This window comes from Agromyces larvae (genome assembly GCF_022811705.1).
Lineage (GTDB): Bacteria > Actinomycetota > Actinomycetes > Actinomycetales > Microbacteriaceae > Agromyces > Agromyces larvae.
This window is the reverse complement of record NZ_CP094528.1, coordinates 2092804-2146981: the sequence shown is the minus strand read 5'-3', so window position 1 is coordinate 2146981 and position 54178 is coordinate 2092804. Positions and strand designations below refer to the sequence as shown.

General features: G+C 70.9%; 65 protein-coding genes (2 of these 65 running past the window's edge). 56 read left to right on the top strand and 9 right to left on the bottom strand.

Translation table 11 applies throughout. From position 1 onward, the window contains the following. From rplB to map, 19 genes are all read left to right on the top strand, one after another. Positions 1 to 173: the 3' end of a 50S ribosomal protein L2 gene (gene rplB, locus MTO99_RS10495; protein ID WP_243553559.1), read on the top strand. Its footprint begins 667 nt before the window's first position; only the last 173 of its 840 coding nucleotides appear in the window; its start codon lies off the left edge, out of view; it ends in the stop codon at positions 171 to 173. Between the two features lie 12 nt (positions 174 to 185). Next, complete coding sequence (gene rpsS, locus MTO99_RS10490) at positions 186 to 467, top strand: 30S ribosomal protein S19 (RefSeq protein ID WP_149161168.1); 282 nt, start codon at positions 186 to 188, stop codon at positions 465 to 467. Between the two features lie 25 nt (positions 468 to 492). Beyond that, a complete protein-coding gene (gene rplV, locus MTO99_RS10485; RefSeq protein ID WP_243553558.1) occupies positions 493 to 858 on the top strand; it encodes a 50S ribosomal protein L22 in 366 nt (121 codons plus the stop codon). Then, positions 858 to 1607: a 30S ribosomal protein S3 gene (gene rpsC, locus MTO99_RS10480; protein ID WP_243553557.1), complete on the top strand. Its 750-nt coding sequence runs from the start codon at positions 858 to 860 to the stop codon at positions 1605 to 1607. Before rplV ends, rpsC begins: the two co-directional genes overlap by 1 nt. A gap of 2 nt (positions 1608 to 1609) precedes the next feature. After that, positions 1610 to 2029, top strand: coding sequence for a 50S ribosomal protein L16 (gene rplP / locus MTO99_RS10475; protein WP_067948577.1), 420 nt, complete (start codon positions 1610 to 1612; stop codon positions 2027 to 2029). Next, on the top strand, positions 2029 to 2355 hold the full coding sequence (gene rpmC, locus MTO99_RS10470; RefSeq protein ID WP_149161172.1) for a 50S ribosomal protein L29: 327 nt from the start codon (positions 2029 to 2031) through the stop codon (positions 2353 to 2355). Before rplP ends, rpmC begins: the two co-directional genes overlap by 1 nt. Before the next feature lie 2 nt (positions 2356 to 2357). Then, a complete protein-coding gene (gene rpsQ / locus MTO99_RS10465) occupies positions 2358 to 2663 on the top strand; it encodes a 30S ribosomal protein S17 (protein ID WP_149161173.1) in 306 nt (101 codons plus the stop codon). Between the two features lie 31 nt (positions 2664 to 2694). Beyond that, positions 2695 to 3063, top strand: coding sequence for a 50S ribosomal protein L14 (rplN, locus tag MTO99_RS10460; protein WP_243553556.1), 369 nt, complete (start codon positions 2695 to 2697; stop codon positions 3061 to 3063). A gap of 2 nt (positions 3064 to 3065) precedes the next feature. Beyond that, positions 3066 to 3425, top strand: a complete 360-nt coding sequence (rplX, locus tag MTO99_RS10455; protein WP_243553555.1) for a 50S ribosomal protein L24 — start codon at positions 3066 to 3068, stop codon at positions 3423 to 3425. Continuing rightward, positions 3425 to 4012 (top strand): 50S ribosomal protein L5, encoded by a 588-nt coding sequence (gene rplE / locus MTO99_RS10450; RefSeq protein WP_243553554.1) that lies wholly within the window; start codon positions 3425 to 3427, stop codon positions 4010 to 4012. Before rplX ends, rplE begins: the two co-directional genes overlap by 1 nt. A 146-nt stretch (positions 4013 to 4158) precedes the next feature. Beyond that, a complete protein-coding gene (rpsH, locus tag MTO99_RS10445) occupies positions 4159 to 4557 on the top strand; it encodes a 30S ribosomal protein S8 (RefSeq protein ID WP_243553553.1) in 399 nt (132 codons plus the stop codon). A 4-nt stretch (positions 4558 to 4561) separates the two neighbouring features. Next, positions 4562 to 5098 carry a 50S ribosomal protein L6 gene (gene rplF / locus MTO99_RS10440; protein WP_243553552.1) on the top strand — a complete coding sequence of 179 codons (537 nt, stop codon included), beginning with the start codon at positions 4562 to 4564 and terminating at the stop codon, positions 5096 to 5098. Positions 5099 to 5100: 2 nt separating this feature from the next. Beyond that, a complete protein-coding gene (rplR, locus tag MTO99_RS10435; protein WP_243553551.1) occupies positions 5101 to 5460 on the top strand; it encodes a 50S ribosomal protein L18 in 360 nt (119 codons plus the stop codon). Then, positions 5457 to 6152 carry a 30S ribosomal protein S5 gene (gene rpsE / locus MTO99_RS10430; RefSeq protein ID WP_435520749.1) on the top strand — a complete coding sequence of 232 codons (696 nt, stop codon included), beginning with the start codon at positions 5457 to 5459 and terminating at the stop codon, positions 6150 to 6152. The genes rplR and rpsE overlap by 4 nt, the downstream gene beginning before the upstream one ends. Then, positions 6152 to 6337, top strand: coding sequence for a 50S ribosomal protein L30 (gene rpmD / locus MTO99_RS10425; RefSeq protein WP_149161181.1), 186 nt, complete (start codon positions 6152 to 6154; stop codon positions 6335 to 6337). The genes rpsE and rpmD overlap by 1 nt, the downstream gene beginning before the upstream one ends. Continuing rightward, the gene (rplO, locus tag MTO99_RS10420; protein ID WP_243553550.1) at positions 6337 to 7005 is read left to right on the top strand and encodes a 50S ribosomal protein L15; all 669 of its coding nucleotides are present in this window, start codon (positions 6337 to 6339) and stop codon (positions 7003 to 7005) included. The genes rpmD and rplO overlap by 1 nt, the downstream gene beginning before the upstream one ends. A 115-nt stretch (positions 7006 to 7120) precedes the next feature. Further along, on the top strand, positions 7121 to 8443 hold the full coding sequence (gene secY / locus MTO99_RS10415; protein ID WP_243553549.1) for a preprotein translocase subunit SecY: 1323 nt from the start codon (positions 7121 to 7123) through the stop codon (positions 8441 to 8443). Next, on the top strand, positions 8440 to 9117 hold the full coding sequence (locus MTO99_RS10410) for an adenylate kinase (protein ID WP_243553548.1): 678 nt from the start codon (positions 8440 to 8442) through the stop codon (positions 9115 to 9117). Before secY ends, MTO99_RS10410 begins: the two co-directional genes overlap by 4 nt. 5 nt (positions 9118 to 9122) lie before the next feature. After that, the gene (gene map, locus MTO99_RS10405; RefSeq protein WP_256461007.1) at positions 9123 to 9974 is read left to right on the top strand and encodes a type I methionyl aminopeptidase; all 852 of its coding nucleotides are present in this window, start codon (positions 9123 to 9125) and stop codon (positions 9972 to 9974) included. A gap of 28 nt (positions 9975 to 10002) precedes the next feature. On the opposite strand, the gene MTO99_RS10400 is transcribed toward map, so the two are convergent. Then, complete coding sequence (locus tag MTO99_RS10400) at positions 10003 to 11919, bottom strand: BglG family transcription antiterminator (protein WP_243553547.1); 1917 nt, start codon at positions 11917 to 11919, stop codon at positions 10003 to 10005. Positions 11920 to 12108: 189 nt separating this feature from the next. Here MTO99_RS10400 and MTO99_RS10395 point away from each other — a divergent pair, with 189 nt between their 5' ends. The 16 genes from MTO99_RS10395 to glmM all read left to right on the top strand — a co-directional run bounded on the left by MTO99_RS10395 (position 12109) and on the right by glmM (position 24878). Next, positions 12109 to 12420 carry a PTS sugar transporter subunit IIB gene (locus MTO99_RS10395; RefSeq protein ID WP_243553546.1) on the top strand — a complete coding sequence of 104 codons (312 nt, stop codon included), beginning with the start codon at positions 12109 to 12111 and terminating at the stop codon, positions 12418 to 12420. A gap of 85 nt (positions 12421 to 12505) precedes the next feature. Further along, positions 12506 to 12772, top strand: coding sequence for an HPr family phosphocarrier protein (locus tag MTO99_RS10390; protein ID WP_243553545.1), 267 nt, complete (start codon positions 12506 to 12508; stop codon positions 12770 to 12772). A gap of 39 nt (positions 12773 to 12811) precedes the next feature. Next, the gene (gene ptsP, locus MTO99_RS10385) at positions 12812 to 14491 is read left to right on the top strand and encodes a phosphoenolpyruvate--protein phosphotransferase (RefSeq protein ID WP_243553544.1); all 1680 of its coding nucleotides are present in this window, start codon (positions 12812 to 12814) and stop codon (positions 14489 to 14491) included. Between the two features lie 27 nt (positions 14492 to 14518). Beyond that, positions 14519 to 16078 carry a PTS mannitol transporter subunit IIBC gene (locus MTO99_RS10380; RefSeq protein WP_243553543.1) on the top strand — a complete coding sequence of 520 codons (1560 nt, stop codon included), beginning with the start codon at positions 14519 to 14521 and terminating at the stop codon, positions 16076 to 16078. Positions 16079 to 16181: 103 nt separating this feature from the next. Beyond that, on the top strand, positions 16182 to 16619 hold the full coding sequence (locus MTO99_RS10375; RefSeq protein WP_243553542.1) for a PTS mannitol transporter subunit IIA: 438 nt from the start codon (positions 16182 to 16184) through the stop codon (positions 16617 to 16619). Further along, entirely contained in the window at positions 16619 to 17779 is a 1161-nt protein-coding gene (locus MTO99_RS10370; protein WP_243553541.1) for a mannitol-1-phosphate 5-dehydrogenase, read from the top strand. The genes MTO99_RS10375 and MTO99_RS10370 overlap by 1 nt, the downstream gene beginning before the upstream one ends. Positions 17780 to 17949: 170 nt before the next feature. Continuing rightward, positions 17950 to 18171: a translation initiation factor IF-1 gene (gene infA / locus MTO99_RS10365; protein WP_149161193.1), complete on the top strand. Its 222-nt coding sequence runs from the start codon at positions 17950 to 17952 to the stop codon at positions 18169 to 18171. A gap of 71 nt (positions 18172 to 18242) precedes the next feature. Then, a complete protein-coding gene (gene rpmJ / locus MTO99_RS10360; protein WP_056734976.1) occupies positions 18243 to 18356 on the top strand; it encodes a 50S ribosomal protein L36 in 114 nt (37 codons plus the stop codon). 176 nt (positions 18357 to 18532) lie between these two features. Continuing rightward, a complete protein-coding gene (gene rpsM, locus MTO99_RS10355; RefSeq protein WP_243553540.1) occupies positions 18533 to 18913 on the top strand; it encodes a 30S ribosomal protein S13 in 381 nt (126 codons plus the stop codon). A gap of 32 nt (positions 18914 to 18945) precedes the next feature. Further along, on the top strand, positions 18946 to 19344 hold the full coding sequence (gene rpsK, locus MTO99_RS10350; protein ID WP_022889749.1) for a 30S ribosomal protein S11: 399 nt from the start codon (positions 18946 to 18948) through the stop codon (positions 19342 to 19344). A gap of 129 nt (positions 19345 to 19473) precedes the next feature. After that, positions 19474 to 20460 carry a DNA-directed RNA polymerase subunit alpha gene (locus tag MTO99_RS10345; RefSeq protein WP_149161195.1) on the top strand — a complete coding sequence of 329 codons (987 nt, stop codon included), beginning with the start codon at positions 19474 to 19476 and terminating at the stop codon, positions 20458 to 20460. Positions 20461 to 20503: 43 nt separating this feature from the next. Next, complete coding sequence (gene rplQ / locus MTO99_RS10340; protein ID WP_243553539.1) at positions 20504 to 21064, top strand: 50S ribosomal protein L17; 561 nt, start codon at positions 20504 to 20506, stop codon at positions 21062 to 21064. A gap of 314 nt (positions 21065 to 21378) precedes the next feature. Then, complete coding sequence (locus MTO99_RS10335) at positions 21379 to 22398, top strand: tRNA pseudouridine synthase A (protein WP_243553538.1); 1020 nt, start codon at positions 21379 to 21381, stop codon at positions 22396 to 22398. A 135-nt stretch (positions 22399 to 22533) separates the two neighbouring features. Then, positions 22534 to 22980: a 50S ribosomal protein L13 gene (gene rplM, locus MTO99_RS10330; RefSeq protein WP_243553537.1), complete on the top strand. Its 447-nt coding sequence runs from the start codon at positions 22534 to 22536 to the stop codon at positions 22978 to 22980. Between the two features lie 35 nt (positions 22981 to 23015). Beyond that, positions 23016 to 23501 (top strand): 30S ribosomal protein S9, encoded by a 486-nt coding sequence (gene rpsI / locus MTO99_RS10325; protein ID WP_243553536.1) that lies wholly within the window; start codon positions 23016 to 23018, stop codon positions 23499 to 23501. 15 nt (positions 23502 to 23516) lie between these two features. Then, positions 23517 to 24878, top strand: coding sequence for a phosphoglucosamine mutase (gene glmM / locus MTO99_RS10320; protein ID WP_243553535.1), 1362 nt, complete (start codon positions 23517 to 23519; stop codon positions 24876 to 24878). A gap of 174 nt (positions 24879 to 25052) precedes the next feature. Here the strand turns inward: glmM and coaA are convergent, their stop codons facing one another. After that, positions 25053 to 26003, bottom strand: a complete 951-nt coding sequence (coaA, locus tag MTO99_RS10315) for a type I pantothenate kinase (RefSeq protein ID WP_243553534.1) — start codon at positions 26001 to 26003, stop codon at positions 25053 to 25055. A 125-nt stretch (positions 26004 to 26128) separates the two neighbouring features. Between coaA and glmS the strand changes: the two genes are divergently transcribed. From glmS to MTO99_RS10265, 10 genes are all read left to right on the top strand, one after another. After that, positions 26129 to 27979, top strand: coding sequence for a glutamine--fructose-6-phosphate transaminase (isomerizing) (gene glmS, locus MTO99_RS10310; RefSeq protein ID WP_243553533.1), 1851 nt, complete (start codon positions 26129 to 26131; stop codon positions 27977 to 27979). Positions 27980 to 28092: 113 nt separating this feature from the next. Next, entirely contained in the window at positions 28093 to 28467 is a 375-nt protein-coding gene (locus MTO99_RS10305; RefSeq protein ID WP_243553532.1) for a holo-ACP synthase, read from the top strand. After that, entirely contained in the window at positions 28464 to 29615 is a 1152-nt protein-coding gene (gene alr, locus MTO99_RS10300) for an alanine racemase (RefSeq protein WP_243553531.1), read from the top strand. Before MTO99_RS10305 ends, alr begins: the two co-directional genes overlap by 4 nt. Beyond that, positions 29612 to 30175 carry a tRNA (adenosine(37)-N6)-threonylcarbamoyltransferase complex ATPase subunit type 1 TsaE gene (gene tsaE / locus MTO99_RS10295; RefSeq protein ID WP_243553530.1) on the top strand — a complete coding sequence of 188 codons (564 nt, stop codon included), beginning with the start codon at positions 29612 to 29614 and terminating at the stop codon, positions 30173 to 30175. The genes alr and tsaE overlap by 4 nt, the downstream gene beginning before the upstream one ends. A 23-nt stretch (positions 30176 to 30198) precedes the next feature. After that, a complete protein-coding gene (tsaB, locus tag MTO99_RS10290) occupies positions 30199 to 30819 on the top strand; it encodes a tRNA (adenosine(37)-N6)-threonylcarbamoyltransferase complex dimerization subunit type 1 TsaB (protein WP_243553529.1) in 621 nt (206 codons plus the stop codon). After that, positions 30816 to 31574, top strand: a complete 759-nt coding sequence (rimI, locus tag MTO99_RS10285; protein WP_243553528.1) for a ribosomal protein S18-alanine N-acetyltransferase — start codon at positions 30816 to 30818, stop codon at positions 31572 to 31574. Before tsaB ends, rimI begins: the two co-directional genes overlap by 4 nt. Then, positions 31571 to 32623 carry a tRNA (adenosine(37)-N6)-threonylcarbamoyltransferase complex transferase subunit TsaD gene (gene tsaD / locus MTO99_RS10280; RefSeq protein WP_243553527.1) on the top strand — a complete coding sequence of 351 codons (1053 nt, stop codon included), beginning with the start codon at positions 31571 to 31573 and terminating at the stop codon, positions 32621 to 32623. Before rimI ends, tsaD begins: the two co-directional genes overlap by 4 nt. A 153-nt stretch (positions 32624 to 32776) precedes the next feature. Next, positions 32777 to 33232, top strand: a complete 456-nt coding sequence (locus MTO99_RS10275; RefSeq protein WP_243553526.1) for a DUF4190 domain-containing protein — start codon at positions 32777 to 32779, stop codon at positions 33230 to 33232. A gap of 34 nt (positions 33233 to 33266) precedes the next feature. After that, complete coding sequence (locus MTO99_RS10270; RefSeq protein WP_243553525.1) at positions 33267 to 34001, top strand: DUF4190 domain-containing protein; 735 nt, start codon at positions 33267 to 33269, stop codon at positions 33999 to 34001. Between the two features lie 10 nt (positions 34002 to 34011). Then, a complete protein-coding gene (locus tag MTO99_RS10265) occupies positions 34012 to 34668 on the top strand; it encodes a DUF4190 domain-containing protein (protein WP_243553524.1) in 657 nt (218 codons plus the stop codon). Between the two features lie 15 nt (positions 34669 to 34683). On the opposite strand, the gene MTO99_RS10260 is transcribed toward MTO99_RS10265, so the two are convergent. Next, positions 34684 to 35871, bottom strand: a complete 1188-nt coding sequence (locus MTO99_RS10260) for a class I SAM-dependent methyltransferase (RefSeq protein ID WP_243553523.1) — start codon at positions 35869 to 35871, stop codon at positions 34684 to 34686. 149 nt (positions 35872 to 36020) lie between these two features. Between MTO99_RS10260 and groES the strand changes: the two genes are divergently transcribed. The 3 genes from groES to MTO99_RS10245 all read left to right on the top strand — a co-directional run bounded on the left by groES (position 36021) and on the right by MTO99_RS10245 (position 39081). Further along, positions 36021 to 36317 (top strand): co-chaperone GroES, encoded by a 297-nt coding sequence (groES, locus tag MTO99_RS10255; protein WP_149161212.1) that lies wholly within the window; start codon positions 36021 to 36023, stop codon positions 36315 to 36317. A 159-nt stretch (positions 36318 to 36476) separates the two neighbouring features. Then, positions 36477 to 37418 (top strand): EamA family transporter RarD, encoded by a 942-nt coding sequence (gene rarD / locus MTO99_RS10250; RefSeq protein WP_243553522.1) that lies wholly within the window; start codon positions 36477 to 36479, stop codon positions 37416 to 37418. A 379-nt stretch (positions 37419 to 37797) separates the two neighbouring features. Then, positions 37798 to 39081, top strand: coding sequence for an ABC transporter substrate-binding protein (locus MTO99_RS10245; protein WP_243553521.1), 1284 nt, complete (start codon positions 37798 to 37800; stop codon positions 39079 to 39081). Positions 39082 to 39591: 510 nt separating this feature from the next. On the opposite strand, the gene MTO99_RS10240 is transcribed toward MTO99_RS10245, so the two are convergent. From MTO99_RS10240 to MTO99_RS10225, 4 genes are read right to left on the bottom strand one after another with little or no spacing between them, the layout of a single operon-like run. Continuing rightward, positions 39592 to 40332, bottom strand: a complete 741-nt coding sequence (locus MTO99_RS10240; protein WP_243553520.1) for an ABC transporter ATP-binding protein — start codon at positions 40330 to 40332, stop codon at positions 39592 to 39594. After that, complete coding sequence (locus MTO99_RS10235; protein WP_243559058.1) at positions 40329 to 41318, bottom strand: ABC transporter ATP-binding protein; 990 nt, start codon at positions 41316 to 41318, stop codon at positions 40329 to 40331. Before MTO99_RS10235 ends, MTO99_RS10240 begins: the two co-directional genes overlap by 4 nt. A 52-nt stretch (positions 41319 to 41370) precedes the next feature. Continuing rightward, the gene (locus tag MTO99_RS10230) at positions 41371 to 42351 is read right to left on the bottom strand and encodes a branched-chain amino acid ABC transporter permease (protein ID WP_243553519.1); all 981 of its coding nucleotides are present in this window, start codon (positions 42349 to 42351) and stop codon (positions 41371 to 41373) included. 5 nt (positions 42352 to 42356) lie between these two features. Further along, positions 42357 to 43595: a branched-chain amino acid ABC transporter permease gene (locus tag MTO99_RS10225; RefSeq protein ID WP_243559056.1), complete on the bottom strand. Its 1239-nt coding sequence runs from the start codon at positions 43593 to 43595 to the stop codon at positions 42357 to 42359. A gap of 373 nt (positions 43596 to 43968) precedes the next feature. Between MTO99_RS10225 and guaB the strand changes: the two genes are divergently transcribed. Next, entirely contained in the window at positions 43969 to 45471 is a 1503-nt protein-coding gene (gene guaB / locus MTO99_RS10220; protein WP_243553518.1) for an IMP dehydrogenase, read from the top strand. Then, the gene (locus MTO99_RS10215; protein ID WP_243553517.1) at positions 45468 to 46070 is read left to right on the top strand and encodes an ECF transporter S component; all 603 of its coding nucleotides are present in this window, start codon (positions 45468 to 45470) and stop codon (positions 46068 to 46070) included. The genes guaB and MTO99_RS10215 overlap by 4 nt, the downstream gene beginning before the upstream one ends. A 12-nt stretch (positions 46071 to 46082) precedes the next feature. Here MTO99_RS10215 and MTO99_RS10210 read toward each other — a convergent pair whose 3' ends face one another. Further along, on the bottom strand, positions 46083 to 47240 hold the full coding sequence (locus MTO99_RS10210; protein ID WP_243553516.1) for a MalY/PatB family protein: 1158 nt from the start codon (positions 47238 to 47240) through the stop codon (positions 46083 to 46085). Between the two features lie 126 nt (positions 47241 to 47366). On the opposite strand from MTO99_RS10210, the gene MTO99_RS10205 reads away from it, so the two are divergent. Next, entirely contained in the window at positions 47367 to 49067 is a 1701-nt protein-coding gene (locus MTO99_RS10205; protein ID WP_243553515.1) for an ABC-F family ATP-binding cassette domain-containing protein, read from the top strand. Between the two features lie 33 nt (positions 49068 to 49100). Here MTO99_RS10205 and MTO99_RS10200 read toward each other — a convergent pair whose 3' ends face one another. Further along, the gene (locus tag MTO99_RS10200; protein ID WP_243553514.1) at positions 49101 to 49622 is read right to left on the bottom strand and encodes a DoxX family protein; all 522 of its coding nucleotides are present in this window, start codon (positions 49620 to 49622) and stop codon (positions 49101 to 49103) included. A gap of 97 nt (positions 49623 to 49719) precedes the next feature. Between MTO99_RS10200 and MTO99_RS10195 the strand changes: the two genes are divergently transcribed. The 5 genes from MTO99_RS10195 to MTO99_RS10175 all read left to right on the top strand — a co-directional run. Beyond that, complete coding sequence (locus MTO99_RS10195) at positions 49720 to 50301, top strand: TetR/AcrR family transcriptional regulator (protein WP_243553513.1); 582 nt, start codon at positions 49720 to 49722, stop codon at positions 50299 to 50301. 9 nt (positions 50302 to 50310) lie between these two features. Then, on the top strand, positions 50311 to 51435 hold the full coding sequence (locus tag MTO99_RS10190; RefSeq protein WP_243553512.1) for a GuaB3 family IMP dehydrogenase-related protein: 1125 nt from the start codon (positions 50311 to 50313) through the stop codon (positions 51433 to 51435). A 125-nt stretch (positions 51436 to 51560) separates the two neighbouring features. Continuing rightward, positions 51561 to 53291 (top strand): glycerol-3-phosphate dehydrogenase/oxidase, encoded by a 1731-nt coding sequence (locus MTO99_RS10185; protein ID WP_243553511.1) that lies wholly within the window; start codon positions 51561 to 51563, stop codon positions 53289 to 53291. 81 nt (positions 53292 to 53372) lie between these two features. Further along, positions 53373 to 53861, top strand: coding sequence for a cation:proton antiporter regulatory subunit (locus MTO99_RS10180; RefSeq protein ID WP_243553510.1), 489 nt, complete (start codon positions 53373 to 53375; stop codon positions 53859 to 53861). Beyond that, positions 53861 to 54178: the start of an SURF1 family protein gene (locus MTO99_RS10175; protein ID WP_243553509.1), read on the top strand. It continues 489 nt past the right edge of the window; 318 of the gene's 807 nt are visible here — the first part of the coding sequence; the start codon lies at positions 53861 to 53863; its stop codon lies beyond the right edge, outside the window. Before MTO99_RS10180 ends, MTO99_RS10175 begins: the two co-directional genes overlap by 1 nt.

The window sequence follows — 54178 nt, the reverse complement described above, 5'->3', positions numbered from 1 at the left end:
GTGTCGCGATGAACCCGATCGACCACCCGCACGGTGGTGGTGAGGGCAAGACCTCCGGTGGTCGCCACCCGGTCAGCCCCTGGGGTCAGGCCGAAGGCCGCACGCGTCGCCCCAACAAGGAAAGCGACAAGCTCATCGTCCGTCGTCGCACCGTCGGCAAGAAGCGCAAGTAGGAGTAAGAGAAGATGCCTCGCAGTCTCAAGAAGGGCCCCTTCGTCGACGAGCACCTGCTTCGCAAGGTCGTCGGTCAGAACGAAGCCGGTACGAAGAACGTCATCAAGACCTGGTCGCGCCGTTCGATGATCATCCCGGCGATGCTGGGTCACACGATCGCCGTGCACGACGGTCGCAAGCACATCCCGGTGTTCGTCACCGAGACCATGGTGGGCCACAAGCTCGGCGAGTTCGCGCCCACCCGCACCTTCCGTGGACACGTGAAGGACGACAAGAAGGGCCGCCGCCGCTGACCGCGGTGGTGTGAAGGAGGAAGAAATGGTGGAGTCGATCGCCCGCGTGCGACACATCCGCGTCACCCCCATGAAGGCTCGCCGCGTCGTCGACCTGATCCGCGGCAAGCAGGCTCAGGAGGCGCTCGCCATCCTGAAGTTCGCACCCCAGGGTGCGAGCGAGCCGGTGTACAAGCTCGTCGCCTCGGCCATCGCGAACGCTCGCGTCAAGGCCGATGCCACGAACACCTACCTGGACGAGCAGGACCTCTACATCAAGCGCGCATTCGTCGACGAGGGCACCACCCTCAAGCGTTTCCAGCCGCGCGCGCAGGGTCGTGCCTTCCGCATCAACAAGCGCACGAGCCACATCACCGTGGTCCTCGCCACGCCCGAGGAGGGTACGAAGTAATGGGTCAGAAGGTCAACCCGTACGGCTTCCGTCTCGGCATCACCACCGACCACGTGTCGCGGTGGTTCTCCGACTCGACGAAGCCCGGTCAGCGCTACGCCGACTACCTGGCCGAGGACGTGCGCATCCGCAAGATGCTGCAGACGTCGCTCGACCGCGCCGGCGTGAGCCGCATCGAGATCGAGCGCACCCGCGACCGTGTCCGCGTGGACATCCACACGGCGCGCCCGGGCATCGTGATCGGTCGCCGCGGCGCCGAGGCCGAGCGCATCCGCGCCGACCTCGAGAAGCTCACCGGCAAGCAGATCCAGCTCAACATCCTCGAGGTGAAGAACCCCGAGGCCGACGCCCAGCTCGTCGCGCAGGGCATCGCCGAGCAGCTCTCGGCTCGTGTGGCGTTCCGCCGCGCGATGCGCAAGGGTCTGCAGGGCGCGCAGCGCGCCGGCGCCAAGGGCGTCCGGATCCAGGTGTCGGGTCGTCTCGGCGGCGCCGAGATGAGCCGCTCGGAGTTCTACCGCGAGGGTCGTGTGCCGCTGCACACGCTGCGCGCGAACATCGACTACGGCTTCTACGAGGCCAAGACCACCTTCGGCCGCATCGGCGTGAAGGTCTGGATCTACAAGGGCGACATCACGAACAAGGAGCTCGCGCGCGAGCAGGCGGCCCAGAAGCCGTCGCGCGACCGCGACCGTCCCCGCCGCGACCGCGCCCCGAAGGCCGAGCCGGCGACCGCAGGAGTTGAGGCGTAACCATGTTGATTCCCCGTCGAGTCAAGTACCGCAAGCAGCACCACCCCGGCCGGAGCGGCCAGGCCACCGGCGGCACGAAGGTCACCTTCGGCGAGTTCGGCATCCAGGCCCTCAGCCCCGCGTACGTGACGAACCGTCAGATCGAGTCCGCTCGTATCGCGATGACCCGTCACATCAAGCGCGGCGGCAAGGTGTGGATCAACATCTACCCCGACCGTCCGCTCACGAAGAAGCCGGCCGAGACCCGCATGGGTTCCGGTAAGGGTTCGCCCGAGTGGTGGGTCGCCAACGTCAAGCCGGGTCGGGTCCTCTTCGAGGTCTCGGGCGTCTCCGAGGAACTCGCTCGCGAGGCCCTGACCCGTGCCATCCACAAGCTGCCCCTCAAGGCACGCATCATCAAGCGCGAGGAGGGCGACGCATAATGGCCGTCGGAACCAAGGGGCTCGAGTCGATCGAGCTCGACACCTTCGAGGACGAGCGCCTCGTCGACGAGCTGAAGAAGGCCAAGGAAGAGCTGTTCAACCTGCGCTTCCAGGCCGCCACCGGTCAGCTCGAGAGCCACGGGCGCCTCCGCGCCGTGAAGAAGGACATCGCTCGCATCTACACGGTCATCCGTGAGCGCGAGCTCGGCATCCGCGCCACCCCGGCTCCGGTCGAGGTGCCTGCGAAGGCCGAGAAGAAGACGAAGAAGGCTGCCAAGACCGAAGCGGATGCTCCGGCCGAGGCCGCAGAGACGAAGGAGGCCTGAACATGGCTGAGACCAAGAAGGCTGCTGCAGCCGAGGTCGCCGTCGAGGCCCCCGAGGCTCGTGGCTACCGCAAGGTGCGCCGCGGCTACGTCGTCAGCGACAAGATGGAGAAGACCATCGTCGTCGAGGTCGAGGACCGCGTGAAGCACCCCCTGTACGGCAAGGTCATCCGCCGCACCTCCAAGGTGAAGGCGCACGACGAGCTCAACACCGCCGGCATCGGCGACCTGGTCGTCATCTCGGAGACCCGTCCGCTCAGCGCCACCAAGCGCTGGCGCCTGGTCGAGATCCTCGAGAAGGCGAAGTAGGCCGCGGCCTGCTTCTGAGAAGGAGACTGAAGTGCTTCAGCAGGAATCACGAGTCAAGGTCGCCGACAACACCGGTGCGAAGGAACTCCTGACCATCCGCGTCCTCGGTGGCTCCAGCCGTCGCTACGCCGGCGTGGGCGACATCATCGTCGCGACCGTCAAGGACGCGATCCCGGGCGGCAACGTGAAGAAGGGCGATGTGGTCAAGGCCGTCATCGTCCGCACCGTGAAGGAGACCCGTCGTCCCGACGGCTCCTACATCAAGTTCGACGAGAACGCCGCGGTGATCCTCAAGAACGACGGTGACCCCCGTGGCACCCGCATCTTCGGGCCGGTCGGCCGGGAGCTTCGCGACAAGAAGTTCATGAAGATCATCTCGCTGGCGCCGGAGGTGCTGTAACCATGGCGAACATCAAGAAGGGCGACCTGGTCCAGGTCATCTCGGGCAAGAGCCAGGCCCGCGGCGGCGACCGCGGCAAGCAGGGCAAGGTCATCGAGGTGCTGGTCGACCAGGAGCGCGTCGTCGTGCAGGGCGTGAACTACGTCACCAAGCACGTGCGCGTCGGCCAGACGCAGCGCGGCTCGAAGACGGGCGGCATCGAGACCCACGAGGCCCCGATCCACGTCTCGAACGTCGCACTCGTCGACCCCGAGACCAAGAAGCCGACCCGCGTCGGCTTCCGCACCGAAACCGTGACGAAGGACGGGGTCGAGAAGACCGTCCGCGTTCGTTACGCCAAGAAGTCAGGTAAGGACCTCTGATGACCGACACTGCCGTGGAGGCTGGCAAAATCCAGCCCCGCCTGAAGCAGAAGTACCGCGGCGAGATCGTCGCGAACCTCACCGAGCAGTTCGACTACTCGAACGTGCACCAGGTGCCGGGTCTCGTGAAGATCGTCGTGAACATGGGCGTCGGCGAGGCCGCGCGCGATGGCAAGGTCATCGACGGCGCGATCGCCGACCTCACCCAGATCACCGGCCAGAAGCCGCAGGTCACCAAGGCCCGCAAGTCGATCGCGCAGTTCAAGCTGCGCGAGGGGCAGCCCATCGGCGCCCACGTGACGCTGCGCGGCGACCGCATGTGGGAGTTCCTCGACCGCCTGCTGTCGCTCGCGCTCCCGCGCATCCGCGACTTCCGCGGCCTCAGCGACCGTCAGTTCGACGGCAACGGCAACTACACCTTCGGTCTCACGGAGCAGAGCGTGTTCCACGAGATCAACCAGGACAAGATCGACCGCGTCCGCGGCATGGACATCACCGTGGTGACCACCGCGAAGAACGACGACGAGGGGCGCGCGCTGCTGAAGGCGCTCGGCTTCCCGTTCAAGTCGAGCGAGTCCGCCAACTGAACCCGGATGCCGCGGACGGCCCCTGAGCTCGTCGAAGGGGATCCGCGGCATCCACCCGGTCCCCGGCACCCGCCGGGAACCACCACCACAGGTCAGTCCCCGTGCAACGGGTCCTGAAACCTGGTGAACGTAAGGAAACGAACGTCATGACGATGACCGATCCGGTCGCTGACATGCTGACCCGTCTGCGCAACGCCAACTCCGCGCACCACGACACCGTGTCGATGCCGCACTCGAAGCTCAAGGGGCACATCGCCGAGATCCTGAAGAACGAGGGCTACATCGCCGGCTTCGAGATCACCGATGCGCGCGTCGGCAAGACGCTGACGCTGCAGCTCAAGTTCGGCCCGAACCGCGAGCGTTCGATCGCGGGCATCAAGCGCGTCTCGAAGCCCGGTCTCCGGGTGTACGCGAAGTCGACCGAGCTGCCCAAGGTGCTCGGTGGCCTCGGCGTCGCGATCCTGTCCACTTCCAGCGGTCTGCTCACCGACCGCCAGGCCGAGAAGAAGGGCGTGGGTGGGGAAGTCCTCGCCTACGTGTGGTAGTTCCATGTCACGAATCGGACGACTCCCCATCGACATCCCCGCCGGTGTCGACGTCAAGATCGACGGCTCGGCCGTCACCGTGAAGGGCCCGAAGGGCGAGCTCTCGCTCACCGTCGCGAGCCCGATCGAGGTCAAGGTCGAGGAGAACCAGGTCATCGTCACCCGCCCGGATGACGAGCGCGCCTCGCGTTCGCTGCACGGCCTGACCCGCACGCTCATCGCGAACGACATCGTCGGCGTCACGCAGGGCTACTCCAAGGCGCTCGAGATCGTCGGCACGGGCTACCGTGTCGCCCAGAAGGGCAGCGCGGTCGAGTTCGCGCTCGGCTTCTCGCACCCCGTCACCGTCGAGCCGCCGGCCGGCATCACGCTGGTCGTCGAGGGCAACAACAAGCTCACGGTCTCGGGTATCTCGAAGCAGGCCGTCGGCGAGACCGCTGCGAACATCCGCAAGATCAAGAAGCCCGAGCCCTACAAGGGCAAGGGCATCCGCTACGCCGGCGAGGTCGTGCGTCGCAAGGCCGGAAAGGCTGGTAAGTAATCATGGCTGTGAAGAGCAAGTCGGCTGCGCGCTCGCGCCGCCACACCCGCCTTCGCAAGAAGATCGTCGGCACCGAGGTGCGCCCGCGTCTCGTCGTGACCCGCTCGGCCCGCCACGTCTTCGTGCAGGTCGTCGACGACAGCAAGGGCCACACCGTGGCATCCGCCTCGACCATGGAGGCAGACCTCCGCGCGTTCGAGGGTGACAAGACCGCCAAGGCCAAGAAGGTCGGCGAACTGGTCGCCGAGCGTGCGAAGCAGGCCGGCATCGACGCGGTCGTGTTCGACCGCGGCGGCAACAAGTACGCCGGTCGGGTCGCTGCGATCGCCGAAGGTGCGCGAGAGGCAGGGCTGGAGCTGTGAGCGAGAACACGAAGGAGACCGAGGTGACCACCGCAGAGGCGCCCGTCGAGACGGCCGCATCGAGCGAGCCGCAGCGCAACGAGCGCGAGGGTCGTCGTGGCGGCCGTGACCGCGGCCAGGGCCGCGACCGCGGCGCCCGCGACGCGGACAAGAGCCAGTTCCTCGAGCGCGTGGTGACCATCAACCGCGTGTCGAAGGTCGTCAAGGGCGGTCGCCGCTTCAGCTTCACGGCGCTGGTCGTCGTGGGCGACGGCAACGGCACCGTCGGCGTCGGCTACGGCAAGGCCCGCGAGGTGCCGACCGCGATCTCGAAGGGCGTCGAGGAGGCGAAGAAGAACTTCTTCCGCGTCCCGCGCGTCGGCTCGACCGTTCCGCACCCCGTCCAGGGTGAGGCGGCCGCCGGTGTGGTGCTCCTGCGCCCGGCCGCGCCCGGTACCGGTGTCATCGCCGGCGGTCCGGTGCGTGCCGTGCTCGAGTGCGCCGGCATCCACGACGTGCTGAGCAAGTCGCTCGGCTCGTCGAACACCATCAACATCGTGCACGCCACCGTCGAGGCGCTGAAGCAGCTCGAGGAGCCGCGTGCCGTCGCCGCCCGTCGTGGTCTCGACTACGACGAGGTCGCGCCGGCTCGCATCCTGCGTGCCGAGGCCAAGGCGGCCGAGGCCGCCGCAGCAGCGAAGGCAGGTGCCTGATGGCCAAGCAGCTCAAGGTGACCCAGATCAAGTCCAAGGTGAGCGAGAAGCAGTACCAGCGCGACACGCTGCGCAGCCTCGGTCTGAAGAAGATCGGCCAGAGCGTCGTTCGCGAGGACACCCCCCAGGTGCGCGGCTATGTCCGCACGGTCGCGCACCTCGTGAAGGTTGAGGAGATCGACTGATGGCTGACGAGAAGAACGTCGCCGAGGAGACCCCGAAGAAGGCTCCGGCCAAGAAGGCGCCGGCCAAGGCCGCCGCCGACAAGGCTCCGGCCGAGAAGGCTCCTGCGAAGAAGGCGCCGGCCAAGGCCGCTGCGGCCAAGGCTGACGAGGCCGCGGCTGAGAAGGCCCCGGCGAAGAAGGCTCCTGCGAAGAAGGCGCCGGCCAAGGCCGCGGATGTCGCCGAGAAGCGCGAGCCCGTGCTGAAGGTGCACCACCTGCGCCCGGCTCCTGGTGCCAAGAAGGACAAGACCCGCGTCGGTCGCGGTGAGGGTTCGAAGGGCAAGACCGCCGGTCGTGGCACCAAGGGCACCAAGGCCCGCAACACGGTGCGCCCCGGCTTCGAGGGCGGCCAGCTTCCGTACCACATGCGTGCGCCGAAGCTGCGCGGCTTCAAGAACCCGTTCCGGGTCGAGTACCAGGTCGTGAACCTCGAGAAGCTCGCGGAGCTCTACCCGAAGGGCGGCGACGTGACCGTCGCCGACCTGGTGGCCAAGGGCGCCGTGCGCAAGAACGAGCGCGTCAAGGTGCTCGGCAACGGCGACATCCAGGTCAAGCTCAACGTGACCGTGGACAAGGTCTCCGGCTCGGCCGAGCAGAAGATCGTCGCCGCCGGCGGCACGGTCCAGTAAGACCAGAAGCACCATCGAGTTCGAGCCTGTCGGGACCTCGCGTATGATTCACGGGGGTCTCGACAGGCTCGAGCCGCATCAAGACTGACTCCACGACGGAGCTACAGGAGGACGAGTGTTCAACGCCATCGGGCGCATCTTCCGCACCCCCGATCTTCGACGCAAGATCGGTTTCACGCTGGGCATCGTCGCCCTGTTCCGGCTCGGCTCGTTCATCCCCGCACCGTTCGTGGACTTCACGAACGTCCAGGCATGTCTGGCGTCGACGCAGGGCGCCTCGGGTCTCTACGAGCTCGTGAACGTGTTCTCGGGCGGTGCGCTGCTGCAGTTGTCCGTCTTCGCCCTCGGCATCATGCCGTACATCACGGCGTCGATCATCGTGCAGCTGCTGCGCGTGGTCATCCCGCACTTCGAGACCCTCTACAAGGAGGGTCAGGCCGGTCAGGCCAAGCTGACGCAGTACACCCGGTACCTCACCATCGCCCTCGGTGTGCTGCAGTCGACGACGCTCATCACGGTCGCCCGCTCGGGCGCGCTGTTCAGCGGCGCTTCGGCGACCGAGTGCTCACAGCTCATCACGAACGACGCCTGGTACGCGATCATGCTCATGGTCGTCACGATGACCGCCGGCACCGGCCTCATCATGTGGCTCGGCGAGCTCATCACCGAGCGCGGCATCGGCAACGGCATGTCGCTGCTCATCTTCACGTCGATCGCCGCCACCTTCCCCGGTTCGCTGTGGGCCATCGCCCAGGCGCGCGGCTGGGACATCTTCGCCCTCGTGCTCGTGGTGGGCCTGCTCATCGTCGTCGCGGTGGTGTTCGTCGAACAGTCGCAGCGTCGCATCCCGGTGCAGTACGCGAAGCGGATGGTCGGCCGGCGCACGTACGGCGGTAACAACACGTACATCCCGATCAAGGTGAACATGGCGGGCGTGGTGCCGGTCATCTTCGCCTCGTCGCTGCTGTACCTGCCGGCGCTCATCGCGCAGTTCAACCAGCCCGCCGCCGGCGAGGAGCCGCAGCCCTGGGTGATCTGGATCCAGAACTACCTGACCAAGGGCGATCACCCGCTCTACATGCTGCTGTACTTCCTGCTCATCGTCGGGTTCACGTACTTCTACGTCGCGATCACGTTCAACCCCGACGAGGTCGCCGAGAACATGAAGAAGTACGGCGGCTTCATCCCGGGCATCCGCGCGGGCCGGCCGACCGCCGAGTACCTCGACTACGTGCTGACCCGCATCACCTTCCCGGGGTCGCTCTACCTCGGCCTGGTGGCCCTGCTGCCGCTCATCGCGTTCGCGTGGTTCGGGGCGAACCAGAACTTCCCGTTCGGCGGTGCGTCGATCCTCATCATCGTTGGCGTCGGCCTCGAGACGGTGAAGCAGATCGACGCCCAACTCCAGCAGCGACACTACGAAGGACTTCTGCGATGACCCTTCCGTTCGGCAGAGCTCAGGACGAGCGACAGGCTCAGGACGGCGTCTCGTCCACGCGTTCGGCCCGGTTCCTCATCGTCGGGCCCCAGGGCTCCGGCAAGGGCACGCAGGGTATCCTCGTGGCGCAGGCGTTCGGGGTTCCGCAGGTGTCGACCGGCGACATCTTCCGGGCGAACATCTCGGGCGGCACCGATCTCGGCAAGCGGGTGCAGTCGATCATCGAGGCGGGCGACCTGGTGCCCGACGAGCTCACCAGCGAGCTCGTGCGCGACCGGCTCTCGCAGGCCGACGCGGCCGAGGGGTTCCTCCTCGACGGGTACCCGCGCAACCAGGGGCAGGTCGCCGACCTCGACGCGTTCCTCGCCGCTCGCGGCGAGGCGCTGGACGCGGTCATCGAGCTGGATGTCCCGCGTGAGGAGTCGATCGCCCGCATCAGCCAGCGCGCGATCGAGCAGGGCCGCACCGACGACACCGAAGAGGTCATCGCGAACCGGCTCGCGATCTACGAGCGCGAGACGGCGCCCATCCTCGACGTGTACCGTGCGCGCGGCGTCGTCGACCGCATCGACGGCGTCGGCACGCTCGACGAGGTGACCGACCGCATCTTCCAGGCGCTGGCCGTGCGCGGCCTCGTCGCGGTGCACCCCGGCAGCGCGGCCGCGAGCGCCTGAGCGGCGTGTTCCGCTCGTCGATCTACAAGTCGCCGGCGCAGCTTCGCGCGATGCTGCCCGCCGGGCGGGCGACCGCGGCCGCACTGGCCGCGGCGCGTGCCGGGCTGCGGGTCGGCGCGACGCCGCTGGAGCTCGATGCGGCGGCCGAGCAGGCGATCCTGGCGCTCGGCGGGCAGTCGAACTTCAAGCTCGTGCCGGGCTATCGGCACACGCTCTGCGTGTCGGTCGACGATGCGGTGGTGCACGGCATCCCGGGCTCGCGGCCGTTCCGGCCGGGCGACATCGTCTCGATCGACGGCGGCGCCGAGGTCGACGGATGGAACGGCGACGCGGCGTTCACGGTCGTCCTCGATGACCCCGATCGGCCCGACGTGGTGGCGGCGCGCCGTGAACTCGCCCGGGTCACCGAGCAGTCGCTGTGGGTCGGCATCGCCCGGCTCGCGCAGGCGACGCATCTGAACGAGGTCGGCACGGCGATCGAGGAGTACGTGCGCGCCCAGGGCGAGGCGTCGACGGGCTCAGGGCACCGGTACGGGATCCTCACCGACTACGTCGGCCACGGGGTCGGCCGTCAGATGCACGAGGAGCCGCCGGTGTTCAACTACCGGGTCGAGCGCCGCGGGCCCGCGGTGAAGCCCGGGCTCGTCGTCGCCATCGAGCCGATGATCGTCGCCGGCGGCATCGAGACGTTCGTGCACGACGACGACTGGACGGTCGCGACCGCCGACGGCGCCGATGCCGCCCACGTCGAGCACACCGTGGCCGTGCACGCCGACGGCATCTGGGTGCTCACCGCCGAGGACGGCGGCGCCGCCGGGCTCGCGCCGTACGGCGTCGTGCCCGTGCCCATCCCCTGACCCGGGAGCAGAACCCGCCGCCGCGGGGCTACGCCTCGATGAGCCGGGTGAGTTCGGCGACCAGGCCGGGGTAGTCGACGGCGCCCTGCACCAGGCGCAGCACGTTGCCGCGCTCCGAGAAGGTCTCGACGAACTGGTCGAACACCTCCTGGAACTCGCTCCGCCCGCTGTCGCTGAACGCGATGAGCGCGACCACGTGCACCGGGGTCCCGGCCCAGTCGATCGGGGTGTCGTCGACGGCGATGGCGATCGCGGTGCGCGCGGCGGTCATCGTCATCGCGTGCGGCACGGCGAGGTGGTCGGCGAACGCCGTCGACGACATGCGTTCGCGTTCGACGGCGCCGTCGACGTAGCCGCGGTCGACCACGCCGGCCGCCATGAGCCGATCGCCGAGCAACCGGATGACGCCTTCGCGGTCCAGGCCGCCCATGCCGCGCACGAAGAAGCCGGGTTCGATCGTCTCCGACAGGCGGGCGGCGAGCCGCGCGGTGCGGCGCGCGCGACGCATGGCGACGATCTCGGCGCGCACGCGCTCCAGGTCGTCGGCGGTGGGCAGCGGCCCGACGAGCACGACGCGCTCCGAGGCATCCGTCGGAGGAACGACGGCGACGACCAGGTCGGCGGGCGTGGCATCCGTCAGCAGCACCCCCTCGCCGGCGGCGGTCGCGACCCGTTCGGCGAGCGTCTCCCGCAGATCGTGGTACGCGGGCGCCTCGATGCGCACGCGCACCTCGTCGCGCTCGGCGCGCCGGCGGTCGAGTCGGGCGCCGAGGTGCATGGCGAGGTAGGCGATCTCGTCGTCGTTCACGCGGATGCCCTCGGTGCGGCGCAGTTCGGATGCCACGTACACGCCGAGCTCGTAGATGAGCGGGTAGGCCGCTTTGATCTGCGCGGTGAGCGGGTTGCGCGAGAACGACGCCTCGGCCGAGCGCTCGGCGAGGTGGTCGATGTGCAGGGCGAGGCGTTCGATGAAGTCGTCGCCCTCGAGCTCGACCAGGTACTCGGATGCTGCGCGCGCGACGATGCTCCGCACGAGCGAGGTGCGCGGCGAACTCGGGCGCTCGTCGGGCGCGGCCGCCCCGTCGAGCCGGCGGGTGGCCGCGCGGGTCCGCAGCAGCCGGGCGAGATGGGCGCGGTCGGATGCCGGGAGCCGAACGCCGAGGCGCTCGTCGACGAGTCGGGCGAGCAGGGTCTCGAGCGGGTCCGGGGCGTCGGCGGATGCCGACACCGGCTGGGCTGGTTCGGCGGGTTCGGCGGGTTCGGCGGGTTCGGCCTCCAGCGTGCGGTCGCGCGTGATGCGGTCCACCGCGATCATGAGGTGCAGCAGCACGTCGTCGAGCGCGTACTCGTTGGGCGCGTACCCGGCCGTGCCGAGCCGGGCGACGAGCGCGTCGCGGAACCCCGGCAGCTCGGGGAAGCGTCGGCGCAGCGCGGCGACCCCCACTCGCCCGCGGGCCGTCTCCTCCCGCAGCAGCGCTCCGAGCAGCCGCCGGCGCGCCGACTCGGGCCCGACGAGGCGCACGATCGAGCCGTGGCGTTCGAGCGACAGCCCGGTCCCGCGCAGGCGGGCGCGCACCCGGGCCAGGTCGGACTCGATCGTCGAGTCGCTCACGTGCATCGAGCCGGCGGCCGTGTCCACGTCGATGCCGTCGGCGGCGTCGACGAGCCGGTGCACGAGCTGCGCCACCCGGCCCTCGGGGCGGTCCGCCGGCCGGTCGTCGGCGCGCGCGAGGTCGGCTGCGGCGCGCTCGGCGAGCGCCGCGCGGTCGAGCCGGTAGCCGTCGGGGCCGGAGCGCACCACTCGCGGCCCGGTCGCGTTCGCCTGCGTCGCCCAGGACCGGATGCTCCGCGAGGACACGCCGAACCGGGCCGCGAGCTCCGACGCCGTCATCCAGTCGCCGGAGCGCGCGAGCTCGTCGACGAGTCGCCGCCATCCCTCGGGCACCCCGCCAGTCTTCCATCGTGCGCGGCGCCGGGCGGGACATCCCGAGCCGATTTCCGGGGGGCCGGAAGCGGATCGGGATGGCGCGCGGACGACCGACGGGAGCAGGATCGGAACCGGGCGGCACCCGCCGCCCCGAGGACGACGGCGACCGGGCGGTCGGCTGCGAACGACCGGCGAAGGAGGCGGACGATGCGCGTCATCGTGGTCTGCGGAGCCGGTGCGTCGAGCACCTTCGTCGCCTTGCGCGTCCGGCGCCTCGCCGCCGAGCGCGGGCTCGACGTCGACGCGCGCGCCGCGAGCGAGGCGCTCCTGGCCGAGGCAATCGCCGACGCCGACGTGCTGCTCGTCGGAGCGCACCTCGCCGAACGGCTCGACGAGCTGCGGCGGATCGCCGACGAGGCATCCGTCGCGCTCGCGATGCTGCCCGACGGCGCCGCGCACGACGACGGCGCGACCGCACTCGACCTCGCCCTCACCACGCACGCCGGAGCCGGGTCGTGACCCGCGGGCGCGCGACCATGTCGATCGGCGCCACCGGCCGATATGGTGAACGAGGGAACGGACACCAGCGACGGGAACCGGAATCATGGCAGAGCGGACAGTTCGGATCGGATCGACCCACGGCCTGCATGCCAGGCCGGCCAAGCTCTTCACCGAGGCCGTCGTCGCATCGGGGGCGAGTGTCACCATCGCCAAGGCGGGCAAATCGCCCGTCAACGCGGCCAGCATCCTCTCCGTCATCGCACAGGGCATCGACCACGGCGACGAGGTCACGCTCGCGGTCGACGGCGGAGACGAGCAGGCGGTGCTCGACGCGCTCGTCGAGCTGCTCAGCACCGATCACGACGGCTGAGCGGCGTCCCGTTCCCGTCGATTCGAGGGGGAGGGCAGCGTGAAGGAGATCGCAGGGACCGGCATCGGCCAGGGGGTCGCGCTCGGCACGGTCGTCAGGATGGCCGAGCGACTGCCCGAGCCGGTCGACCGACCGAGCCATCTCGACCCGGCCCGTGAGGAGGAGCGCGCCCGCGCCTCGCTGTCGGTCGTCGCAGCCGAGCTGCAGCGGCGCGGCGGGATCGCGGGCGGGCAGGCGAAGGACGTGCTCGAGGCGCAGGCGCTGATGGCGAACGACCCGACCCTCGCCGACGACATCGTGCAGCGGCTCGCGCAGGGCAAGACCGCCGAGCGCGCCGTATTCGAGGCGTTCGCCGCGTTCCGCGAACTCCTCGAAGGCATGGGCGGATACCTCGGCGAACGCGCCGCCGATCTCGACGACGTCTCGCAGCGGGTCGTCGCCGACCTGCTCAAGGTGCCCGCGCCGGGGGTGCCGAATCCGGGGCATCCGTTCGTGCTCGTCGCCCGCGACCTCGCGCCGGCCGACACCGCGACCCTCGACCTCGACCAGGTCCTCGGACTCGTCACGATCGACGGCGGCCCGACCTCGCACACCGCGATCCTCGCGCGCGAGAAGTCGATCGTCGCGGTCGTGGGCGCCGCCGGAGCATCCGAGCTCGCCGACGGCGACTCCGTCATCGTCGACGCCGAGCGCAACCTCGTCGTCGCCGACCCCACCGCCGTGCAGGCCGCCGAGGCCCGCGAACGCATCGCCGAGCGCCAGCGCGTCGCCGCCGCGCCCGTGACTCCGGGGGCGCTCGCCGACGGCACGCCGGTGCCGCTGCTGGCGAACCTCGGCTCCGCCGACGGCGCCGCCGAGGCGTTGCGACTCGGCGCCGAAGGGGTCGGGCTGTTCCGAACCGAGTTCCTCTTCCTCGACGCCGACCGGGCGCCGAGCATCACCGAGCAGCAGGAGCAGTACACCCGACTGCTCACCGCGTTCGCCGGCAAGAAGGTCGTGGTGCGCGTGCTCGACGCCGGCGCCGACAAGCCGCTGTCGTTCCTGAACGCCGCCGACGAGGAGAACCCCGCGCTCGGGCTGCGGGGCATCCGCGCGCTGCGCAGCTCCGAGGTCATCCTGCGCGAGCAGCTCACCGCGCTCGCCGCCGCGGATGCCGCGACCGACGCCGAGGTCTGGGTGATGGCGCCCATGATCGCGACCGTCGAGGAGACCCGCTACTTCGTCGCCCTCGCGCGGGAACTCGGCATCGCCGTCGCCGGCGTCATGGTCGAGACCCCCTCGGCCGCGCTCATCGCCGACCGGGTGCTCGCCGCGAGCGACTTCGCCTCGATCGGCACCAACGACCTCACCCAGTACACGATGGCGGCCGACCGGCTCCTCGGCACGGTCGCGAACCTGCAGAGCCCGTGGCATCCGGCCGTGCTGAAGCTCATCGCCGAGGTCGGCGCCGCAGGCGGCGCGCTCGGCAAGCCCGTCGGCATCTGCGGCGAAGCCGCCGCCGACCCGCTCCTCGCCGTGGTCCTCGTCGGCCTCGGCGCCACCAGCCTGTCGATGTCCCCATCGGCACTCGCAGACGTCCGCGCCTCCCTCGCGCGGTACGGCCTCGACGACGCACGCGCGATCGCCGAGGCGGCCCTGGCCGCTGAGGGAGCGGCCGAAGCCAAGCATGCGGCCGCCACGGCCGCCGCCACCGTCGGGGCGCGCGAGACCGCGCCCTGATCCGCATCCGAACGAGAGGCTCCAGCCATGACAACGACGTCCGACACGGCGAAGCGGCCCGGGGGAGTCCGCGTCGCCGTCCAGCGGTTCGGCACCTTCCTCAGCGGCATGATCATGCCGAACATCCCCGCGCTCATCGCCTGGGGCATCATCACGGCGTTCTTCATCGACGTCGGGTGGACCCCGAACGCCGACCTGGCCACCCTGGTCGGCCCGATGATCCACTACCTGCTGCCGATCCTGATCGCCTACACCGGCGGCCACATGGTGTACCAGGTGCGCGGCGGGGTCGTGGCCGCGATCGCGGTCATGGGCGCGATCGTCGGCTCCGACCACCTGGTCGACCAGTTCAACGCGACGCTGCCCGAGGGCGAGGCGCCCCTCGGCTACGTGCACATGTTCATCGGCGCGATGATCATGGCCCCGCTCGCCGCGTACACGATGAAGTGGCTCGACAAGCTGTGGGACGGCAAGATCAGGGCCGGCTTCGAGATGCTCGTGAACATGTTCTCGGCGGGCATCTGGGGCTTCGTCATGGCGGTCGTCGGATTCTACCCCATCGCGTGGGTGGTCAACGGCATCATGACGGTGCTCGGCAACGCCGTGAACTGGCTCGTCGAGACGAACCTGCTGCCGCTGACGAGCATCATCATCGAGCCGGCGAAGGTGTTCTTCCTGAACAACGCGATCAACCACGGCGTGCTCACGCCGCTCGGCACGCAGGAGGCCGCCGACAGCGGCCAGTCGATCCTGTTCCTGCTCGAGGCGAACCCTGGTCCTGGTGTGGGGCTGCTGCTGGCGTTCACGCTGTTCGGCATCGGCGCGGCGCGCGCGTCGGCGCCCGGTGCGGCGGTCATCCAGTTCTTCGGCGGCATCCACGAGGTGTACTTCCCGTACGCGCTGATGAAGCCGGTGCTGATCGTCGCGCTCATCGCCGGCGGCATGACCGGCGTCACCACGAACATGCTGCTCGGCGGTGCGCTCAGGGCGCCGGCCGCGCCCGGCAGCATCATCGCGGTGCTCGCCCAGACCGCGCCGGGGGCGTACGTGGCGGTGATCCTGTCGGTCATCCTGTCGGCGGCGGTCACGTTCGTGATCGCCGCGGTGATCCTGCGCGCCTCGCGCAAGCGGGATCTCGCGGCCGAGGCCGCGGGCAGCGACACGTTCGGCGCCGCGATCTCGCGCACCGAAGCCGCCAAGGGCAAGCAGTCCGACTACCTCGAGGGTCTGCGCGCCGAGGGCATGGAGGACGTCGAGAACGCAGGGGTCGTCGCGGCCGCCACGCTCGAGCGCAAGCCGATCGAGCACATCGTGTTCGCGTGCGACGCGGGCATGGGCTCGTCGGCGATGGGCGCGAGCGTGCTGCGGAACAAGATCTCCAAGGCGGGCATCGAGGGCGTCACGGTGGTCAACAAGGCGATCGCCGCACTGGATGACTCGGCCGACCTGGTGATCACGCAGAACCAGCTCACCGACCGGGCCCGCCAGAAGACGCCCGACGCGCTGCACATGTCGGTCGACAACTTCATGAACTCGCCGAAGTACGACGAGGTCGTCGACCTGCTCAGGTCGGAGAAGGACCGCTGAGCGGTTCCGTTCGCACCGGCTGGATGCCTCGGGCGCAGGGGGAGCGCCCGGGGCATCCGCACCACCCGTTCGACCGCACCACCCGCTCACGAAAGGACCTGACATGACCGAGGCGATTCTGGCGCCGGGGGACGTGCGCATCGTCGCACGGGCCGAGCACCGCGAGGCGGCGATCCGCGAAGCGGGCCGCATCCTCGTCGAGGCGGGCGCGGTGCGCCCCGACTACGTCGATGCGATGCTCGAACGCGAGCAGACCGTGTCGACGTTCATGGGCAACGGCCTGGCCATCCCGCACGGCACGAACGAGGCGAAGGATTCGATCGTGCGCTCGGCGCTGTCGTTCGTGCGCTACGAGGAGCCGATCGACTGGGGCGGCGAGCCGGTGCGGTTCGTCGTCGGCATCGCGGGCGTCGGCGACGAGCACCTCGAGATCCTGTCGCGCATCGCGATCATCTTCTCGGACGAGGACGAGGTGCAGAGACTGCTCGGCGCCGCGTCGGCCGACGAACTCGTCGCGCTGCTGTCGGAGGTCAACGGCTGATGAAGGCCGTGCACTTCGGCGCCGGCAACATCGGCCGCGGATTCGTCGGGCTGCTGCTGCACGACGCCGGCTACGAGGTGGTGTTCGCCGACGTCGACGCCGCCCTGATCGGTCGGCTCCAGGCGGCCGACCGGTACGTCGTGCACGAGGTCGGGCCGGGCGGGCGCGACCGGATCGTCGAGCGGTTCCGCGCGATCGACAGTGCGGCGGATGCCCCGGGCCTGGTCGCCGAGCTCACCACCGCCGACGTGGCGACCACCGCGGTCGGGCCGCGGGTGCTGCGGTTCATCGCGCCGCACCTGCTCGACGCGCTGCGCGCGCGGCCCGGCGACCTGCCGCCGCTCATCGTGATGGCCTGCGAGAACGCGATCAACGCCACCGACCTGCTGCGCGACGAGATCGCCGCGCTCGCCGGCGCCGAGGAGTGGCCGACGCTCGCGCACCGGGCGATCTTCGCGAACACCGCGGTCGACCGCATCGTGCCGGGCCAGCCGGCCGAGACCGGGCTGGACGTCATCGTCGAGACGTTCTTCGAGTGGGCGATCGAGCGCCCGCCGTTCGGCGACGCGCCGCCCGAGATCCCGGGCGCGCACTTCGTCGACGACCTGGCGCCGTACATCGAGCGCAAGCTCTTCACGGTGAACACCGGCCACGCCGCCACCGCCTACCTCGGCCACCTGCTGGGGTACGAGCGCATCAGCGATGCGCTCGCCGACGCCGAGGTCGCGGCGGGCGTGGAACGCGCGCTGACCGAGACCTCCGCCCTCGTGGTCGCCAAGCACGGCCTCGACGAGGCCGAGCAGGCGGCCTACCGCGCGCGCATCCTCGAGCGATTCCGCAATCCCGAGCTTCCCGACACGGTCGAACGCGTCGGGCGGCAGCCGTTGCGCAAGCTCTCCCGTTCGGAGCGGTTCATCGGGCCGGCGGCGGAGCTCGTCGAGCGCGGCATGCCCGTGGCGGGGCTGCTCGACGCGGTCGCGGCGGCGTTGCGCTTCGACGTCGCGGCCGACGCCGAGGCGGTCGACCTGCAGGCGCTCCTGCGATCGGATGCCGCGCCCGAGGTCGTCCGCGAGGTGACGGGCATCGAGTCGGGGCATCCGCTCTTCGACCCGCTCGTGGCGATCGTGGCCGGGGCGCAGGCCGATCAGCGGGCCCGCTGAAGGGCGGCGGAGGGGGCGAACGAAGCCCTCGGCTGGCGATTCGCAGCCGGATCGCATATAGTAGACCCTTGGTGTGTTGCACGCCAGCTTCGGCATGCCTCTCGGGGCGCCGCAGGTGCATCCATCATCGCACGACCGACAACCTGTACCCACCGAGCGATAGTGAGGCTATGGCCAAGAAAGACGGTGTCATCGAGATCGAAGGTTCGGTCATCGAGGCGCTCCCGAACGCTATGTTCCGCGTCGAGTTGACCAACGGCCACAAGGTCCTGGCCCACATCTCCGGAAAGATGCGGCAGCACTACATCCGCATCCTGCCCGAAGACCGTGTGGTCGTCGAGCTCAGCCCGTACGACCTCACCCGAGGCCGCATCATCTACCGCTACCGGTAACAGGTCTGTCGGAAAGTAACGGCCCGCGGAAACCCGTGGGCACGAGGACAGCGAAGTAAGGAACCACGACTGTGAAGGTCAACCCCAGCGTCAAGCGCATCTGCGACAAGTGCAAGGTCATCCGCCGCCACGGCCGCGTGATGGTCATCTGCGAGAACCCGCGCCACAAGCAGCGCCAGGGCTAGTCGCCGAGCGGATGCCCCGCACGAGGCATCCGCGTTCGCGCACGCTCCACAACTGAACACTCACTCGGCAATGCCAGAATCCGTCGGCCGCCACGCGGCCGCGGAGGACACCTCGGGAGGAGGCCCGGGCACCGGCATTGCTCCACACCTCCACTCACTCACAGGAGAACGCCGATATGGCACGTCTGGCAGGAGTCGACATTCCGCGCGAGAAGCGCGTGGAGATCGCTCTCACCTACATCTACGGCGTGGGTCGCACCCGCGCGCTCGAGACTCTGAAGGCCACCGGCATCAGCGGTGACATCCGGGTCAAGGACCTCACCGACGACCAGCTGGTCGCGCTGCGCGACCACATCGAGGGCACCTACAAGGTCGAGGGCGACCTCCGCCGCGAGGTGGCCGCCGACATCCGCCGCAAGGTCGAGATCGGCTCGTACGAGGGCATCCGCCACCGTCGCGGCCTCCCGGTCCGCGGTCAGCGCACCAAGACCAACGCCCGTACCCGCAAGGGTCCGAAGCGCACCGTCGCCGGCAAGAAGAAGCCCGGCCGCAAGTAACCGCTCGTCGCCAGATCTAGGAGATTTCGAACATGGCAGCACCCAAGGCGGCTACTCGCAAGCCGCGCAAGAAGGAAAAGAAGAACATCGCCGTGGGCCAGGCCCACATCAAGTCGACGTTCAACAACACCATCGTGTCCATCACCGACACGAACGGTGCCGTGATCAGCTGGGCCTCGTCGGGTGGCGTGGGCTTCAAGGGTTCGCGCAAGTCGACGCCGTTCGCCGCGCAGCTGGCCGCCGAGTCGGCCGCCCGCCAGGCGCAGGAGCACGGCATGAAGAAGGTCGACGTCTTCGTCAAGGGCCCCGGCTCGGGCCGCGAGACCGCGATCCGTTCGCTCCAGGCCGCGGGCCTCGAGGTCGGCAGCATCAACGACGTGACGCCGCAGGCGCACAACGGCTGCCGCCCGCCGAAGCGCCGCCGCGTCTGACGCTCCGTCGCCCCCGCGCGGCCGACGCCGCGGTGTCGGCCGCGCGCGGGGCATCCGTTCTCTCATAACTCAAGATCCCCGTACTCGCAGGTGTCATATAGCGGACACCCTGCCGAAAGGAATCCAAACGTGCTGATCGCACAGCGCCCGACGCTCACCGAAGAGAACATCTCGGAGTTCCGTTCGCGGTTCGTGATCGAGCCCCTCGAGCCCGGCTTCGGCTACACGCTCGGCAACTCGCTCCGCCGCACCCTGCTCTCGTCGATCCCCGGCGCCGCCGTGACGAGCATCCGCATCGACGGCGTGCTCCACGAGTTCACCACCGTCCCGGGTGTGAAAGAGGATGTCACTGAGATCATCCTCAACATCAAGAACCTGGTCGTCTCCAGCGAGCACGACGAGCCCATCACCGCCTACCTGCGCAAGCAGGGCGCCGGTGAGGTCACCGCGGCCGACATCTCGGCTCCGGCCGGCGTCGAGGTGCACAACCCCGAGCTGGTCATCGCGACGCTCAACGACTCGGCGAAGCTCGAGCTCGAGCTGACCATCGAGCGCGGCCGCGGCTACGTGTCGGCGTCGCAGAACCGCAACGAGTACAGCGAGGCCGGCCAGATCCCGGTCGACTCGATCTACTCGCCGGTGCTGAAGGTCACCTACCGCGTCGAGGCCACCCGTGCGGGCGAGCGCACCGACTTCGACCGCCTCGTGGTCGACGTCGAGACCAAGCCCGCGATCTCGCCGCGCGACGCGATCGCGTCGGCCGGTCGCACCCTCGTCGAGCTGTTCGGCCTCGCCCGCGAACTGAACACCGCGGCCGAGGGCATCGAGATCGGCCCGGCTCCGGTCGACGCCGTGCTGTCGAGCGAGCTCTCGATCCCGATCGAAGACCTCGACCTGTCGGTGCGCTCGTACAACTGCCTGAAGCGCGAGGGCATCAACACGGTGTCCGAGCTGGTCGCCCTCAGCGAGTCGCAGCTCATGAACATCCGCAACTTCGGCCAGAAGTCGGTCGATGAGGTCAAGGACAAGCTCACCGAGATGGGCCTGTCGCTGAAGGACTCGGTTCCCGGGTTCGACGGCGCCCACTTCTACACGGGCTACGACGACGAGAACTAGGCCCGAGCGCCGCACCAACCCCCACTACTGGAGATAACGAACCATGCCGAAGCCCACGAAGGGCCCCCGCCTCGGAGGCGGACCCGCGCACGAGCGCCTGCTCCTCGCGAACCTCGCCGCGGCGCTGTTCACGCACAAGCGCATCACGACCACCGAGACCAAGGCCAAGCGCCTGCGTCCGCTGGCCGAGCGTCTCATCACGTTCGCCAAGCGCGGCGACCTGCACGCGCGCCGTCGCGTGCTCGCCGTCATCGGCGACAAGGCCGTCGTGCACGAGCTGTTCACCGTGATCGCGCCGCAGGTGGCCGACCGCGAGGGCGGCTACACGCGCGTCATCAAGACCGGGTACCGCAAGGGCGACAACGCGCCCATGGCGGTCATCGAGCTGGTGCTCGAGCCGGTCGTGAAGAAGCAGCGCGCCGCGAAGCCGGCCGAAGCCTCGGCGCCCGCCGCTCCCGCCGAGGAGGCGCCGGTCGAGGAGACCGCCGCTGACGAGGTCGTGACCGAGGCCGAGGCCGCGGTCGACGAGGCCGCCGGCGCGGAGGCATCCGAGGAGTCGACCGAGGCTCCCGCCGAGGAGGCCGAGGCCGCCGAGGCCAAGTAAGCCTCGCCGCAATCGCGCGAAGGGCCCCGATGCGTCGCATCGGGGCCCTTCGCCGTGCCCGGGCGGCGCCCGGCCGAGGCATCCCACGTGGTCGCCCCCACCGACCCGCTTCACGCGACTGCCAGCATCACGCGACCGCCAGATTCACGCGATCAGGAAGGATGGCGGCACTTTCGGCGCGTCGCCGACCGGCGCACGGCGCGCCGCGTGGGGATTCCCGATCCGCGGGAGCGGACGGGAGGACGAGGGGGAGGACGAAGGGGAGAGGGCGGGGCGGGGGAGAGGGAGAACGGGGCGGGATCTAGGCTGGACGGGTGGAGGGAACGACGGGCGGTGAACCGGGCGCGGATGCCGCGGACGAGGTCGTCCGGCTGCGCCTCGCCGTCGCGTACGACGGCACCGACTTCGCCGGGTGGAGCCGCCAACCCGGGCTGCGCACCGTGCAGGGCACCCTCGAGGACGCGCTCGGCACGCTGTTCCGCCGCGCGGCCGTCGCGCCCCGGCTGACCGTGGCGGGCCGCACCGACGCGGGCGTGCACGCGACCGGCCAGGTCGCCCACCTCGACGTGCCGCGCGCGGCGCTCGCGGAGGTGACGCGGCCGAAGCGCGGTGCCGGGCCCGGCGCCGCGAGGGCCGGGGCGGCCCAGGCAGCCCAGGCGGCTCAGGCAGCCCAGGCGCCTGAGGCATCTGAGTCGGCTGTGGCGCCCGGCGCGGCCGTCGCCGGCACCGTGCTCGCGAAGCGGGTCAACGGCATCCTGGGCTCGCGCGACGCCGACGTCGTGCTCGCCGCTGCCGACCTCGCCCCCGAGGGATTCGACGCGCGGTTCTCCGCGACCTGGCGCCGCTACGAGTACCGCATCGCGGACGCGGCCGCGCTGCACGACCCGCTCCAGCGGCGACGCACGGTCTGGCACCCGCGAACGCTCGACGTCGCGGCGATGCACGCGGCCGCGCAGTCGCTGCTCGGCCTGCACGACTTCGCCGCCTACTGCAAGCCGCGCGAGGGCGCCACCACCATCCGCACCCTGCAGGCGTTCGGCTGGACGAGGGGCGACGACGGGGTGCTCACGGCCGCGCTGCAGGCCGACGCGTTCTGCCACTCCATGGTGCGCGCACTCGTCGGGGCGTGCGTCGCGGTCGGTGAAGGCCGGCTCGTCGCATCCGAGCCCGAAGCCCTGCTGCACGCCGCCGAGCGCTCGAGTGCGTTCGTGGTGATGCCCGCGAAGGGGCTCGTGCTCACCGAGGTGGGCTACCCGCCGGATGCCGAGCTCGCGGCGCGGGCGGTGCAGACCCGCGCACGACGCGAATTGCGGGTCGACGGGGTCGTCGGCTAAGCTATCTCTTTGGTGCCGTCACTGCGCGGCATCCGATGTTGAGCCCTCCACCGTGGCGTTCGCCTCGCATCGTGAGCGAACACCCCCCGGAGCGGGATTCACGAACCCCTCACTCGATCAGAAAGCAGCACTACTGTGACGCGCACCTACAGCCCCAAGGCGAGCGAGATCCAGCACGACTGGGTCGTCATCGACGCCACCGACGTCGTGCTCGGCCGCCTCGCCAGCCACACCGCAGCCCTGCTGCGCGGCAAGCACAAGCCCACCTTCGCGAACCACATGGACACCGGTGACTTCGTCATCATCGTCAACGCCGAGAAGGTGGCCCTCACCGGCCAGAAGCTCGAGCAGAAGAAGGCCTACCGCCACTCGGGCTACCCGGGCGGCCTCAAGGCGGTCGGCTACGCCGAACTGCTCGAGAAGAACCCCGTCCGCGCCGTCGAGAAGGCGATCCGCGGCATGCTCCCGAAGAACTCGCTCGGTCGTGCCCAGCTCAAGAAGCTGAAGGTCTACACCGGCCCGGAGCACCCGCACGCGGCTCAGCAGCCGAAGCCGTACACCCTCACCCAGGTCGCCCAGTAAGCACCTCGCAGCGCGAAAAGGATTCAGACACCACCATGGCGAAGATCGCAGACCAGATCGAAGCGGCTCCCGAGAGCTACACGACCGAGAGCGCCCCGGCGGCGGCTCCGGCCACCCCGCGTCCCGTGCTGAACGTCTCGGGTGCGGCCGTCGGCCGCCGCAAGCAGGCCATCGCGCGCGTGCGCGTCGTGCCGGGTTCGGGCAGCATCACGGTCAACGGCCGTGAGTTCGCGGCCTACTTCCCGAACAAGCTGCACCAGCAGCTCATCACCGACCCGTTCACCGTGCTCGAGCTCGCGGGCTCGTACGACGTGATCGCCCGCATCACCGGCGGCGGCCCCTCGGGCCAGGCCGGCGCGCTGCGCCTCGCGATCGCGCGTGCGCTCAACGAGATCGACCGCGAGAACAACCGCCCGACCCTCAAGAAGGCCGGCTTCCTCACGCGCGACGCCCGCGTCATCGAGCGCAAGAAGGCCGGTCTCAAGAAGGCCCGCAAGGCTCCCCAGTTCTCGAAGCGCTAAGCGCGAGAGATCAGGATGCCTCGGCTCTTCGGAACCGACGGGGTCCGGGGCCTGGCCAACCGTGAACTCACGGCTGACCTGGCCCTGGGCCTCGCCCAAGCGGCTGCCGCCGTCCTCACTCAGGGGCGTCACGCCGACGAGCGCCGCGCCGCCGGCCGGCGCCCGACCGCCGTCGTCGCGCGCGACCCGCGCGTGTCGGGCGAGTTCCTCACCGCCGCCGTGGCGGCCGGCCTGGCCGCATCGGGCGTCGACGTGCTCGACGCCGGCGTCATCCCGACGCCCGCGACCGCCTTCCTCATCGACGATGTCAATGCCGACTTCGGCGTGATGATCTCGGCGTCGCACAACCCCGCGCCCGACAACGGCATCAAGTTCTTCGCGTTCGGCGGCACGAAGCTGCCCGACGTCGTCGAGGATCGCATCGAGGCGTTCCTCGGCAAGCCCAAGCTCGCCCCGATCGGCGACGGCGTCGGCCGTATCCGCCGGTTCGCGGACGCCGAAGACCGGTACGTCGTGCACCTGCTCGCCAGCCTGCCGAACCGGCTCGACGGCCTGAAGATCGTCATCGACTGCGCGCACGGCGCGGCCGCCGGCGTCTCGCCCGAAACGTTCCGGGATGCGGGTGCCGAGGTCGTCGTCATCGGCGCCGACCCCGACGGCATCAACATCAACGACGGCGTCGGGTCGACGCATCTCGAGGGACTGCAGGCCGCCGTCGTGGAGCACGGCGCCGATCTGGGCATCGCCCACGACGGCGACGCCGACCGTTGCCTCGCGGTCGACGCCGACGGCAACGTGGTCGACGGCGACCGGATCATGGCGATCCTCGCCCTCTCGATGAAGGAGCGCGGCCGTCTCACCGATGACACGCTCGTGGTCACCGTGATGTCGAACCTCGGCCTGAAGAAGGCGATGGCCGAGCACGGCGTGCGGGTGATCGAGACGAAGGTCGGCGACCGCTACGTGCTCGAGGCGCTGCACGAGCACTCGCTCGCGCTCGGCGGCGAGCAGTCGGGGCACGTGATCATGACCGAGTTCGCCACCACGGGCGACGGCGTGCTGACCGGGCTGCACCTGGCGGCCGAGGTCGCGCGCACCGGCCGGTCGCTCGCCGAACTCGCGTCGGCGATGACGGTGTATCCGCAGGTGCTCGTGAACGTGCGCGGGGTGAACCACCACGCTCTCGACGGCGACGCCGAGATCGCGGCCGCCGTCGCGGCGGCGACGGCCGAGCTGGGCGACACCGGGCGAGTGCTCCTCCGGCCGTCGGGCACCGAGCCGATGGTGCGGGTGATGGTCGAGGCATCCGATCAGGAGGCCGCCGACCGCCACGCGAACGCCCTCGCTGAGATCGTCCGCGCCCGCCTCTCCCTGTAGCCGCCGCTCAGAGCCCGCGCGGCCCCGGCAGTGTACGCAATTCAGGTGCGGAGGCGTGTCGCGGCGCGTTCTGCTGTGCGACAGGCCACGACACGCCGGTGTGCTCCTGAATTACGTCTCGTGCGGGTGTGGGTGTGTGGGTGCGGGTGCGGGTGCGGGGGTGCGGGTGGGGGGTTAGAGCTTGCGGAGCAGCACGCTCTTCACGGCGTGGTCGGCGCCCTTGCGCAGCACGAGCGTCGCACGCGACCGCGTCGGGCGGATGTTCTGCAGCAGGTTCGGCTCGTTGATCGACCGCCAGATCTCGCTCGCGCGCGCCCTGGCCTCGGCCTCGGACAGTGACGCGTACCGGTGGAAGTACGAGTTCGGGTTCGCGAACGCGCCGCGCTGCAGCTTCAGGAACCGCTCTTCGTACCAGCGCGCGATGTCGCTCGTGCGCGCGTCGACGTAGATGGTGAAGTCGAACAGGTCGCTCACCGCGAGCCGATGCCCGGGGCCGGGCGGTTGCAGCACGTTGAGCCCCTCGACGATGAGCACGTCGGGCCGGCGCACGGTGATCTGCGCGTCGGGGACGATGTCGTAGGCGAGGTGCGAGTAGAACGGCGCGACGACCTCGGATGCGCCGGCCTTCACCTCGCTCACGAACCGCAGCAGCGCCCGGCGATCGTACGACTCGGGGAATCCCTTGCGCGCCATGAGCCCGCGCCGCTCGAGTTCGGCGTTCGGGAACAGGAATCCGTCGGTGGTGATCAGCTCGACCCGCGGCGTGTACTCCCAGCGGGCGAGGAGTTCGCGGAGGAGTCGCGCGATGGTCGACTTGCCCACCGCCACCGAGCCCGCGACGCCGATCACGAACGGGGTCGACTCGCTGCGCTCGCGGAGGAACTCGCTCGTGACCCGGTGCAGCGCCTTGGTGCCGCCGACGTAGAGGTTCAGCAGCCGGGAGAGCGGCAGGTAGACCTCGGCGACCTCCCCGAGGTCGAGCGGTTCGCCGAGCCCGCGCAGCTGCACGAGTTCGGTCTCGGTGAGCGGAGCGGGCACCGACGGGGCGAGTGCCGACCAGTCCGACCGGTCGAGTTCGATGAACGGCGAGAGCTGCGGGGCCGACGGACTGTGGCGATCCAGCACCCGGTCAGTCTACCGGCGGCCGGATGCCCCGCTTCGCGCCGCCCGGTCGGCAGCGCCGCGAGGCATCCGGGCCGATCGTCGTCGGTGCACCGAGCACCCAGCGGCGGCAGCCTAGAATCGAGCGCATGTGTGGAATCGTCGGATACGTCGGCGCGCGTGAAAGCGTCGACGTGCTCATGGGCGGCCTTCGTCGCCTCGAATACCGTGGCTACGACTCGGCCGGCGTCGCCGTCATCGACGACGGCGGGCGTCTGGAGACCGCCAAGCGGGCGGGCAAGCTGCAGGTGCTGGCCGACGAGCTCGAGCGGCATCCGCTCGCTCCGGGCACCACGGGCATCGGGCACACCCGCTGGGCGACGCACGGCGGGCCGACCGACCGCAACGCGCACCCGCACCTGGGCGACGACGGCAAGCTCGCGCTCATCCACAACGGCATCATCGAGAACTTCGCCGAGCTGAAGGCCGAGCTCGAAGCCGAGGGCTTCGCGTTCGAGAGCGAGACCGACACCGAGGTCGCCGCCGTGCTGCTCGGGCGCGAGGTGCGCGAGACGGGCGACCTGCGCGAGGCGTTCCGCCGCACCGTCAACCGGCTCGAGGGCGCGTTCACGCTGCTCGCGGTGCACCGCGACGAACCGGGCCTCGTGGTGGGTGCGCGTCGCAACTCTCCGCTGGTCATCGGCCTCGGCGAGGGCGAGAACTTCCTGGGGTCGGATGTCGCGGCCTTCGTCGAGTACACGAAGCGGGCGCTGGCGATCGGCCAGGACCAGATCGTGGCGATCACCGCCGACGGCGTCGAGGTCAGCGACTTCGCGGGCGACCCGGTCGAGGTGCAGCCGTTCGAGGTCGAGTGGGACGCGTCGGCCGCCGAGAAGGGCGGCTGGTCGTCGTTCATGCGCAAGGAGATCTCCGAGCAGCCCGACGCGGTCGCGAACACGATCCTGGGCCGGGTGGTCGACGGGCAGGTCGTGATCCCCGAGCTCGACGGGTTCGGCGACGAGATGCTCCGCGACATCCGCCGCATCACCGTCATCGCCTGCGGCACCGCCGCGTACGCCGGCATGGTCGCGAAGTACGCCATCGAGCAGTGGGCGCGCGTGCCGGTCGAGGTCGAGCTCAGCCACGAGTTCCGCTACCGCGAGCCGGTGCTCGACGAGCACACCCTCGTCGTCTCGATCAGCCAGTCGGGCGAGACGATGGACACGCTGATGGCCGTGAAGTACGCGCGCGAGCACGGTGCGAAGACGATCTCGGTCTGCAACACGCAGGGCGCGACGATTCCGCGCGAGTCCGACGGCGTGGTGTACACCCATGCAGGCCCCGAGGTCGCGGTCGCGTCGACGAAGGCGTTCGTCGCCCAGATCACGGCGCTCTACCTGTTCGGCCTGCACCTGGCCCGGGTGCGCGGCACGCTCGACGAGGCGACGCTCGCCGGGTTCGTCGACGAGCTCCAGCAGGTGCCGGCCCAGCTCGCCGAGGTGCTCGCGGAGTCGGAGCGGGTGGCGCAGCTCGCGCACTGGATGGCCGACACCCGGTCGGTGCTGTTCCTCGGCCGGCACGTGGGCTACCCCATCGCGCTCGAGGGCGCGCTGAAGCTGAAGGAGCTCGCGTACATCCACGCCGAGGGATTCGCCGCGGGCGAGCTGAAGCACGGCCCGATCGCGCTGATCGAGCCCGGCCAGCCGGTGTTCGTGGTCGTGCCGAGCCCGCGCGGCTCGCAGAACCTGCACCCGAAGGTCGTGTCGAACATCCAGGAGATCCGCGCCCGCGGCGCCCGTGTGATCGCGATCGCCGAGGCCGGCGACGTGGCGGTGCTGCCGTTCGCCGACGAGGTGATCCGCATCCCGCTGGCCGGTCCGCTGTTCGAACCGCTGCTCGCGGTGGTGCCGCTGCAGATGTTCGCGATGGAGCTGTCGGAGGCGAAGGGCCTCGACGTCGACCAGCCGCGCAACCTCGCGAAGTCGGTCACGGTCGAGTAGCTCCCCGGCGCACTCGCGCGGGTGGGCTCGCGCAGGTGCGCTCGCGCAGGCGGTTCGGATGCTCCGCGCGGAGGTCGCGGAGCATGATGGGGTGCAGGCGGAAGGGAACCGAGGTGATCAGGGGCATCGGCATCGACGTCGTCGACATCGCGCGGTTCGGGCGCAAGCTCGAGCGCACGCCGGCGCTCGTCGATCGCCTGTTCGCTGAGAGCGAACGCGATCGCCCGCTGCGGTCGCTCGCGGCGCGGTTCGCCGCGAAGGAGTCGCTCATCAAAGCGCTCGGCGGCCGGGTCGACGTGCGCTGGCACGACATGCGCGTCGTGCAGGACGAGCTCGGCAACCCCGACTTCGACCTATCGGGTTCACTCGGCACGTGCCTGGCCGGCCTCGGCATCGACCGCGTGCACCTCTCGATGAGCCACGACGCGGGCATCGCGAGCGCCTTCGTGGTGCTCGAGGCATCCGAGCCGAACGGAACGCCCGGATGAGCGCGACGCGACCCCTGCGCGAGGCGATCGTCGATCTCGACGCGATCGCGGCCAACATCCGCACCATCGCGGCCCGGGTCGCGCCGGCCGAGGTGATCGCCGTCGTGAAGGCGAACGCGTACGGGCACGGCGCCGTGCCCGTCGCGAGGGCCGCACTCGCGGGCGGAGCGGCCCGGCTCGGCGTGGCCGACCTCGACGAGGCGCACGAGCTGCGTGCCGCCGGCATCGACGCGCCGATCCTCGCCTGGCTGCACGACCCCGGAGCCGACTTCGCCTCGGCGGTCGACCGCGGCATCGAACTCGGCATCTCGAACCCCGCCCAGCTCGAGCACGCCGCCGCCGCGACGGGCGGCACACCGGCGCGCGTGCACCTGAAGATCGACACCGGCCTCAGCCGCAACGGCGTCGCGCCCGAGGAATGGCCGGCCGTCGTGACGCGCGCGGCCGACCTCGAATCGCAGGGCCGGCTCGCGGTCGTCGGCGTGTTCAGCCACTTCGCGAACACGTCGCGCGAGTCCGACGCCGCCCAGCTCGCCGCATTCGAACGGGCGCTCGCCGCCGCCGATGCGGCCGGACTGCGACCGGCGCTGCGGCACATCGCCTCGTCGGAACAGGCGCTGCGCGACCCGTCGTCGCGCTACGACGCCGTGCGCATCGGCATCGGCATGTACGGGCTCACCCCGTTCGGCGACGGCACGACCGGCAGCGACCTCGGGCTCGTGCCGGCGATGACGCTGCGCGCACGAGTCGCAGCCGTGCGCCGCGTGCCCGGCGACACCGGCGTCTCGTACGGGCACCTCTGGCGCAGCGACGGGGCGACCACCCTCGCGCTCGTGCCCCTCGGCTACGCCGACGGGATGCCGCGCCACGCCACGGGTGCAGGCGCCGAGGTGCTGATCGGCGGGCGGCGACGCCCCATCGTCGGTCGCGTCGCGATGGATCAGGTCGTCGTCGACGCCGGCGACCTGGCGGTCGACGTCGGCGACGAGGTGGTCGTGTTCGGCGACCCGACGACGGGCGCACCGACCGCCGACGAGCTCGCGGAGGCGGCCGGCACGATCGGGTACGAGATCGTGACCCGCATCGGACCGCGGGTGTCCCGCTCGTACACCGGCGCAGCCGGACGCCCCGCGGAGGCCGGCGCATGACCGTGCGCGTCGAGGTGCCTGACACCGCCGCGATGGAGCACCTCGGACGCGAGCTCGGCGAGCGGCTGCGCGCCGGCGACCTGGTCGTGCTGACCGGTCCGCTGGGCGCGGGCAAGACGACGCTCACGCGCGGCATCGGCGACGGGCTGGGCGTGCGGGGGCCGGTGCAGTCGCCGACGTTCGTGCTCGCGCGCACCCACCCGAGCCTCGTCGGCGGGGCCCCGCTCGTGCACGTGGACGCGTACCGGCTCGGCGCGGCAGCCGAGCTGTGGGACCTGGACCTCGACTTCGACCGGTCGGTGGTGGTCGCCGAGTGGGGCGCCGGCCTCATCGAGGACGCGGCAGACAGTCGGCTCGACGTGGTCATCGCGCGCCGGACCGGGGGCGAAACGGATGCCGCGGGGTCCGAGGCATCCGATCGCGACGCCGGCGGCGGCGACGCCGAACTCGACGACGCCGAACTCGACGCCGACGACTTCGACGCTGACGAGCCGCGCACCGTCACGATCACGGGCATCGGCCCGCGCTGGGCCGGAACGCCCTACGCGCCCGGCGCGTGATCGACACCGCCTAGGCTGGAATCATGCTGCTCGCGATCGACACGTCGACCGGCACGAGCGTCGCCGTCGTCGACCGCGACCGCGGTGTGCTCGCCCAGGCGTCCAGCGACGACCCGATGCGCCACGCCGAGGTCGTCGGCCTCCTCATCCGCGAGGCGCTGGACGCGGCCGGCGTCGAACCCGCTCGGTTCTCGGGTGTCGCGGCGGGCATGGGCCCCGGCCCGTTCACCGGCCTGCGGGTCGGCATCGCCGCCGCGCACGCGTTCGCGCTGGGCATCGACCGGCCGTTCGTGCCGGTGGTGAGCCACGACGCCGTCGCGTGGGCGTGGTACCGCGACGGCGGGCGGGGCCCGGTGCAGGTCGTCACCGACGCGCGCCGCCGCGAGGCCGCCGTCTCCGACTACGACGGGCTCGACGCCGACGGCCTGCCCGTGCGTGTCGAGGGCCCTCGGCTCACGCCGCGCGACGACGTGCCGGCCGCGGTCGGTGCGCGGGTCGAGGCATCCGTCGTGCCCGCCGCCGGAATCGGCATGCTCGCCGAGCTCGCGCACGCGGCCGGCCGGCTGCCGCTCACCGCCGACGAGCCGCTCTACCTGCGGGCGCCCGATGTCACCCCCTCCGCCGGCAAGAAGGTGCTGCGATGAGCGTGCTGCTGCGTCGTGCCCGCCCCGACGACCTCGACGCGATCATGACGCTCGAGCGGTCGACCTTCGTCGACGACGCCTGGCCCGTCGAGGCGATGGCCCGCGAGCTGGCGAACCCGCACGCCTACTACCTCGTCGCGGTCGACGACGACGCGCCCGACGACGTGTTCGGGTACGCGGGGCTGCTCGCACCCTCGGGCGGCGACCAGGGCGACGTCCAGACCATCGCGGTCGACGCGGGCCGTCGGGGTGCCGGGCTCGGCCGCACGCTCATGCACGCGCTCATCGCCGAAGCGCGACGGCGGGGCGTCGAGTCGATCTTCCTCGAGGTGCGCGCCGACAACCCGATCGCGCGCGGCCTGTACGCCTCGCTCGGCTTCGTCGAGATCGGGGTGCGCCGACGCTACTACCGCGACGGCGTCGACGCGGTGCACATGCGCGCCGACGTGCCGCCGGCGGTGACGCGCCCGGCGGAGGCCGGCGAGCCGGTCGAGCTCGCTGAGCCCGTCGAGCTCGCTGAGCCTGTCGAAGCGAAGCACCCTTCGACAGGCTCAGGGGGCCTCCCTTCGACGGGCTCAGGGAGCCATCCTTCGACGGGCTCGGGGAGCCTCCCTTCGACGGGCTCAGGGAGCCTCCCTTCGACGGGCTCGGGGGGCGTCCCTTCGACGGGCTCAGGGAGCCACCGTTCGACGGGCTCGGGGGGCGTCCCTTCGACGGGCTCAGGGGGCCTCCCTCGAGCGGAGGGAGCGCGATGAACCGCACGGCCCCCCTCGTGCTCGGCATCGAGACCTCGTGCGACGAGACCGGCGTCGGCATCGTGCGCGGCACCGACCTGCTCGCCAACACCATCGCCTCCTCGATGGAGGAGCACGCCCGCTACGGCGGCGTCGTGCCCGAGGTCGCGGCGCGCGCGCATCTCGAGGAGCTCGGACCGGCCATCCGGCAGGCGCTCGCCGAGGCATCCGTCTCGCTCGCCGACCTGGACGCGGTGGCCGTGACCAGCGGGCCGGGGCTCGCCGGTGCGCTCATGGTCGGCGTCGGCGCCGCGAAGGCGCTGTCGATCTCGCTCGGCGTGCCGCTCTACGGCGTCAACCACCTCGTCGGGCACGTCGGCGCCGACCTGCTCGACGACCGCGCCCCGCTCGAGACGCCGACCATCGCGCTGCTGGTGTCCGGCGGCCACACTTCGCTGCTGCTCGTGCGCGACCTGGTCTCCGACGTCGAACTGCTCGGCGAGACCATCGACGACGCGGCCGGCGAGGCGTTCGACAAGGTCGCGCGGCTGCTGGGGCTGCCGTATCCCGGCGGGCCCGAGATCGATCGCGCCGCGATCGGCGGCGACCCCGACGCCATCCGGTTCCCGCGCGGGCTGACCAAGCCGAAGGACCTCGAGCGGCACCGCTACGACTTCAGCTTCTCGGGCCTGAAGACCGCGGTCGCGCGGTGGGTCGAGCGGGCCGAGGCGGCCGGCGAGGAGGTTCCGTTGGCGGATGTCGCGGCGAGCTTCCGCGAGGCGGTCGTCGACGTGCTCGTCGGCAAGGCGATCGCCGCCTGCACCGACCTCGACGTGCCGCGGCTGCTCCTCGGCGGCGGCGTGGTCGCGAACGCCCGGCTCCGGCAGGTGGCCGGGGAACGGGCGGATGCCGCGGGCATCTCGCTGCGCATCCCGCCGTTCTCGCTCTGCACCGACAACGGGGCGATGATCGCCGCGCTGGGGTCGAAGCTCATCATGGCGGGGCACGAGCCGTCGGGCCTCGGATTCGGCGCGGACTCGACGCTCCCGGTCACCGACATCCGGGTCTGATCGGCCGCATCGTGCCGCGTCACGCGGGGTCGCGACCCTCGCGCCGCGCGCGATCCGCGCGGTATGGTGAGCGGAAACACACACCGGGATGAGGGGCGCCGCCCGGCGCTCCGCCGCCAGCACGCCATCCCGCCTCACGAGGGGACCAGCTCAGTGACCGATCCGAACACTCCCGACCAGTCCGGCGCCCAGGTGCCCCCGGTCCCGCCCGTGCCGCCGGCCGCACCCGAGCCGCCCGCCTACGGCGCCCCCCAGCCCGCTGCTCCGGCGTACCAGGCGCCTCCTGCTCCCGCCGCACCCGCGTACGGTGCGCCCGCCGCTCCCGCGTACGGTGCACCCGCGTACGGGGCGCCGCCCGCGACCAAGACCAACGTGCTGGCGATCGTCTCGCTCGTCTCGGCGTTCTTCATCTCGCTCGTCGCGGTGATCACGGGCCACATCGCCCTCAACCAGATCAAGAAGACGGGCGAGCAGGGCCGTGGCCTCGCGATCGCCGGCCTGGTGATCGGCTACATCGGCCTCGTCATCGGCCTGATCGTGATCGTCATCTGGATCATCCTGATCGTGGCCGCCGCATCGTCGGGGTACTACACCACCACCACCTACTGATCGACGCGCGCCGATCGCATCGGAGGAGGCAGACATGACCGATCCGAAGAACCCCGAAGAACCGCAGGTGCCCGAGGTGCCCGTCGAGCCGACCGTGCCCGCACCCGAGGAGCCGACGGTGCCGACGCCCGACGAGCCGACGGTGCCCGCTCCGGCGGAACCGACGATCCCGTCGCCGGCCGAACCGACGGTTCCCTCGGCGCCCGAACCGCCGGCTCCGCCCGCCGCGCCGTCGGTGCCCGAGGCGCCGGTGCCGCCGGCCGCCCCCGAGGCGCCGACGCCGCCGGTCGCGCCGCCTGCGCCGCCGGTCGCGCCGCCTGGCCCGCCTGCGCCGCCGTCGTACGGTGCCGAGGCGGCCGCGGCAACGTCGCCGTACGGTGCGCCGGCCCAGCCGGCGTACGGTGCCCCCGCGCAGCCCGCGTACGGGGCGGCGCAGCCCGCGTACGGCGCCCCGGCCCAGACCGCGTACGGCGCCGCGCCCGCCGCGAAGAGCCCGGTGTTCAGCATCATCTCGCTCATCGCGGGCATCGTCGGCGTGGTGGGCTCGCTCGCGGTGGTGTTCATTCCGTTCGTCGGCGGCATCCTGCAGCTGTTCATCCCGGCCGCGGCCGTGGTGCTCGGCTTCATCGGCAAGAAGAAGGAGCCGCAGGCCAAGGGCATGTGGCTCACCGGCATCATCCTCGGGTTCGTGGGCATCGCGATCGGCCTGCTGTCGATCCTGCTCTGGGCGATCGCGTTCGCCTCGTTCAGCACCTACACGACGTACTGAGGTCGCGCGGATGACCGAGCGCGAGGGGGTTCCGCCCACGGGCGGGACCCCCGACCCGTCTCAGCAGGAGCCCGATGACGCGGCGCACCCGGTTCCGCCGGCCGAACCGAGCCCGTCGGCCGGAGCGCCGCCGCTGATCGACCCGCCGTACGCGGCCGTCGCACCGCCGTCGCGGGTGCCGCCGCGGGAGATCCCCGGCGACGACCCGCTGGCGCCGTTCCGCCCGGCGGAGCCGACGTTCCGTGCCGACCCGGCCGTGGTCGAGGAGGCGCCCATCCCCGAGGCGCAGGTGCCCTCGCGCGAGTTCGAGGAGGTCTACGACACCGGGCGCATCCACCAGCTCCCGACCGGGCAGCTGCTCATCGTGCACCGCCCCGACACGATCTCGGCGGCCTCGGACGACGAGGCCGAGGAGGAGACGCAACGCCGGGTGTACAGCTGGGTCGCAGCGGTGCTCGGTGTGCTCGGCGCCGCAGCCTCCCTGTTCGTCGGCTGGATGCTGCCGCTCGCGATCGCGGCCATCGTCTTCGGCGTGCTCGGGCTGCGACGCGAGGAGCACGGCCGTACCCTCGCCTTCGTCGGCATCGGCACCGGCCTCACGGGCCTCGTGTTCTCGGCCGTCTGGATCGGGTACTACGCCATCGTCTTCGGCGCGCTGCCGAGCTGACCGCGGAGCATCCGATCAGCCGCGCTCGACCAGCAGCGCGACGTGGCGACCCTGCTCGCGAGTGAGTACCAGGGTGCCCGACTCCGCCCCTTTGAGCTTCAGCCGGGTGCGCAGCGCAGCCGGGTCGACGTCGACGCCGCGCTTCTTGATCTCGAGCACGCCGATGCCGCGCTCGGCCAGCGCCTGACGCAGCCGGCGCTCATCCGCCGGCAGACGCTCGATGATGCGGAACCGCTGCGCGAACGGCGAGTCGAACGCACGATCGGCCGTGAGGTAGGCGATGCCGGGCGAGCCCATCCAGGCGCCGTTCGCCCGCGCGAGATCGCCGATGAGACGTGCGCGGATGACGGCCCCGTCGGGTTCGTACAGGTATTCGCCGAGCGGGCCGTCGGGCGCGTCCTCGGCGTCGGCCGGGCCCGAGAGCTCGGATGCCTCGTCGCCGCGCACCACGAGCGCGGCGCGCCGGATGCCCGGTCGGGCGAGCGGCCCCGTCCACACCGCGAGTTCGACGACGTCGCCGTCGACCGACACCCACTGGGCCTCGGTGTCGGCCGGGATCACGTCGCGATCGGTGCCGGGGCCGAGCTTCACGCCCACGGGCAGGCGTTCGGCGAGTCCGAACGCGAAGTCGAGCGGGGGCGAATAGTCGGAGGGGTCGGCGAGGCGGCGGGTGCGCCCGCCCGACGTGACCCGGCGGGCGGGGTCGAGCCACGCTCCGCCGATGCCGCCGAGCGGTACCTCTTCGGCCCGCGCGTGCAGCACGCGGGCGTGGGGGAACGGGGTGAGGTTGAACGCCGCGATCGCGGCCGTGACCTCGTCGGCGTCGGCGGCGGTCACCTCGAGTCCGAGCGCGGCGAAGGCGAGCGCGTCGCCGCCGATGCCGCAGCCCAGGTCCGCGACGTGGCCGATGCCGGCGCGGGCGAACCGGCCGGCGTGCAGGGCCGCCACGCGCAACCGGGTGGCCTGCTCGAGGCCCGCCTCGGTGAACAGCATGCGGTCGGCGAACTCGCCGAACTTTGCGTGGGCCCGGGCGCGCAGTTTCGCCTGGCTGAGCACCGCCGCGACGAGCGCCGGCGCGTGCCCCTGCTTGCGGAGGTCCTCGACGGTGCGCAGCACGTCGGCCTTCGAATCCCACTCGGGCACGGCGTCGAGCAGGCGCAGGCCCTCGGGGGAGAGCAGTTCGACGAGCTCGGTGCGGTCCACTCGGGTACGGTAGCAGCCCGCGCCGGGGGGCGCTGATTGGCACTCACGTTGCACGAGTGCCAGAGGTTCTCTAGACTCCCTTTAGCACTCTCGCTGTGAGGCTGCTAACCAGTCTTCGTCAGACAGTCCGTCTAGAAAAGGGGTCAACCGTGTCGGTTTCCATCAAGCCGCTCGAGGATCGCATCGTCATCAAGCAGGTCGAGGCCGAGCAGACCACGGCCTCGGGTCTGGTCATCCCCGACACCGCCAAGGAGAAGCCGCAGGAGGGCGAGGTCGTGGCCGTCGGCCCCGGCCGCATCGACGACAACGGCAACCGTGTTCCGCTCGACGTGGCCGTCGGCGACCGCGTCCTCTACTCGAAGTACGGCGGCACCGAGGTGAAGTTCGGCGGCGAGGAGTTCCTCGTGCTCTCGGCCCGCGACGTGCTCGCGGTCGTCGTGCGCTAGTCGACGCGCTCGTTCGAACGGCCCGGATGCCTCGCATCCGGGCCGTTCGCCGTTCCCGGCCGGGTCGCCGAGCGGGATGCCTCGCGGTCGGCGGGATCTCGACGGGGAACGGCAGGCGGAGCATCCGGTCGTGTCCGTGGGCGCCCGTAGGCTGAACCGGTGCCATCGACCGCGTCGCCCGACCCCGCCACCCCCACCGTGAGCCGCAGCGGGCTCCTGTTCGCCATCGGGTCGTACGTGCTCTGGGGGTTCCTCCCCATCTACTTCATCGCGCTCGCGCCGACCGGTCCGGTCGAGGTCGTGGCGTGGCGCATCCTCCTGTCGCTGGTGTTCTGCGCACTCGTCATGACCGTCGCGCGCACGTGGCGGCCGTTCCTCGCGCTGCTGCGCGATCGGCGCATCGTGTTCACGATGGGGCTGGCCGGCGTGCTCATCTTCGTGAACTGGCAGACCTACGTCTTCGCCGCCATGACCGACCAGGTCGTCGAGGCCGCGCTCGGGTACTTCATCAACCCGATCGTCACGGTGTTCCTCGGCGTGCTCGTCCTGCGCGAACGGCTCACGGTGACGCAGTGGGTCGCGGTGGGCATCTCGCTCGTCGCGGTGCTCGTGCTCGCGATCGGCTACGGGCAGCTGCCCTGGATCGCGCTGGTGCTCGCGTTCTCGTTCGGCTTCTACGGGCTCATCAAGAAGCGGGTGGGGCCGCGGGTCGACGCCGTATCGGGGCTCACGCTCGAGACGCTCTGGCTCGCGCCGGTGGCGGGTGTGCAACTCGCGCTGGTCGCGGCGACGACGGGCCTCACGATGGGCACGGCGGGCGCATGGCACACCACGCTGCTGCTCGCCGCCGGGGCGGTGACCGCGATTCCGCTCATCCTGTTCGCGGCCGCGTCGCGACGGCTGCCGCTCACGCAGATGGGGTTCATCCAGTACTTCGCGCCGTTCATCCAGTTCGTCGTCGGCGTGTTCGTGCTCGGCGAGCCGATGCCGCTCGAGCGCTGGATCGGGTTCGCGCTGGTGTGGGTGGCGCTCGTGATCCTGACCTTCGACCTCGTGCGCGGGGCGCGCGCCGCGCGCCGGATCGTGATCGAGCCCGCGTGAGGCCGGCGCCCGAACGGCGACGGGGCCGGTCGGGCGTACGTCCAGGACGAGCTTCCGCACGCCGGCTTGCGGGTGATGCTCGACGCGGGGAACTCCGGCGAGATGCACCGAGCCGCCGTATGTTGCGCCGCGTGTCGGAGGTGCCGGTGGAGCGCTCGATCCGGGAGCTCCGTCAGATGAAGAATCCTTGCGTCCGACGGCGATCTCGTGCGTCGAAATCGGCGTCGGCCCCTGTTCTGGTGACGATACGGTCACGGAATCGCAGGTGTTACGCGGTTGTGACCGGGTTTGCATTGTTTGCAGGGGAAGCGCCGCATACTGTCGATCCACGGCCCGTTTCGACGGGCATTCGATTCATCCTTCAGTCCCAAGGAGCAACATGAGCGTATTCGGCAAGTCCCGGCCCGCTCGCTCGCGCGGCAAGGTCTGGACGGGAGTCGCTCTCACTGCGACGAGCGCCCTCCTCCTGTCCGCGTGCGCGACCGGCGAGCCCGAGTCGACCGAGGATGCCCAGGGTCCTCGCGAAGAGCTGGCGCTGACCATCGGCACCGCCCTTCCGCAGACCGGCAACCTCGCGTTCCTCGGTCCGCCCGAAGAGGCGGGCGTGGCGTACGCGGCGCAGCAGATCAACGAGTACGCCGAGACCTCGGGCCTCACGCTCGACGTGGTCTTCGGCGACTCGGGCGACACCGACAACAAGGCCTACGAGACCGAGATCCCCCGTCTCCTCAACGAGAACGTCTCGGCCATCATCGGCGCCGCGTCGTCGGGCACGTCGCTGCAGTTCATCGACCAGGTCGTGGGCGCCGGCGTCATCCAGTTCTCGCCGGCCAACACCTCCGACGCGTTCACCACGTACGACGACAACGGGCTGTACTTCCGCACCGCGCCGTCCGACGTGCTGCAGGGCGAGGTGCTCGGCAACCTGATCGCCGAGGACGGTGCTCAGACGCTCGGCATCCTCGTGCTGAACGACTCGTACGGCACCGGTCTCGCGAAGTACGTCACCGAGGCCTTCGAGGCCGCCGGCGGCGAGGTCGTGGCCGCGCCGACGTACAACACGGGCGACACCACGTTCGACTCGCAGATCAGCCAGCTGCTCGCGGCCGACCCCGACGCGATCGCCCTGATCACGTTCGAAGAGGTCAAGACGATCCTGCCGAGCCTGTTCGGCCAGTACCCGTCCGACAAGCTGTACTTCGTCGACGGCAACCTGTCGAACTTCGGCGACCAGTTCCCGGCGGGTGCGCTCGCCGGTGCGAAGGGCACCCTGCCCGGTCTCTCGATCGACTCGATCTCGGACTTCACGGCCGAGCTCGACGCGTTCCTCGAGGAGACCGGCGGCGAGCCGCTCGACGACTACAGCTACGCGGCCGAGTCGTTCGACGCGACCATCCTGCTCTCGCTCGCTGCGCTCGCGGCGAACTCGACCGACTCGGCGGCGATCGCCGAGAAGCTGATCGAGGTCTCGGGCGGCTCGGGCGACGGCGAGAAGTGCTCCACGTTCGCGGAGTGCGCCGACATCATCCTCGGTGGCGGCGTGGCCGACTACGACGGCATCTCGGGCCCGATCACCTTCGACGAGGTGGGCGACCCGACCGAGGCGTCGATCGGCATCTACCAGTTCGGCGAAGACAACACCTACTCGGCCTACGAGGGCTGATCGTCTCGCACTGACCCGAACACACAGCGGAGGGGCCCCGGCACGAGCCGGGGCCCTTTCGCGTGCCCGGGTGCGCGCGCCGCGCCGCGCCCGCGCCCGCCCGCGCGCGCGAAGCGCCGCCGCCGCGCCACTTCGGCGGGCGCTGCGCCAGGTGATGTGGCGCGGAGGGCGCCGAGGTGGCGCGGAGCGTGCGGGCGGGTGGTGCGGGCGGGTGCGGGTGGCGGCCCCTGCGGGCGGCGTGGCGAGTGCCCGCGGGCGGCCCCTGGTTGTCCGTTTGGCACGGCGCTGCGCCACTTCGGCGGGGTATGCGCCAGGTGATGTGGCGCGGAGGGCGCCGAGGTGGCGCAGCAGCCTGCGCGTGAGGCAGGTGGCCGGGCCGGGCGGGTGCAGACACTCGCACCGGGCGGGCGGCGTCGCGGCGGCCGGCAGGCCAGTGCACAGCAGGCAGTGCGCAGAAGAAGGGCGGGGCCGGCGTCAGCCGGCCCCGCCCTGTGTCGGGTGTGCGACGGGTCAGGTGCCGAGCGTGCCCAGGTACAGCTCGGTGACCTTCGGGTCGTTCAGCAGGTCGCGGCCCGAGCCCGTGTAGGCGTCGCGGCCCTGGTCGAGCACGTAGCCGCGGTCGCAGATCTGCAGGCAGCGGCGGGCGTTCTGCTCCACCATGATGCAGGTCACGCCGGCCTTGTTGATCTCGGAGACCCGGATGAACGCCTCGTCCTGACGGACCGGCGACAGGCCGGCGCTCGGCTCGTCGAGCAGCAGCACCTTCGGGTCCATCATGAGCGCGCGGCTCATCGCGACCATCTGGCGTTCACCGCCCGACAGCGAACCGGCCCGCTGCTTCAGACGCTTGCCGAGTTCGGCGAAGATGCCGGTGACGAACTCGAGTCGTTCCTTGTAGGCGCCGGGTCGCTGGTACAACCCCATTTGCAGGTTCTCTTCGATCGTCAACGACGGGAACACGTTGTTCGTCTGCGGGATGAAGCCCACCCCGCGCGCGACGAGCTTGTTCGCCTTCAACCCGGTGATGTCGTCGCCCTCGAGCGTGATCGAGCCGCTGCGGACGTTCACCTGCCCGAAGATCGCCTTCAACAGGGTCGACTTGCCGGCGCCGTTCGGGCCGATGATGCCGATGAGCTCGCCCTGGTGGGCCACGAGCGAGCACCCGTTCAGGATGTTCACCCCCGGCAGGTATCCGGCGTGGACGTCGTCGACGACGACGACGGGGGTGCCGACGGTGGTCGCGGTGCTCACTTGTCCTCCTCCTCGGACTCGGCGAGGGCCTCGGCGAGGATCTCGTCCTGGGCTGCGACGGTGTCCGCGGATGCCTCGGCATCCGTCGTGGCATCCGCCTCGTCGGGCGCGTAGCGTCCGGTGACGACGCCGAGGTCGAGCTCCTGGTGCGCGCCCAGGTACGCGTCGACGACGGCGGGATCCTTCATGACCGAGTACGGGTCGCCCTCGGCGACCACGCGGCCCTCGGCCATGACGACGACCCAGTCGGCGATGTGCCGCACCATGTGCATGTCGTGCTCGACGAACAGCACGGTCATGCCCTGATCCTTCAGGTCGAGGATGTGGTCGAGGAGCGACTGCGTGAGCGCCGGGTTGACGCCGGCCATCGGCTCGTCGAGCATGACGAGCTTCGGCTCGCTCATGAGCGCACGGGCCATCTCGAGGAGCTTGCGCTGGCCGCCCGAGAGGCTCGCCGCGAAGTCGCCCGCCTTGGCGTCGAGCTTGAACTTCGCGAGCAGTTCCATCGCGCGGGTCTCGAGCTCGGCATCCTGGCTGCGCCAGGCTGCGGGCACCATGCCCGGCCAGAACCGTTCGCCGCGCTGGCCCTTGGCGCCGAGCTTCATGTTGTCGAGCACCGTGAGCAGGCCGAGCGCCTTGGTGAGCTGGAACGTGCGCACCTGGCCCATGCGCGCCACCTTGTAGGCGGGCACGCCCGACAGCGCGTGGCCGTCGAAGGTCCAGGTGCCGGCGTTCGGCTTGTCGAACCCGGTCAACAGGTTGAACAGGGTCGTCTTGCCGGCACCGTTCGGGCCGATCAGCGCGGTGATCGCACCGCGCGGGATCTCGAGGTGGTCGACGTCGACGGCGGTGAGGCCGCCGAACGTGCGGCGGACGCCGTCGGCGACGATGATCGGGTCGACCTTCTTCACACCGGGAGCCGCGTCGCCGACGTGGAGCCCGGTCGTCTTGGCGCGGGCGACGGGAGCCGTGGGCGGCGCGGTCACCGCGTCGGCCGAGGCATCCGTCTCTGGGGTCGGCTCGCCGGGAGCCGGGATCTCACTTGACAAAGGTCAGCTCCTTCTTGTTGCCGAGGAGGCCCTGCGGCATGAAGATCACGAGCAGCATGAGCGCGACGCCCACGAGGATGAAGCGCAGCGTGCCCGCCTGGATCTGGGTCATGAACGGCAGCACCCCCGCCTGCACGAGCGCCGGCAGGAAGTTGCTGAGGAAGGTCTGCAGCACCCAGAAGATCAGGGAGCCGAGCAGCGGGCCGAACACCGTCGCCGCACCGCCGAGCAGCAGCGCCGTCCAGACGAAGAACGTGAGCGAGGTCACGTACACTCCGGGGCTCGCTGCGCGGTCGAGCGCGTAGACGATGCCGCCGGCCGCGATGAGCACACCGCCGAGCACGAGCGCCTGCATCTTGTACGCGAACGCGTTCTTGCCGAGTGCGCGCACCGCGTCCTCGTCCTCGCGGATGCCCTTGAGCACGCGGCCCCAGGGGCTGCGCATGAGCATGAACACCACGAGCACGGCGATCGCGAGGGTCACGAGGCCGAGGATGCGGGTCCACCACTCGTTCTCGTTGTAGATCCACGGACCGAAGCCGTAGCGGCCCGGCGGGATCGGGTTCGCGTTGCGGAAGTCGCGCTGGAAGCCCGAGAGGCCGTCGGCGGAGCCGGTGACATCCTCGAATGCGGTCGTGAGGAACAGGAGCCGCACCACTTCGGCCGCCGCGATCGTCACGATCGCGAGGTAGTCGCCGCGCAACCGCAGCGTCGGGATGCCGAGGATGAGCGCGAACACCACGGATGCTCCGAGGCCGGTGAGGATCGCGAGCCACCACGGGAACCCGAAGGTGAGGGACGAGATCGCGTACCCGTACGCGCCGACGGCCATGAAGCCGGCGACACCCATGTTGAGCAGGCCCGCGAAGCCGAAGTGCACCGCGAGGCCGAGCGCGGCCAGCGCGTAGCCGATGGTCGCCGGGCTGAGGATCGACGACGCCGTGTTGGAGAGGATCTGAAGCCAGTCCATGATGCCTACCCGATTCTCTCTCGCCGGCCGAGGATGCCCTGGGGCCGGAACAGCAGGATGACGATGAGGATGAACAGGGCGCCCGCGTAGCGCAGGTCCTGGGGGATCCACAGGCCCGACACCTCGACGAGCAGGCCCACGATGATCGAGCCGATGAGGGCGCCGAACGCGGTGCCGAGACCGCCGAGGGTGACCGCGGCGAACATGAGCAGCAGGATCTGCGCACCCATGTCCCACTTGATGCCGGGGCGGAAGTAGGCGTACAGGATGCCCGCGAGACCCGCGAGGGCGCCGCCGACGATCCAGACGATCCGCACCACGTGGTCGACGTCGATGCCCGAGGCGGACGCGAGCGACGGGTTGTCGGAGATCGCGCGGGTCGCCTTGCCGATCCGCGAGAACGTCAGCCAGATCGCGAACACGACGATCACGACGATCGAGATCGCGAGGCTCGCCATGTCGATGACGCTGAGCTGCACGACGCCGAACAGCGGGATCTTCTCCTCCGTCGCGAACGGCAACTGCACGGTGCCGCCGCCGATGAAGAACTGGAAGATGTACCGCAGCGCGAGCGAGAGGCCGATGCTCACGATCATGAGCTGGACGACGCCGACCCGCTTGCGACGCAGCGGCCGCCAGAGGATCACATCCATCAGGTAGCCGAACACGCCGCTCAGCACGATCGCTGCGGGGATCGCGACCCACAGCGGCAGCGAGAGCGTGCCGATGCTGCCGGCGAGGAACGCCGCCGCCACCGCGCCGAACGTCACCATCTCGCCGTGTGCGAAGTTCGAGATGCCGGTCGTGCCGAACACCAGCGAGAGCCCGACGGCCGCGAGCCCGAGCATCAGGCCGAAGCTGATGCCCTGCACCGAGCGCTGCACGATCTGGTCGAACATGCTCGTGGTGTTGCGCTCACCCTCGCCGATGAAGAAGTTCGCGGTGACGCGGCCGCCGGGGCCGACGGTGACCTCCTTCACGTTCGGCGAGTCGTCCTCGGGATCGACGACGGCGATGCCCTCGGGAAGGGTCTCCTCGTCGAGCGTGACGGTGTAGTCGGCGTTCTTCTCGGGAACGCTGACGTGCCATTGCCCGTTGGCGTCGGTCTCGACCTCCTGCGTGCCGCCTGGGCCGTCGATGACGAGGACCACCCCCTCGAGCGGTTCGCCGTCGAGTTGGACGTTGCCGCTGATGCGGTACGGGTCGCCGTCGGCGGCGTTCGCCGCGACCGGCGCGATCGACATCAGCGCGAGCGCGGCGGCGATCGACGCGAGGAACAGGCCGACGAGTCGGGGGATGCGTCGCCCGGGCGGGGACGCGACGACACGGGATGGGGATCTCACAGAACCTCCAGTTGGGACACCACAGCCGTCGTGGGTCTCGTCGGCTGCGAGGGAGACCCTAGAAGCGTAATGTGTCAACGGCATTTCGGATGCCCCGTCTTCGAAGGTCCTGCACGGATCGCAGCCGAATCGTGAGAATTCGGATGCCTCGCGCGCACGTTGCACGGGGAATACTCCCAGCCGTGCTCGCCTTAGAATCAGAAGACACCGTGGAGGCGGGCGGCCGCGCGCGGTGCATCCCGATGGCGATCACGTGGAGAAGAGGCGCGCGCACATGGACCAGCACGACCCGTTCGGTTTCACCGGGCTGACGTACGACGACGTGCTGCTCCTGCCGGGGCGCACCGACGTGATCCCGAGCGAGGCCGACACGTCCTCGCGGCTGACCCGGCGCATCTCGGTCTCGACGCCGCTGCTGTCGGCGGCGATGGACACCGTGACCGAGACCCGGATGGCGGTGGCGATGGCCCGTCAGGGTGGCATCGGCATCCTGCACCGCAACCTCTCGATCGCCGAGCAGGCCGACATGGTCGACCGGGTGAAGCGCAGCGAGTCGGGCATGGTCACCAACCCGGTCACCACGACGCCGGATGCCTCGGTCGCCGACGTGGACCGGCTGTGCGGCACGTACCGGGTGAGCGGCCTGCCGGTCGTCGACGAGGACGGCGTGCTCGTCGGCATCATCACGAACCGCGACATGCGGTTCGTCTCCGACTTCGAGAAGCCGACCACGAAGGTCGCCGAGGTGATGACCAAGATGCCGCTCATCACGGGGCACGTCGGCATGAACCCCGACGAGGCGCTCGCCATCTTCGCGGAGAAGAAGATCGAGAAGCTGCCGCTCGTCGATGACGCCGGCCGGCTCACCGGTCTCATCACGGTCAAGGACTTCGACAAGAGCGAGCAGTACCCGAACGCCACGAAGGACGCCGAGGGGCGCCTGCGCGTGGGCGCGGCGATGGGCTTCTTCGGCGACGCGTGGGAGCGCGCCGAGGCCCTGCGCGACGCGGGCGTCGACGTGCTCGTCGTCGACACCGCGAACGGCGAGTCCGCGGGCGTGCTCGACATCATCCGCCGGTTGAAGGCCGACCCGTCGTTCGACCACATCGACGTCATCGGCGGCAATGTGGCCACGTACGAGGGCGCGAAGGCGCTCGTCGACGCGGGCGCCGACGCGGTGAAGGTCGGCGTCGGCCCGGGTTCGATCTGCACCACCCGCGTGGTCGCCGGCGTCGGTGTGCCGCAGATCACGGCCGTCTACGAGGCATCCAAGGCGACCAAGCCCGCGGGTGTGCCGCTCATCGCCGACGGCGGCCTGCAGTTCTCGGGCGACATCGCGAAGGCGCTCGTCGCGGGCGCCGACACCGTCATGCTCGGGTCGCTGCTCGCCGGCACCGACGAGAGCCCCGGCGACCTCGTCTACCAGAACGGCAAGCAGTTCAAGGCGTACCGCGGCATGGGGTCGCTGGGCGCGCTGCAGACCCGCGGCAAGAAGACCTCGTACTCGAAGGATCGCTACTTCCAGGCCGACGTGCCGAGCGACGAGAAGCTCATCCCCGAGGGCATCGAGGGGCAGGTGCCGTACCGCGGGCCGGTCGGCGCGGTGGCGTACCAGCTCGTCGGCGGCCTGCGTCAGTCGATGTTCTACGTCGGCGCTCGCACCATCGAGGAGCTGAAGACGAAGGGCCGGTTCGTGCGCATCACGCCCGCCGGGCTGAAGGAGTCGCACCCGCACGACGTGCAGTTCGTCGTCGAGGCGCCGAACTACACCCGGTGAGCGCCCGGTCGGCGGGTGCGAAGCGCCCCGGGGTCTACTCGACGTCCTACCTGCTGGCGGCCGCCGCGATCGCCGCGGCGACCGCGATCCTGCTCATCGGCGGCAACTGGATCTCCTACGCGACGGCTGCGGTGCCCTGGCTGAACGGGGTCACGCTCGGGCTCTGGGTGCTGCCGTTCGCGCTCGCCCTCAGGCTGCTGCCGCTGCCCGGTACGACGCTGCTCGTGGCGCTGATCGCGGGCATCGTGATGGGGCCGTTCCAGCCCGACGGGTTCCGCGCCGTGTACGTCAACCTCTGGTACGCGTTCTTCTTCGAGGTCGTGTTCGCGGTGACGCTCTACCGGGTCTGGAAGACGTGGCTGTTCGTGCTCGCCGGGGCGCTGGGGGGCGCGATCTGGGGTGTCACCGTGGCGCTCGCGATCGACGCGGCGTCGATGGTGCCGGGCGTCGTCGCGGCGACCATTCTCATCCCGACCGTGAGCGGTGCGCTCGGCGCGTGGCTCGGCGTGGTCGTCGCCGACGCGCTCATCGCGCGTGGGGTCGGCACCACGACCCGCAAGCGGCTCGAGCAGCGGCGTCGGGCGGCTGCGGTCGGGTAGGCGCGCTGCTCGCTACCGGTCGCGCGCCTCCGCGAGGCGCGTGATCGCCTCGGAGAGCACCTCGGGCGAGCAGGCGAAGTTGAGTCTCGCGTGCCCCCGCCCGACGGATGCCCCGAACTGCGGTCCGTTGCCGAGCGCGACGCGCGCGTGCTCGAGGGCGTACGCGGCGGGGTCGTCGCCCCAGCCGAGTGCCGACAGGTCGAGCCAGGCGAGGTAGGTCGCGTCGGGGATGCGGTAGCGCACCCCGGGCAGCTCGTCGGCGAGCAGGTCGGCGAGCAGCCGGCGATTCTGATCAAGGCTCGCGAGCACCCCGTCGAGCCACGGCCCGCCCTCGCGGAACGCCGCGATCGACGCGATCGAGCCGAACTGGCTCATCCGCCACTCGACCTCGTACGGGAATGCGGCGCGCACGCGGTCGCCGCGCTCGGACGCCGTCACGACGAGCGCCGACTTGAGCCCGGCGATGTTGAACGCCTTGGATGCCGCGGTGACGGCGACGCCGTGTTCGCGCGCCGCGTCCGACACGGTGAGGAACGGCGTGTACGGCGTCGCCGGCTGGGCGAGCGGGCCGTGCACCTCATCGGCGACGATCGTCGCGCCGTGCCGGGCGGCGATGTCCGCGAGGGCGCGCAGCGCGTCGGCGTCGGGGACGAACCCGAGCGGATTGTGCGGGTTGCAGAGCAGCATCGCGCGAGCGCCGGCGGCGAACGCGGCGTCGATGCCGTCGAGGTCGAGCGACCAGCCCTCGTCGATGCCGCCGGACATCGGCACTTCGACGACGGAGCCGCCGCCCTCGGTGACGAGGTCGAAGAACGGCGGGTAGATGGGCGCCGTCACGATGACGCCGTCGCCGGGCGTGATCGCCTGGCGCAGCACCTCGACGATGCCCATGCTCACGTCGCCGGTGGCCGTGACTCGCGCGGGGTCGACTTGCCAGCCGAGGCGGTCTGCGGCGAAGCCGGCGAACGCCTCGGCGATCGGCCGGCTGCCCGGTGCGTACCCGGTGTCGGATCGGTCGACCGCCGCGTGCAGCGCCCGCGCGATCGGCTCGGCCAGCGGGTAGTCCATCTCGGCGACGGGCAGCGGCAGCACGTCGGTGGGGAACGCGCGCCACTTCTCGCTCGTGCGGGTGCGGAGCAGGTCGATCGGGTCGGCGGAGACACGAGGCATCCACCCAGTCTGCCAGCGCACGCGACGCCGCGGGCGCGCACGGCGCGCCCGACGGTGCGTTAGTCTGGTCGGCTGCCCGGTGGGCGGCGCGGCCGCGGCCGCCGACACCGATCGGATGCATCGACCATGGGCTTCATCGACGTCAACGGCGTCTCGTTCTCACTCCCCGACGGCCGGCCGCTGCTCGCCGACCTCGCGTTCCGCGTGCCCGAGGGGCGCACGACGGCCCTCATCGGCGCGAACGGCGCCGGCAAGTCGACGCTGCTGCGCATCATCCGCGGCGACCTGCGACCCGACGAGGGCAGCGTGCAGGTCGACGGCGGCCTGGGCGTCATGGACCAGTTCATCGGGACCGGGGGCACCGCGGCCGGCACCGAGGCGTCCGTCGCCGGCCTGCTCGTCTCGGTGGCGCCCGAACGTGTGCGTGCCGCCGCGATCGAGCTCGAGGCATCCGAGCAGGAGATCATCGAACGCGACGACACCGCGAGCCAGCTGCGCTACGCGAGCGCGCTCGCCGAGTACGCCGAGGCGGGCGGGTACGACCAGGAGGTGCTGTGGGATCACTGCACCATGGCCGCCCTCGGCGTGCCGTTCGAGCGCGCCCGCTGGCGTGAGCTCGCGACGCTGTCGGGCGGCGAGCAGAAGCGGCTCGCGCTCGAGGCGCTGCTGCGCGGGCCCGAGCAGGTGCTGGTGCTCGACGAGCCCGACAACTCGCTCGATGTGCCGGGCAAGCGCTGGCTCGAGGCCGAGTTGCGTGCGACGTCGAAGACGGTGCTGCTGGTGTCGCACGACCGCGAACTGCTGGCCACGGCGGCCGACCGCATCGTGACGCTCGAGGCGTCGCCCGCCGGCAGCTCGGCCTGGGTGCACGGCGGCGGGTTCGACGGGTACCACGAGGCGCGCGACGCCCGCTTCGAGCGCCTGGACGAGCTGCGCCGCCGGTGGGACGAGCAGCACGCCGCGCTGAAGACCCTCGTGGCGACGATGAAGCAGAAGGCGACCTACAACGACGGTATGGCCTCGCGGTACCAGGCCGCGCTGACTCGGTTGCGCCGGTTCGAGGAGGCCGGCCCGCCCGAGGAGCGACCGCCGGCCCAGGCGGTGTCGATGCGGCTGCGCGGCGCGCGTACCGGCAAGCGCGCCGTCGTGTGCGAGGGGCTCGAGCTCACCGGGCTCATGCGCCCGTTCGACCTCGAGGTCTGGTACGGCGACCGGGTCGCGGTGCTCGGGGCGAACGGCTCGGGCAAGAGCCACTTCCTGCGGCTGTTGGCGGGCGGCGGCAGCGACCCCGACCCGTCGCAGGGGCATCTCACGACGGTCGGGCGAACCCTCGAGTCGGTGCCGCACCGAGGTCGGGCGACGCTCGGGGCCCGCATCGTGCCCGGCTGGTTCGCGCAGAGCCACGGCCAGGCCGGTCTCGAGGGGCGCACGCTGCTCGAGATCCTGCACCGCGGCGACGAGCACCGCGACGGCCTGCCTCGCGAGGCGGCGAGCGGTGCGCTCGACCGGTACGGGCTGGCGCTCGCGGCCCAGCAGCGGTACGAGTCGCTGTCGGGCGGGCAGCGGGCGCGGTTCCGGATCCTGCTGCTCGAGCTCTCGGGCGTGACGCTGCTGCTGCTCGACGAGCCGACCGACAACCTCGATCTGGTGTCGGCCGAGGCGCTCGAGGACGCGCTCGGGCGGTTCGACGGCACCGTGCTCGCCGTCACCCACGACCGCTGGTTCGCCCGGTCGTTCGACCGCTACCTGGTCTTCCGCGAGGACGGTGAGGTCGTCGAGGCGGATGCCCCGGTGTGGGACGAGGGGCGGGTGGCTCGGGCGCGCTGAGCGGAGCGTGCCCGCCCGCCGGCTCGGCCCGTGTCATCCGATCGCGACCGCGACGCACGCGGTCACGAAGAGGAGCTGCTCGATCGTGCGCGGAACGAGGGGTGACGACAGGGTGCCGAGGCGGTCGCCGAGCCGAGCTGCGCGCACGTTCGCCGGGAACACCGCGATGAGCAGCAGGGCGAGGCAGGCGGCGGCGATGCGGTGCGTCGCCGGCACCAGCAGGCCGATCGCGCCGGCCGCCTCGAGCACGCCGGTCGCGGCGACGATGAGGTCGGGTCGCGGCAGGGCGGGCGGCACCATCGCGGCGAGTCCGCGGCGCAGCTTCGGGTTCAGACGGCCGGATGCCCCGATCAGGAACATGAGCACGAGGCCGCCGGTGAGCGCGGCCTGCCAGCCGGTGAGCACGGTGGTGCCGAAGGCGGCGAGGAACGCACCCAGGAGTGCGGTGCCGGCCGTGCCGATGACGAAGGCGATCGGCACGGGGGAGAGGAAGCTCTGCGCCCACGGGTTGCGTCGCGGTGCCGACGTGCGGGCGGTGGGTGCCGTGGTGCTCATGGCGGACTCCTTGGGAAAGACGTGAACTTGTCAATGCCTAGATTGCCTCGGATGGTCGAACTTGTCAATGCCTAGATCGGCGACGTATCCTCGACGCATGGCGTACCACCACGGCCGACTCCGCGAGACCCTCATCGACGAGGCCGTCGCCGCGATCGAAGCCGACGGCGTCGACAAGCTGAGCCTGCGCGACCTCGCCCGCCGGGCGGGCGTCTCGCACGCCGCGCCCGCCCACCACTTCGGCGACCGCACCGGCCTGTTCACCGCGATCGCGGTCGACGGGTTCAACCGGCTCGCCGCCGTGCTCGAGGCATCCGGCGGTGACTTCGTCGAGGCCGGCGTGGCCTACGTGGGGTTCGCGACCGCAGAGCCCGGCCGCTTCGAGGTGATGTTCCGCAGCGAACTGCTGCGCTCCGACGACCCCGCGCTCGCCGCAGCGCGCGAACGGGCGGGCGCGGTGCTGCGCGCCGGCGCCGGCGCCGAGTCGGGCGACGCGCGGGCGAACGCGCTCGCCGCGTGGTCGCTCGTGCACGGATTCGCCACCCTCTGGAACTCCGGCGCCATCGACGCGGCCGGGCAGGAGCCCGACGCGCTCGCCCGCTCCATCGCCGGGCGACTGTTCGGTTCGCCCGACCGGGTCGCGCAGGCGACCCGGGGCGGCGACACCCCGGTTCGATAGGCTGGGCGGGTGACCCAGGAGATCGAGATCGGCCGTGCCAAGCGCGGTCGCCGCGTGTACGCCTTCGACGACGTGGCGATCGTCCCGAGCCGTCGCACCCGCGACCCCGAGGACGTCTCGGTCGCGTGGAGCATCGACGCCTACCAGTTCGACATCCCGTTCCTCGCCGCCCCGATGGACTCGGTCGTCTCGCCGACGACGGCCATCATGATGGGCGAGCTCGGCGGCCTCGGCGTGCTCGACCTCGAGGGCGTCTGGACGCGGTACGACGACCCCGAGCCCGTGCTCGCCGAGATCCGCCGACTGCCGCAGGCCGAGGCCACCCGGCGCATGCAGGAGATCTACGCCGAGCCGATCAAGCCCGAACTGGTCACCGCGCGCCTCGCCGAGATCCGCGCGGCCGGGGTCACCGTCGCCGGTGCGCTCTCACCGCAGCGCACGCAGGAGCTGTACGAGACCGTCGTGGCCGCAGGGGTCGACCTGTTCGTCATCCGCGGCACCACGGTCTCGGCCGAGCACGTCTCCAAGAACCAGGAGCCGCTCAACCTCAAGAAGTTCATCTACGAGCTCGACGTGCCCGTCATCGTCGGCGGCGCGGCCACCTACACCGCGGCGCTGCACCTCATGCGCACGGGTGCGGCGGGCGTGCTCGTCGGCTTCGGCGGCGGCGCCGCGTCGACCACGCGCAAGGCGCTCGGCATCCACGCGCCGATGGCCACGGCGGTCGCGGATGTCGCGGGCGCACGCCGCGACTACCTCGACGAGTCGGGCGGCCGCTACGTGCACGTCATCGCCGACGGCGGGCTCGGCACCTCGGGCGACATCGTGAAGGCGATCGCGTGCGGCGCCGACGCGGTCATGCTCGGCTCCGCGCTCGCGCGCGCGACGGATGCCCCGGGCGGCGGCCAGCACTGGGGCGCCGAGTCGCACCACTCCAAGCTGCCCCGCGGCAACCGCGTCGAGGTGGGCACCGTCGGCTCGCTCGAGGAGATCCTCTACGGGCCGGCCTCCGTCGCCGAGGGCACCGCGAACCTCGTCGGCGCCCTGCGCCGGTCGATGGCGACCACCGGGTACTCCGACCTCAAGGAGTTCCAGCGGGTCGAGGTCGTCGTCGCCCCCTACCAGAGCGAGTAGCGTCCCCATCGGGTCGAGGCGCCCCGACGGAAAGACGGCGCGCGCCGTGGCATCCGTCGTACCCCTCGGGTAGCGTTGAGGAGGCGGCGCAGCCCGCCGCCGCAGGCTGTGGAACGGGGAACGACATGGCGCGTCTGAAGTCGGTGGCACGTTCGAACAAGCTGGGGCCCGATGAGCGCGCGGCCGCGATCGAGCGATTGAAGTCGAAAGAGCTCGACATCCTCGTCGTGGGCGGCGGCATCGTCGGCACCGGCGCGGCGCTCGACGCGGTGACCCGTGGCCTGTCCACGGGGCTCCTCGAAGCCCGCGACTGGGCGTCGGGCACCTCCAGCCGATCGTCGAAGCTGGTGCACGGCGGCATCCGCTACCTCGAGCAGCTCGACTTCCGGCTCGTGCGCGAGGCGCTCATCGAACGCGGTCTGCTGCTCCAGCGACTCGCGCCGCATCTGGTGAAACCCGTGCGGTTCCTCTACCCGTTGCAGACCCGCGTCGTCGAGCGGTTCTACGTCGGCAGCGGCATGATGCTCTACGACATCTTCAGCTGGACGGGCGGACGCCCGCCCGGGGTCCCCCACCACCGGCACCTCTCGAAGACCCAGGTGCAACGGGCCATCCCGTCACTCGCTCCCGACGCCCTCGTGGGCGGGCTCACCTACTACGACGCCCAGGTCGACGACGCACGCTACGTCGCCTCGCTCGCCCGCACCGCCTCGTACTACGGCGCCCACGTGGCCAGCCGGGTGAACGTCGAGGGGTTCCTGAAGGTCGGCGAGCGGGTCGTGGGCGTGCACGCGCACGACCTCGAGACGGGCGAGCGCTTCGACATCCGCGCGAAGCAGGTCGTCAACGCCACCGGGGTGTGGACCGACGACACGCAGCGCATGGTCGGCGAGCGGGGCACGTTCCACGTGCGCGCCTCGAAGGGCATCCACCTCGTCGTGCCGCGCGACCGCATCCACTCGGCCATGGGCATGATCTTCCGCACCGAGAAGAGCGTGCTGTTCGTCATCCCGTGGGGCCGGCACTGGCTGATCGGCACGACCGACACCGACTGGCACCTCGACAAGGCGCATCCCGCGGCGACCGCCGCCGACATCGACTACCTGCTCGAGCACGTCAACCGCGTGCTGCGGGTGCCGCTCACGCGTGAAGACGTCGAGGGCGTGTTCGCCGGACTGCGGCCGCTGCTCGCCGGAGAGAGCGACCAGACCTCGAAGCTGTCGCGCGAGCACATCGTCGCGCACACCGTGCCCGGGCTCGTCGTGGTCGCCGGCGGCAAGTGGACGACGTACCGCGTCATGGCGAAGGACGCCATCGACGCAGCCGCCGACGCGCTCGACGGTCGGGTACCGGCGTCGACGACCGAGGACATCCCGCTGCTCGGCGCCGAGGGCTACCAGGCGGCGTGGAACAAGCGCGGCAAGATCGCCCGCGCCTTCGGCGTGCACAAGGTGCGCATCGAACACCTGCTGAACCGCTACGGCACCCTCACCGACGACCTGCTCGACCTCATCCGCAACGATCCGAAGCTCGGCGAGCCGTTGCCCGGCGCCGACGACTACCTCGCCGCCGAGGTGGTGTACGCGTGCACGCACGAGGGTGCGCTGCACCTCGACGACGTGCTCGCCCGCCGCACCCGCATCTCGATCGAGGCCTGGGATCGCGGCGTGTCCGCCGCCCCCGTGGCAGCGAAACTGATGGCGAAATCGCTCGGCTGGGACGCCGAGCGCGAGCAGCTCGAAGTCGAGCGGTACCTGCAGCGCGTGGCCGCCGAGCGCGAGTCGCAACTGCAACCCGACGACGAATCCGCCGACCGGGTGCGGCTCGAGGCGCCCGACATCGTGAAGGTCGACTGAGGTCGGTTCGAGCCCAGCACACCGCGGGTAGACTTGCCGCGCCGTCGCACACGCGTGCGGCATGGTCGAGGAGTCGTGAGCATGGTGGAGATCAGGCGGGTGAATCTGCCGGGCGTGGGCCTCATGCACTCGTTCACGACGACCGACGGCGTCGAGCTCTCGGTGATCGCCCACCGCATGGGCGCGAGCGACCTGATCGCGAAGGTCGGGGGCGAGCCGGTCGTCAACATCCGGCTCGAGGAGGACGAGGCCCGGACGGTGGCGGACCTCCTCGGCGGGACCCGCATCGTCGAATCGATCGCGGAACTCGACGATCTGCCCGGCATCCCCATCTCGTGGGCGATCGTCGACGACGACGACGTGATCGGCGGCCGGCCCCTGGGCTCGCTTCCGACGATCGACGGGGTGTCGCTCGTCGCGCTCGTGCGCGGGCACCGGGCCATCCCCTCCCCGCCCGACGATTTCATCGTGCAGTCGGGTGACATCCTCATCGCGGTCGGCCCGGAGGAGGGCATCCAGCGGGTGTTCCACGCGATCATGCACGATGTCGGCGAGGACGCCGACGCCTGATGCTCCGCATGATGCTGCGCCCGCGCTGGGTGCTCGCGCTCCTCGCCGCGCTCGCGGTCGCCGCCGGGTTCGCGCTGCTCGGGCAGTGGCAGCTCGAGCGGGCGGTCGAGCAGGCGACGGTGGTCGAGCGGCCGACCGAGGAGGTGCGGCCGTTCGCCGGGGTCGCCGAGCCCGACGGTCCGACCCTGCAGACGTCGACGGGGCAGCGGGTCGAGGTGCAGGGCGCGTACGTGCCGGGCGACACGGTGCTCATCGATGGTCGGCTCAACGACGGCGTGCTCGGCACGTGGGTGGTCGCGCACCTCGAGGTGACGGAT

What these genes read in the sequence shown, in the direction of transcription:
- rpsS (WP_149161168.1), top strand. Translation starts at nt 186, where the DNA reads ATGCCTCGCAGTCTCAAGAAGGGCCCCTTCGTCGACGAGCACCTGCTT.
- rplV (WP_243553558.1), top strand. Translation starts at nt 493, where the DNA reads ATGGTGGAGTCGATCGCCCGCGTGCGACACATCCGCGTCACCCCCATG.
- rpsC (WP_243553557.1), top strand. Translation starts at nt 858, where the DNA reads ATGGGTCAGAAGGTCAACCCGTACGGCTTCCGTCTCGGCATCACCACC.
- rplP (WP_067948577.1), top strand. Translation starts at nt 1,610, where the DNA reads ATGTTGATTCCCCGTCGAGTCAAGTACCGCAAGCAGCACCACCCCGGC.
- rpmC (WP_149161172.1), top strand. Translation starts at nt 2,029, where the DNA reads ATGGCCGTCGGAACCAAGGGGCTCGAGTCGATCGAGCTCGACACCTTC.
- rpsQ (WP_149161173.1), top strand. Translation starts at nt 2,358, where the DNA reads ATGGCTGAGACCAAGAAGGCTGCTGCAGCCGAGGTCGCCGTCGAGGCC.
- rplX (WP_243553555.1), top strand. Translation starts at nt 3,066, where the DNA reads ATGGCGAACATCAAGAAGGGCGACCTGGTCCAGGTCATCTCGGGCAAG.
- rplE (WP_243553554.1), top strand. Translation starts at nt 3,425, where the DNA reads ATGACCGACACTGCCGTGGAGGCTGGCAAAATCCAGCCCCGCCTGAAG.
- rpsH (WP_243553553.1), top strand. Translation starts at nt 4,159, where the DNA reads ATGACGATGACCGATCCGGTCGCTGACATGCTGACCCGTCTGCGCAAC.
- rplF (WP_243553552.1), top strand. Translation starts at nt 4,562, where the DNA reads ATGTCACGAATCGGACGACTCCCCATCGACATCCCCGCCGGTGTCGAC.
- rplR (WP_243553551.1), top strand. Translation starts at nt 5,101, where the DNA reads ATGGCTGTGAAGAGCAAGTCGGCTGCGCGCTCGCGCCGCCACACCCGC.
- rpmD (WP_149161181.1), top strand. Translation starts at nt 6,152, where the DNA reads ATGGCCAAGCAGCTCAAGGTGACCCAGATCAAGTCCAAGGTGAGCGAG.
- rplO (WP_243553550.1), top strand. Translation starts at nt 6,337, where the DNA reads ATGGCTGACGAGAAGAACGTCGCCGAGGAGACCCCGAAGAAGGCTCCG.
- MTO99_RS10410 (WP_243553548.1), top strand. Translation starts at nt 8,440, where the DNA reads ATGACCCTTCCGTTCGGCAGAGCTCAGGACGAGCGACAGGCTCAGGAC.
- MTO99_RS10395 (WP_243553546.1), top strand. Translation starts at nt 12,109, where the DNA reads ATGCGCGTCATCGTGGTCTGCGGAGCCGGTGCGTCGAGCACCTTCGTC.
- MTO99_RS10390 (WP_243553545.1), top strand. Translation starts at nt 12,506, where the DNA reads ATGGCAGAGCGGACAGTTCGGATCGGATCGACCCACGGCCTGCATGCC.
- MTO99_RS10380 (WP_243553543.1), top strand. Translation starts at nt 14,519, where the DNA reads ATGACAACGACGTCCGACACGGCGAAGCGGCCCGGGGGAGTCCGCGTC.
- MTO99_RS10375 (WP_243553542.1), top strand. Translation starts at nt 16,182, where the DNA reads ATGACCGAGGCGATTCTGGCGCCGGGGGACGTGCGCATCGTCGCACGG.
- MTO99_RS10370 (WP_243553541.1), top strand. Translation starts at nt 16,619, where the DNA reads ATGAAGGCCGTGCACTTCGGCGCCGGCAACATCGGCCGCGGATTCGTC.
- infA (WP_149161193.1), top strand. Translation starts at nt 17,950, where the DNA reads ATGGCCAAGAAAGACGGTGTCATCGAGATCGAAGGTTCGGTCATCGAG.
- rpsM (WP_243553540.1), top strand. Translation starts at nt 18,533, where the DNA reads ATGGCACGTCTGGCAGGAGTCGACATTCCGCGCGAGAAGCGCGTGGAG.
- rpsK (WP_022889749.1), top strand. Translation starts at nt 18,946, where the DNA reads ATGGCAGCACCCAAGGCGGCTACTCGCAAGCCGCGCAAGAAGGAAAAG.
- rplQ (WP_243553539.1), top strand. Translation starts at nt 20,504, where the DNA reads ATGCCGAAGCCCACGAAGGGCCCCCGCCTCGGAGGCGGACCCGCGCAC.
- rpsI (WP_243553536.1), top strand. Translation starts at nt 23,016, where the DNA reads ATGGCGAAGATCGCAGACCAGATCGAAGCGGCTCCCGAGAGCTACACG.
- glmM (WP_243553535.1), top strand. Translation starts at nt 23,517, where the DNA reads ATGCCTCGGCTCTTCGGAACCGACGGGGTCCGGGGCCTGGCCAACCGT.
- glmS (WP_243553533.1), top strand. Translation starts at nt 26,129, where the DNA reads ATGTGTGGAATCGTCGGATACGTCGGCGCGCGTGAAAGCGTCGACGTG.
- alr (WP_243553531.1), top strand. Translation starts at nt 28,464, where the DNA reads ATGAGCGCGACGCGACCCCTGCGCGAGGCGATCGTCGATCTCGACGCG.
- tsaE (WP_243553530.1), top strand. Translation starts at nt 29,612, where the DNA reads ATGACCGTGCGCGTCGAGGTGCCTGACACCGCCGCGATGGAGCACCTC.
- tsaB (WP_243553529.1), top strand. Translation starts at nt 30,199, where the DNA reads ATGCTGCTCGCGATCGACACGTCGACCGGCACGAGCGTCGCCGTCGTC.
- rimI (WP_243553528.1), top strand. Translation starts at nt 30,816, where the DNA reads ATGAGCGTGCTGCTGCGTCGTGCCCGCCCCGACGACCTCGACGCGATC.
- tsaD (WP_243553527.1), top strand. Translation starts at nt 31,571, where the DNA reads ATGAACCGCACGGCCCCCCTCGTGCTCGGCATCGAGACCTCGTGCGAC.
- MTO99_RS10270 (WP_243553525.1), top strand. Translation starts at nt 33,267, where the DNA reads ATGACCGATCCGAAGAACCCCGAAGAACCGCAGGTGCCCGAGGTGCCC.
- MTO99_RS10265 (WP_243553524.1), top strand. Translation starts at nt 34,012, where the DNA reads ATGACCGAGCGCGAGGGGGTTCCGCCCACGGGCGGGACCCCCGACCCG.
- MTO99_RS10245 (WP_243553521.1), top strand. Translation starts at nt 37,798, where the DNA reads ATGAGCGTATTCGGCAAGTCCCGGCCCGCTCGCTCGCGCGGCAAGGTC.
- MTO99_RS10230 (WP_243553519.1), bottom strand. Translation starts at nt 42,351, where the DNA reads ATGGACTGGCTTCAGATCCTCTCCAACACGGCGTCGTCGATCCTCAGC.
- MTO99_RS10225 (WP_243559056.1), bottom strand. Translation starts at nt 43,595, where the DNA reads ATGTCGATCGCGCCGGTCGCGGCGAACGCCGCCGACGGCGACCCGTAC.
- guaB (WP_243553518.1), top strand. Translation starts at nt 43,969, where the DNA reads ATGGACCAGCACGACCCGTTCGGTTTCACCGGGCTGACGTACGACGAC.
- MTO99_RS10210 (WP_243553516.1), bottom strand. Translation starts at nt 47,240, where the DNA reads ATGCCTCGTGTCTCCGCCGACCCGATCGACCTGCTCCGCACCCGCACG.
- MTO99_RS10205 (WP_243553515.1), top strand. Translation starts at nt 47,367, where the DNA reads ATGGGCTTCATCGACGTCAACGGCGTCTCGTTCTCACTCCCCGACGGC.
- MTO99_RS10200 (WP_243553514.1), bottom strand. Translation starts at nt 49,622, where the DNA reads ATGAGCACCACGGCACCCACCGCCCGCACGTCGGCACCGCGACGCAAC.
- MTO99_RS10195 (WP_243553513.1), top strand. Translation starts at nt 49,720, where the DNA reads ATGGCGTACCACCACGGCCGACTCCGCGAGACCCTCATCGACGAGGCC.
- MTO99_RS10185 (WP_243553511.1), top strand. Translation starts at nt 51,561, where the DNA reads ATGGCGCGTCTGAAGTCGGTGGCACGTTCGAACAAGCTGGGGCCCGAT.
- MTO99_RS10180 (WP_243553510.1), top strand. Translation starts at nt 53,373, where the DNA reads ATGGTGGAGATCAGGCGGGTGAATCTGCCGGGCGTGGGCCTCATGCAC.